This window comes from Streptomyces sp. NPDC093252, from assembly GCF_040683675.1.
In the GTDB taxonomy this organism is placed as follows: Bacteria; Actinomycetota; Actinomycetes; order Streptomycetales; family Streptomycetaceae; genus Streptomyces.
Map to the genome: position 1 here is coordinate 56505 of NZ_JBFBEM010000019.1, position 57671 is coordinate 114175.

Here is a 57671-nt window from a genome sequence, read left to right on the forward strand (position 1 = left end):
GCAGGTCGGCACCCCCGAGGAGCTGTACGAGGCCCCGGCGACGCTGTTCGTGGCGCAGTTCCTCGGCGAGTCCAATGTGTTCACCGGGCACTGCCGCACCCCGGGTGTGCTGAGCTGCCCGGACGGTGACCTGCCGGTGCCGCCCGGCGCGACGGCGGGACCCGAGGAGGTCGCCCTGGTCGTCCGCCCGGAGCGGATGCGGCTGCTGGCCCCCGGTGACCCGGTGCCGGGCGGCCATCACCATCTGGACGGCACGGTCACCGAGACCGTCTACTTCGGCGCCCATCGCCGGGTCGCCGTCGATCTGCCCGGCGGCCACCGCCTCCAGCTCCGCGAACCGGCCGGGCAGGAGCACCCCGCCGTGCCGGGGACGGCGGCGCGGGTCGTCTGGGCCGTGGAGCGGTCGGCCCTGGTGCCGGTCGCCCCCTGAACCCCCCTCGCGGTCAGTCCCTGCCCTCCTCCCGGTCAGTACCTGAACCTCCCCTCCCGGTCAGTCCCTCAACACCCCCTCCCGGTGCGTCCCTGAACACCCCTTCCCACCTCCAACCTCCAAGGAGCCCCCATGTCCACCCGCACACCCCCCAGCGTCGTCGCCCTCTCCGACGTACCCGTCACCCCGGCCGCCGAGGCCGTCACCAAGGTGCGGATCGCCCGTGCCATCACCAAGGGCCGCAACGGCTCCGATCTGATGCTCGGCGCCGCCTGGATGGACCCCGGGGAGAAGACCAACGTCTGGTCGTCCCGCGCCGCCGACGACACCGCCGACGGCGACCACTGGTACGGCCCGGTCGAGGAGACCTACTTCATCATCCGCGGGCGGCTCCGGCTGACCTGGGACGAAGGGCACTTCGACCTGGGTCCCGAGGACTGCGTCTATCTCGCGCCGGGCTGGACCTACCACCTGGAGAACACCGGCGACGAACCGGCCTTCTTCACCTACTCGATGACCCCCTCGCAGGAGTGACCGGAGCATCCGTATGAACGACCGTATCCATGTCTTCTGGGACGCCCGCGTCCTTGACCACGACACCGGCTCCGGCTTCTGGGAGGCCGCCCCCTCCGCGCTGCTCGCCGAGCCCGAACTGCATCCCGAGAGCGCGCCCCGCCTGCGCAACATGAAGGCGGTCCTGGAGCGCGGCCCGGTCGCCGACGCCCTCGTCTGGCGCCCCGGCCGCCTCGCCACCGAGGCCGAACTGACCACCGTCCACAGCCCGTCGTACGTCCGTGAGGTGCGGGAGCTGGCCGAGCGGGGCGGCACCCGGCGGCACTGGCTCACCTCGACCACCACCGTCGCGCCCGGCTCCTGGGAACCGCTGCTGGCCGCCGCAGGGACGGCACTCGCCGCGGTGGACGCCGTACTGGACGGGACGTGCCGGACGGCCTACGCGCTGGTGCGGCCCCCGGGGCATCACGCCCAGCCGGAACAGGCCGACGGCTACTGCGTGTTCGGGCACGCGGCGCTGGCCGCGCAGCGGGCCCGGGAGCGGGACGTCGAGCGGGTCGCGGTGGTGGACTGGGACGTCCACCACGGCAACGGCACCCAGGAATGCTTCTACGACCGGTCCGATGTCCTGACCGTCTCGCTGCACATGGCGCACGGGGCCTGGGGGGCCAGTCATCCGCAGACCGGTGGCCCTGAGGAGCTGGGGCGCGGGGCCGGGCTCGGGCACAACATCAATGTGGAACTGCCGGTCGGGGCCGGGGACCGGGCGTACGCCGATGCCTTCGAGCGGGTGGTGGCGCCGGTGCTGCGGGCGTTCCGGCCGGGCCTGATCGTGGCCGCCTCCGGGCAGGACGCCTCCGCCTTCGACGCCAACGGACGGCACAACGTCACCATGGCCGGCTTCCACCGCCTGGGCACACTGCTGGGGCGGCTGGCGGAGGAACTGACCGGCGGGCGACTCGTCCTCACCCAGGAGGGCGGCTACGCCCGCAGCTACGCCGCCTACTGTCTGCACGCCACCGTCGAGGGCCTGCTCGGCCGCCCGGCCGCCCTCGCCGACCCGATCGCCTACGTACCGGACGACATCCACCGGGGTGACACCGCGATCGAACGGACCCGCGCCGCCCTCGCGCCCCACTGGCCGACCGCCGCCCTCTGACACCCCCTCCCCCTCTGAGAGGTCACCATGGAACTCCCCTTCGGCCTGCCCACCTACGACGACCGGCTGCGCCGGGTGCGGGCCCGGATGGCCGCGCGGGGCCTGGACGGACTGGTCGTCAGCATGCCGGACGTCGTGCACTGGCTGACCGGTGTCAGCTCGGTCGGCTACCTCTGGCCGCAGGCCCTCGTCATCGACTCCGGCGACGGCGAACCCGAGTACATCACCCGCACCACCGAGGAGCCGGGCGTGCACGCGCTGTCCTGGCTGCGCGCGCCCCGGGTGTACGACATCGCCACCGAGGACGCGGTGGAGGTGATCGCGGACTCGATCCGGGGGCGCGGTCTTGACCGGGCCGCCGTCGGTATCGAGCTGGGCGCGTTCACCCTGCTGCCGGGCAACTGGGACCGGTTGCGGGCGCTGCTGCCCGGGGTGCGCTGGGTGGACGCCACCGATCTGGTGCCGGAGGAGCGGCTGATCAAGTCCCCGGCGGAGATCGCCTATCAGACGCAGGCCGCCGAGATGGCCGACCACGCCATGGAGCGGGTGTTCGCCGCCGTACGGCCCGGGATCTCGGAGACCGAGCTGGCCGGGGTGGCGAGTCTGGCGCTGGGCGAGGCGGGCAGCGAGTACGCGGCGATCCCGCCGATGGTGGTGTCCGGGGAGCGCAGCGCGATGGTCCACGGGATGGCGTCGCGGCGGACGCTGTCGCGCGGTGACGTGGTGTGCGTGGAGTTCGCGGGGGTGGTGCACCGGTATCACGCGGTGCTGATGCGGACGGTCGTGGTGGGCGAACCGACGCCCCGGGTGCGGGAGGTCGCCGAGTGCGTGGGCCGGGCCACCGATGCCGCCATCGCCGCCGCCGGTCCCGGCGCGCCCGCGCCCGCCCCGGACGACGCCTGCAACGCGGTGCTGGCCGAGCTGGATCTCGTACGGCGTCGCTGTCATCGCATCGGGTACAGCCTCGGGGTGGCCTATCCGCCCGGGTGGCTGGAGCCGATGACGCTGGTCGAGGGCGACCCGCACATCCTCGCGCCGGGCATGTCCTTCACCGTCGAACCCAATCTGCATCTGCCCGACGAGGGGTTCGGGATCAAGATGGGCGACACCGTGCTCTGCACCCCGGACGGGGCCCGGAGCCTGTCCCGCCTCCCCCACACCCTGCACATCGCCTGAGCCACCCCCAGAACAGGAGTTGTTCCCGTGACCGTGAGCGTCCCGTACGCCGACTCGCTCGCCGAGGCGCTGCCGCGCAGCCACTGGCTCGACAGCCCGGACGCGCCCGCGCCCCGCCCCGCCCTGACCGGTGACACGGTCTGTGATCTCGCCGTGGTCGGCGGGGGTTTCACCGGGCTGTGGACCGCGCTGCTCGCCAAGGAGCGCGACCCGTCGCGGGATGTCGTCCTGGTCGACGCCCGCACGGCGGGCTGGGCCGCGTCCGGCCGCAACGGCGGCTTCGTCTCCTCCAGCCTCACCCACGGCCTCGGCAACGGCGCCGAACGCTGGCCCGAGGAACTGGCCGAGCTGGAGCGACTGGGCCTGGAGAACCTGGACGAGATCCAGGAGACCCTGACCCGGTACGGCATCGACTGCGGCTTCCGCCGGGACGGCAAACTCTGGGCCGCGACCGCACCGCACCAGGTGGAGGAGGTCAGGGCGCTGTGCCGACTGGCCGCCGCGCACGGCCGGAAGATCGACTTCCTGAGCGGGGAGGAGATCCGCGCCGAGGTCCGCTCCCCCACCTTCCTGGCCGGCGCCCACGACCGCGAGGGCTACGCCCTCACCGACCCGGCCCGCCTGGTCTGGGGCCTGCTCGACGCCTGTGTGCGGGCGGGTGTGCGGGTGTACGAGAACACCCCGGTACGGCGGCTGCGGGAGGGCGTCGGCACCCCGGCGGTCGTCCTGGAGACCCCGTACGGCCGGATCGGCGCCCGGCACACCGCGCTGGGCACCAATGTCTTCCCGTCCCTCCTCAAGCGGCTGCGCCTGTACACCGTCCCCGTCTACGACTACGTCCTGACCACCGAGCCGCTCACCGGGGCCCAGCTCGACTCGATCGGCTGGCGCGGCCGGCAGGGCATGTCCGACCTGGGCAACCAGTTCCACTACTTCCGCCTCACCGACGACCACCGCGTCCTGTGGGGCGGCTACGACGCCATCTACCACTACGGCAGCGGACTGCGCGACGAACTCGACCAGCGCCCGGAGACCTTCGCCAAGCTCGCCGCGCACTTCTTCACCACGTTCCCGCAGCTCGAAGGCGTACGGTTCAGCCACGCCTGGGGCGGTGCCATCGACACCTGCACCCGCTTCACCGCGTTCTACGGCACCGCGCTGGCGGGCCGGGTCTCCTACGCCCTCGGCTACACCGGCCTCGGGGTCGCCGCGAGCCGGTTCGGCGCCCAGGTGATGCTGGATCTGCTGTCCGGGCGGGAGACCGAGCGGACCCGGCTGCGGATGGTGCGCACCAAGCCGCTGCCGTTCCCGCCGGAACCGGCCCGCTACGCGGGGGTGGAGCTGACCCGCCGCTCCCTGGACCGCGCCGACCGCAACGGCGGCCACCGCGATCTGTGGCTGCGCACCCTGGACCGGTTCGGGCTGGGCTTCGACTCCTGAAACCGGGCTCGACTCCGCCTCGTGAAGCCGGGCCCGCCTCCTGAACGGGCGGCGCGGGGCGCCCCTGTACGGGGGGTTTCTCTACGCGGCGCTCGGCAGCTATGTCTGCCGGGCCTGGCATCTGATGGAGCTGCACCTGGTGGCCTACCGGCCCCGCTGGACGGCGGTCGTGGCGGCGGGCATCCATCTCAACTTCTTCACCCACCACTGGCTGCCCGACGTACGCGGCCCGCTGGCGGCGCTGCTGCTGATCGCGCTCACCGGGACCACGGTCCACTACACCGTCGGCACCCGGTATCTCGAGAACCTCGCCACCTACAGCGGCGCCTGGCGCTACCCGCATCAGCTCGACGGCTGGGAGCCGGTGGCGGTCACCAAGTTCGGGGCGTGGGCGCTGCTGGTGAGTGTGACATTCGTGCTCGCGGCGGCGAGCCGGGCCGGGGGTCCGCCGCCCGCGCCCGCGCCCGCGCCGGTTCAGGTGGCGCGGGCGGTGACGAGCCCCGACTCGTAGGCGAACACGACCAGTTGGGCCCGGTCGCGGGCGCCCAGCTTGGTCATGGCGCGGCTGATGTGGGTCTTCGCGGTGAGGGGGCTGATCACCATGTGGGCGGCGATCTCCTCATTGCTCAGTCCGCGCGCGGCGAGCGCGGTGACCTCGCGTTCGCGGCGGGTGAGATGCCCGAGGCCGGGCGCGGTGGCCCGGTCGGGCGGCCGGGCGACGAACTCGCCGATGAGGGTGCGGGTGACGGACGGCGACAGCAGCGCCTCGCCCCGGGCCACCACCTCGATGGCCTGGAGCAGCTCGGCCGGTTCGGTGTCCTTGAGCAGAAACCCGCCGGCCCCGGCACGCAGCGCCTCGAAGACATAGGCGTCGTGACCGTAGTTGGTGAGGATGACGACCCGGACGGCGGCGAGGTCCGGGTCGGCGGCGATCCGCCTGGTCGCCTCGATGCCCGTCATCACCGGCATCTGCACATCGACCAGCGCGATGTCCGGCACGGTGGCCCGGATCAGCGCGAGGCCCCGCTCCCCGTCGGCGGCCTCGCCGACCACCTCGATCCCGTCCTCGGCCTCCAGCAGGGCCCGGAACCCGGCCCGCATCAGCGCCTGGTCGTCCACCAGCGCGACCCGGATCACCGGGCGCCCTCCAGATCGGCCGCCCGCCCCCGCGCCCCGCCGCCGCCCGGGTCCAGGGGCAGTTCGGCGCGGACGGAGAAGCCGCCCTCGGGGCGCGGCCCGGTCAGCAGGGTGCCGCCCAGCGCGGTGACCCGCTCGCGCATCCCGGTGAGCCCGGTGCCGGGCCGGGGCGGACGGCCGGGGTCGGCGGTGCCGTCGTCGTCGACCTGGACGGCGAGGCGGGCGGGGCCGTAGTCGAGGCGGACCCGGATCTCGGCGGGGCCCGCGTGCCGGGCGGCGTTGGTGAGGGACTCCTGCACGATGCGGTAGGCGGCACGCTCGACCGGCGGGGGCAGGGGGCGCTCGGCGCCGGTGACGGCGAGGCCGACGGTCAGTCCGGCCGCGCGCGCCCGCTCGACCAGCAGGGCGGGGCTGCCGGGGGGCTCGTCGGTGCGCAGCACCTCCAGGGTGGCGCGCAGTTCCCGCATGGCCTCGCCGCCCGCCTCCTGGATGGCGAGCAGCGCGGGCGGCACCTCCTCGCCGCGCTTGCGGGCCAGATGGACGGCCACGCCCGCCTGGAGCTTGACGATGGAGATGCTGTGGGTGAGCGAGTCGTGCAGTTCGCGGGCGATCCGCAGCCGTTCCTCCCCGGCGCGGCGCAGCGCCGCCTCCTCGCGGGTCCGCTCGGCCTCCAGCGCCCGCTGCTCGGTCTGGCGCAGATACGCCTGCCAGTTGCGGTCGGCGAGACCGGTGACGACCGCGCACAGGAACCAGCCCGCGAGCAGCGCCGCCTTCTCGGTGATCTCCCGCCCGCCGGGCCCGGTCAGCACGAACCCGGCGAGGAACACCCCGCCCGCCGCCCCCAGCGCCCGGTGCCCGACGCGCGCGGCGATGTGCACCCCCGCCAGCACCGGCAGCGCGGCCAGCGGCCCCGGCTCTGCGTGCAGGACATACCCGGTGCCCGCCGCGGTGGCCACGGCCAGCACGAGCCGGGGCGCCCGCCGGTACAGCGCCAGCACCCCGCTCGCCACGGCGATCAGCGCCCAGTCCAAGGGGGTGGTACCGGCGTCGAAGGCGGCCGTGGTCCCCACCAGGGCCCCGACGACCGCCGCCAGTGCCAGGTCGGCCGCCCGGATCCGCCGCTCCCGCCGCTCACTCATGACCGCGCCCGCTCGCTCATGACCGCACCCTAGACGCCCGCACCGCCCCCGGCGTCAGCCCTGCGGACAACTCCCGCACTACTCCCGGCGCAGTAGTCCCCGCCCCCGCCGCCCCACCGGAAGCAGCCGAAATCACCACCGCCCGTACGACGCCCAAGCCCCCTCCCCGCGGCCACAGTTACCGCCATGACCTCATCCTTTCTGCACACCGAACCCCTGCCCCCCAAGTCCGCGAGCGGGCTGGTCGCCGAGGTGTACCGGCAGCTCGGCCGGGACTTCGGCATCGACGAACCGGCCACCTTCGTGGTCCTGTCCTCCGCCCCGGCGATCCTCGCCCCGACCTGGGCGCTGATGCGTGAGTCACTGCTCGCCGGGCCCGGTGACCGGACCGGGAAGGAGCTGGTGGCGCTGGGGGTGTCCCAGGCCAACCGGTGCCCGTTCTGCGTGACCGCGCACACGGTGCTGCTGCATGCCGGGGGTGATCACGGGCTGGCCGAGCGGGTGGCGGGTGGGGGGACGCCGGAGGATCCGGGGCAGGCGCGGCTGGTGGAGTGGGGGCGGCGGTCGCGGACGCCGGGTGGCGTGCCCGAGCCGCTGCCCTTCCCGCGCGAGCAGGCGCCCGCCTATCTGGGGACGGCGCTGTCGTTCCACTTCATCAACCGGATCACCTCGGCGCTGCTGAAGGAGACGGTGCTGCCGGGCGGGGCGGAGCGGTTCCGGGCGGTGCGCCGGCTGGCGGGGCGCTCGCTGGCGCCGTCGCTGCGCCGGGAGCCGGTGCCGGGGGCGTCGCTGGCGCTGCTGGACGGGGCTCCCGCCGGGCCGCCGCCCGCCTGGGCCGACGGGGGCCCGGTCGGACCGGCGTACGCGGCGCTGCGCGAGGCGGCCCTGATGGGCGCGGGCCTGCTGGACGCCGACGACCAGCACCTCGTACGGCGGGCCCTGCGGGACTGGGACGGCGGCCACCCGTCACTGACCCGGCAGACCTTCCCGGGCCGGGCGGAGCGGCCGGGGGCACGGCTGGCGCTGCTGGCCGCGCTGGCGCCGTACCGGATCACCGCTGAGGATGTGGCGGCGTGGCGGCGGCCGGAGCACTCGGACCACTGTCTGGTGCATCTGGTGGCCTACGGGGCGTTCCTGGCGGTGGACCGGATCGAGTCGGCGTGGGGGGCGCGGGGGGTGGGGGTGGGCCACCGGGGTGGCGGGGCGGCCACCTGACCGGGCTGGCGGCGCTGAACGGGCCGACCGCTCCGGATGTGACATAACGGGGCACTCGGGGCGGTGGGTTCGGGATTGCGTCACCGGGCCGGTACACAGCGAGTTCGGGGTTTCGCCCCACAGGGAGTCGTGTGACACTGGCGTCCCGTCCGCGGTGCGGACCTCACTCCGTGCCATCCCCCCATGAGAAGTGTGCGCCGTGCGTTCTCTTCCGCTGCCGCTGGCCCTCACCGCGCGGCTCACCCCGGTCGCCGTGCTCGCCCTCGCGGGCTGGGTCATGGCCTCCGGCCCCGACACCGCCCCCGTCGCCCGGGACAAGACCCCCGAGGAGACCGGGAGCCAGTCGGCCTCCGCCCCGTCCACCACGGCGGTCCCCAAGACCTACGCCGCCGCCCCGGCGCCCTGCGAGAGCGTCGCCGACAAGACGGTGACCTCGCTGGTGCCGGGTGTGGAGGCGGCCGGCAAGGAGATCCCGTCGACGGACACCGAGGCCCGCCGCACCTGTTCCTGGAACGCGCTCAAGGGCTACGACTACCGCTGGCTGGATGTCTCCTACGAGGTGATGGAGACGGACGCCGACGCCGAGAAGTACTACAAGCAGCGCGTCGGGGAGAAGGACGGCGGGGGCGAGGTCCCCGGTCTGGGTGACGCCGCATATTCGGTCGTCAATCTCACCACCGAGGACGACCAGAAGACCCGTGAGGGCACGGTCGTGGTCCGGGCGGCCAACGCGCTGGTGATCATCACCTACAACGGCAGCGACTTCGAGTCGAAGGACGCGCCGAGCACCGACACCATCAACACCGGTGCCATCAAGGCCGCGAAGGAGGCGGTGGCCGCCCTCCAGGACGCCGGGGCGTAGGACCCGGAGGGCGGCGGCCGAGTCGTCATCCCGTGCGGCGCCGACCGCCCATCAGGGCCACGTACACCAGCAGCGAGGTGCCGAGGCCGACCGCCCAGCCGTAGTCGGCGAGCGGCTGGAGGAACGGGATCAGCCCGTCCTCGGGGAACGGCCCGGAGCTGACGCCCTCCGCGTTCACCGTGGAGTACGACCCGCCGACGGCCAGCAGCCCGCCGAGCCCGAACGCGGCCAGCGCCCGCCAGTTCCAGCCGTTGGTGTACCAGTAGCGCCCGCCCGGGGTGTACAGATCGGCGAGGTGCAGGACCGTACGGCGGATGATCCAGTAGTCGGCGATGAGGATGCCCGCGACCGTGCCCAGCAGCCCTCCGACCACACCCAGCCAGGTGAAGATGTAGAACTCCGGCGTCGAGATCAGCTTCCACGGGAAGATCAGGATGCCGACGACCCCGGTGATCAGCGCGCCGGTACGGAAGTTGATGAGCCGGGGGGCGAGATTGGCCAGGTCGTAGGCGGGTGAGACGACATTCGCGGCGATGTTCACGGACACCGTCGCCACCAGCACGGTGATCAGCGCGAAGAGCAGCCCGAAGGGGTTGTCGGCGCGGGCGGCGAGTTCCACCGGGTCCCAGATCGCGGTGCCGTACACCACCTCGGAGCCGGAGGTGACCAGCACCGCGAGGATCGCGAAGAGGGTCATGGTGGTGGGCAGGCCCAGGGACTGGCCCCAGGTCTGGGCGCGCTGGCTGGCGCCGAAGCGGGTGAAGTCGGGGATGTTCAGCGAGAGCGTCGCCCAGAAGCCGATCATGCCCATCAGGGACGGGAAGAAGACCGGCCAGAAGTCCGGGCCCCACCCGAGCTGCGACTCCTGGGACAGCAACTGGCCGAACCCGTCCGCCTTCACCGCGATCCAGATCAGCAGCACGAACGCGCCGACGATCACGAAGGGCGCGGCCCAGTTCTCGAAGTGCCGCAGGAAGTCCATGCCCCGGTAGATGATCGCGATCTGGAGCGCCCAGAACAGCAGGAAGCACAGCCACAGCGGCCAGGGGTTCCCGGCGATCTGCCCGGCGTTCTCCCAGTGGCCGCCGGTCAGCTTGGAGCCGAGGGCGAAGATGCCGCTGCCGCCGATCCAGGTCTGGATGCCGAACCAGCCGCAGGCCACCGCCGCCCGGATCATCGCCGGGACATTGGCCCCGCGCAGCCCGAACGAGGCGCGGGCCAGCACCGGGAAGGGGATGCCGTACTTGGGTCCGGCGTGCCCGGTGGCCAGCATCGGCAGCAGCACGATGATGTTGGCGAGGGCGATGGTGAACACCGCCTGCTTCCAGTCCATGCCGAGCGCGACCAGCCCGGAGGCCAGGGTCCAGCTCGGGATGCAGTGCGCCATGGAGATCCACAACGCGGCGAAGTTGTAGGTGGTCCACTTGCGTTCGGAGACCGGGACGGGTCTCAGGTCGTCGTTGGCGAAACGGCTGTCGGTGGGGAAGGCGCCGGGGACGAGTTCTATGCGGCCGGAGGCGTCGGTGGTTTGGGTGGTGGGGTGGCTGGTCCGGGTTGGGGCGGGCTGGGCGGCGGGCGACCCCGTCGGAGCTGTGTCGGTCATGGGCAGGCCAATCAGCGAGGGAGCGGATGGGAGAGGCCGTGCGGGGGTGACCCCGCCGCCCCTGTCCCGGGACGGCCGGGGGGGGGGAGGGGCGGCGGGCGGGTGGGGGGTCGGTGCCGTGTGCGGGGTGCGGGGGAGACGGGGAGAGGGGCCGGTCAGATGGCGTGGAGCGCGGGGATCACCCGGGCTCCGTACGCGTCGATGACCCTCTCCTGGGCGTCGTGCATGTCGTAGACCGCGAACTGGTCGACGCCCAGCTCCCGCAGGGCGGTGAGCTTCTCGATGTGCTTCTCGACCGGGCCGATCAGACAGAACCGGTCCACGATCTCGTCCGGCACGAACGCGGTGTCGGGGTTGTCGGCGCGCCCGTGGTGGGAGTAGTCGTAGCCCTCGCGGGCCTTGATGTAGTCGGTGAGTTCCTCCGGGACGGCGGCGGAGTGGGCCCCGTACTTGGACACCAGGTCGGCGACATGGTTGCCGACCATCCCGCCGAACCAGCGGCACTGCTCGCGGGCGTGGGCGAGTGCCTCGGGCGAGTCGTCCTCGGTGACATAGGCGGGCGCGGCGACACAGATGGTCACTTCGGACGGATCGCGTCCGGCGGCGACGGCCGCGTCCTTGACCGCCTTCACCATGTACTCGGTGAGATACAGATCGGCGAGCTGGAGAATGAACCCGTCGGCCTCCTCACCGGTCATCTTCAGCGCCTTGGGCCCGTACGCCGCCATCCAGACGGGGAGCCGGGCCCCCGGTTTGATCCACGGGAACCTCACCTTGGTCCCGCCGCCGAGATCGGCCTCGTCACCGCGCCCGAGGGCCCGGATGACCTTCATGGCGTCGCTGATCCGGGCCAGGGTGTTGGGTTTGCGTCCGGCGACCCGCATCGCGGAGTCGCCCCGGCCGATCCCGCAGACCGTGCGGTTGCCGAACATGTCGTTGAGGGTGGCGAAGGTGGAGGCGGTGACCTCCCAGGTGCGGGTGCCCGGGTTGGTGACCATCGGGCCGACCGTCAGCCGCTCGGTCCGGGCGAGGATCTGGCTGTAGATGACGAACGGCTCCTGCCACAGCACGGCCGAGTCGAAGGTCCAGCCGTGGGTGAAGCCGTTGTGCTCGGCCCGCTGCATCAGGTCGACGACGCGGGACGCGGGCGGATCGGTCTGGAGGACGAGTCCGAAGTCCATGAGCGCCTCTCCTAGCTGAGGTACTGACAGGTGGAGCGGGGGGTGTACTCCCCGTGCCCGGCACGGCCGGTGTACACCCGGTCGGTGATCACGGGCACGCCCCGCGAGAACACCGTCTCCACCCGGCCGGTGACCCGCTTGCCCTCGTACGCCGAGTAGTCGACGTTCATATGGTGGGTGTCGACGGACATCACCTGCTCGGCATGCGGGTCGTAGATGACGATGTCGGCGTCGGCGCCGGGGGCGATGGTGCCCTTCTTGGGGTAGAGGCCAAACATCCGCGCCGGGGTGGCGCAGGCGATCTCGATCCAGCGGCGGCGGCTGATGTGGCCGTCCACGACGGCCTGGTGCAGCAGGTCCATCCGGTTCTCCACGCCGGGCAGCCCGTTGGGGATCTTCGAGAAGTCGCCCCGGCCCAGGTCCTTCTGGCCGGTGAAGCAGAACGGGCAGTGGTCGGTGGAGACGACCTGGAGATCGTTGGTGCGCAGGCCCCGCCAGAGCGCCGCCTGGTGCTCCCTGGGGCGCAGCGGGGTGGAGCAGACGTACTTGGCGCCCTCGAAGTCCGGCTCGGCGAGGTTGTCGGTGGACAGGAAGAGGTACTGGGGGCAGGTCTCGCCGAAGACGTTCAGCCCCTCGTCGCGGGCGCGGGCGAGTTCGGCGACGGCCTCGGCGGCGGAGACGTGCACGACGTAGAGGGGGGCGCCGGCGACCTGGGCGAGGCGGATCGCGCGATGGGTGGCCTCCGCCTCCAGCAGCGCCTTGCGGACCTCGCCGTGGTAGCGGGGGTCGGTCTCGCCCCGGGCGAGGGCCTGTTCCACGAGAACGTCGATGGCGATGCCGTTCTCGGCGTGCATCATGATCAGTCCGCCGTTGTCGGCGGAGCGCTGCATGGCGCGCAGGATCTGGCCGTCGTCGCTGTAGAAGACGCCGGGGTAGGCCATGAACTGCTTGAAGGAGGTGACGCCCTCCTCCACGAGGTGGTCCATCTCCTTGAGCGTCTCCTCGTGCACATCGGAGACGATCATGTGGAAGCCGTAGTCGATGGCGCAGGTGCCCTCGGCCTTGGCGTGCCAGGTGTCGAGGCCGTCGCGCAGGCTCTTGCCGACGGTCTGGACGGCGAAGTCGACGATGGTGGTGGTGCCGCCCCACGCGGCGGCGCGGGTGCCGGTCTCGAAGGTGTCGGAGGCGAAGGTGCCGCCGAAGGGGAGTTCCATGTGGGTGTGGGCGTCCACGCCGCCCGGGATGACGTATTTGCCCGTGGCGTTGACCGTCCGGTCGGCTGTCCAGGACTCGGCGGTCGGTGTGCCGGTCGCCGCGAGGGCGGCGATGCGGCCGTCCTCGATGAGGATGTCTGCGTGGAGTTCGTCGGAGGCGGTGATGACCAAGCCGCCTGTGATGAGGGTGCGGTTCGTCATGGGGTGTCCTGCCGGGTTGATGCCGTCGTGAGAGGTGCGGTGGTGTGTGGCTGGTCGCGCAGTTCCCCGCGCCCCTGGTCGGCTACGGAGCCGTCAGTGGGCCGTACGTACCCGGTTCGCGGTCGCGGTAGAACTGCCAGCGGTCGCGGACCTCCCTCAGTTTGGTGAGGTCCAGGTCGCGGACGACCAGTTCCGGCTCCTTGTCGCTGGCGACCTCGCCGACGAACCGGGCCTCCGGGTCCACGAAGTAGCTGGTGCCGTAGAAGTCGTTGTCGCCCAGCTTCTCGACACCGACGCGGTTGATCGCGCCCACGAAGTACTCGTTGGCGACGGCCGCGGCCGGCTGCTCCAGTTGCCAGAGGTAGCCGGACAGGCCCCGGGAGGTGGCCGAGGGGTTGAAGACGATCTCGGCGCCCGCGAGTCCGAGGGCGCGCCAGCCCTCGGGGAAGTGGCGGTCGTAGCAGATGTAGACGCCGATCTTCCCGGCGGCGGTGTCGAAGACGGGCCAGCCGGAGTTGCCGGGGCGGAAGTAGAACTTCTCCCAGAAGCCGCGGACCTGGGGGATATGGGTCTTGCGGTACTTGCCGAGGTAGGTGCCGTCGGCGTCGATCACGGCGGCGGTGTTGTAGAGGACGCCGGGCTGCTCCTCCTCGTACATCGGCAGGACCAGGACCAGGCCGAGTTCGCGGGCCAGGGACTGGAAGCGGCGGACGATGGGGCCCTCGGGGATCTGTTCGGCGTAGGCGTAGAAGGCGGGGTCCTGGACCTGGCAGAAGTACGGTCCGTAGAACAGCTCCTGGAAGCAGAGGACGTGGGCGCCCTGGGCGGCGGCGTCGCGGGCCGCCTGTTCGTGGACCTGGATCATCGATTCCTTGTCGCCGGTCCACGCGGTCTGGAAGACGGCGGCTCGGATCACTCGGCTCATCGGGACCTCCGGTAGCTCCGGTAGCTCGGGCAGCTCGGTGTCCGGTGAGCGTAGGAAGGCCCAGGGCCGTCGTTGAGGTGCACCGTGTCACGGATGCGGGGGTGTGGCGTGTCACCGTGTCACGTCGGCGCCAGTCCATGTTTCACCGCCGTTTTCGCAGGTCGTCGCAGGTTTCAGCCCTGTTGCGCATCATGTGCGAGGAGGGCGATGTGGACCGAGGCCGCCTGCTCGAAGTCATCGAGGTCGACACCGAGCCGGGTCTGTATCTGCTCCAGCCGCCGGTAGAGCGCGGGCCGGGAGACATGGTGGAGCTGGGCGGTGCGGGACTTGTTGCGGCCGGTGGCGAGGTAGGTGCGCAGGACGGCGAGGAGGTCCTCGTCGGCCGTGCACAGCAGGCCGTCCAGTTCCCGTTCGGCGAAGGACTGGACGTACGGGTCGTCGCGCAGCAGCCGGATCAGGCCGCGCAGATGGACGTCCCGCAGCTTGACCACGTCGGGCAGGTCGAGGGCGTGCGCCGAGTCGGCGACGGCGTCGGCCACGTGCTGGGCCTCGCGCAGTCCGGCGGGGATGTCCTCCCAGGCGGTACGGGCGTCGGCGGCGGCGACCACGGTGGGGGCGCCGGAGCGCAGCCGGGCGGCGAGGTGGGCGGTGAGGGCGGGGGCGTCCTGGTCGCGGGGCAGGCTGAGCAGGACGGCGGTGGCGCCGTCGGCGAGTTCGGCGGCGATCCCGGACAGGCCGAGCAGCCGCAGCACCCGGTCGAGTTGCTCGGGGGTGCGGTCGCGGACGACGAGGGGGACGAAGGTGCGCCGGTTGACGGGGAGTCCGGCGGCGCGGGCGCGCGGCAGGAGCTGGCGGGCCGGGACGACGCCGCTGACCAGGTCGGTGAGCAGGCCGCGCGCCGACTGCTCCTCCCAACTGCACGCCTGCCCGCCGCCGAGCATCCGGTGCAGGACGAGGGCCTCGGCGGCCCGGTCGGCGAGGAGGCGGCCGGTGGCGGTGTCGCCGCGGTGGCCGCAGAGCACGATCTGGCCCCAGCGCTCGCCGCGTCCACCGAGGTCGGCGCGGATCCAGCCGGCGCCCTCGGCGCGCCCGGCCTGGCGGGCGATGCGCTCCCAGTCGCGCAGCACGTCGTCCACGGCGGGCCGTTCCCCGGCGGTGGCGAGGACCCGGTGGGCGAGGTTGGCGACGACGACCGGGCAGGCGCTGTGCCGGGCGATCTCGTCCAGGAGCCGCTGGAGGGGGGCGCCCGCGGTGATCAGGGCGGTGAGTTCGGTGCGGACGGACTCGGAGAGGCTGACGGCGGCGAACTTGCGCCGTAGCAGCCGGGACTGCACCTCCTCGGTGAGCTGGGCGAACGGGAACGGCCGGTGCAGCACCACCATGGGCAGCCCGCACCGCTCGGCGACCCGGCGCATGGCGTCCGGCGGGGCGGGGAAGGCGCGGCCGAGTCCGAGGACGACGGCCGCGGCCTCCGCGCGGTGCAGGGAGCGGACGTATTCGGCCTGCTTGTCCTCGTCCCCGGCGAGCAGCACCCCGGTGGTGAGGACCATCTCGCCGCCGGTGAGCATCACCCCGACATCGGCGGCCTCGGCGACATGCACCCACCGCACCGGCCGGTCCAGCCTGCTCGCGCCGGCCACCACCTCGGGCTCCCCGGCGAGGACCCGTTCCAGCGTGAGGATCTGCCGGACCGACAGCGCCGGTTCCAGGGTCTGCCAGGACGGGGGTGCGGGGGTGGTGGTCATGACGGTCCTCGCGGTGGTGGGCGCGTGGTGGTGGCTGCCGGGGCGGTGGCCGGGGTGGTTGCCGGGGTGGTTGGCCGGGGTGGCTGCCTACTGGATGCGGCGCAGGGCGTGTTCGAGGATCTGGGCGCCTTCCTCGGCCTCGGCGACGGTCAGGGAGAGGGGTGGGGCGATGCGCAGGGCGCTGGTGTCGTGGCCGCCGCCCTTGCCGATGAGGAGTCCGCCGTCGCGGGCGGCCTCCAGGACGGCGGAGGCGGCCTCGGGGTCGGCCCGGTCGGTGCCGGGCCGGGTGAGTTCGATGCCCAGCATCAGCCCGCGCCCGCGGACCTCCCGGACGGCGGGGATCTGGGCGGTGACGGCCCGCAGCCGCTCCATGAGGAGTCCGCCGACGCGGCGGGCGTTGCCCTGGAGGTCGTGGTCGAGGAGATAGGCGAGGTTGGCGAGTCCGGCGGCCATGGTGATCTGGGTGCCGCCGAAGGTGGAGATGCTGTTGCTGTCGATGCAGTTCATGATCTCGGCGCGGGCGATGACCCCGCCGATGGAGCTGCCGTTGCCGATGCCCTTGGCGAAGGTGACGATGTCGGGCGGGCCGCTGCGGGCGTGTGCCTGCCAGCCCCAGAAGTGCTCGCCGGTACGGCCCCAGCCGGTCTGCACCTCGTCGGCGATCCAGAGGATGCCGCGCTCGGCGAGGACCTCGCGGAAGGCGGCGTAGAGGCCGTCGGGCGGGGAGGTGAAGCCGCCGACGCCCTGGATGGGTTCGGCGATCAGGGCGGCGGGCGGGCGGGTGTGGCCGAGGAGGTCCTTGAGGTCGGCGACGCAGGCCGCGATGAACTCGCTGTCGCTGAAGGAGGCGTAGGGGCCCCGGGTGCGGACACCGCCGTGCACATACAGCGTCTGGAGCGGCGACAGGGAGGTGGGTGACCAGCTCCGGTTGCCGGTGATGCCGACGGCGCCGAAGGAGCGGCCGTGGTAGCTGTTGCGCATCGCGAGGACGGTGTTGGCGCGCCGGTAGGTGGTGGCGAGGAGCAGCGCGGTGTCGTTGGCCTCGGTGCCGGAGGTGGTGAAGAAGACCCGGGCGTCGGGGATGCCGCTGAGCTGGGCGATCCGTTCGGCGAGTGCCACCATGGGCCGGTTGAGGTAGAGCGTGGAGGAGTGCAGGATCCGCCCGGCCTGCTCGGTGATCGCCTTGGTGACCTCGGGGAGGGCGTGGGCGGTCATGGTGGTGAGGATGCCGCCGAAGAAGTCGAGGTAGCGGCGCCCCTCGGCGTCCCAGACGTGGCGGCCCTCGCCGTGGGTGATCTCCAGCGGGTCGTCGTAGTAGAGGGCGAGCCAGTCGGGGAGGACGGAGCGGTGGCGGGCGTAGAGGTCCTTGGTCACGGCTGTACCAGCCCTTCGTAGGCGTCGGGGCGGCGGTCGCGGTAGAAGGCCCACTGCTGCCGCACCTCGTCGATCAGTCCGAAGTCGAGGTCGCGCACGATCAGTTCCTCCTCGCTGTCACTCGCGGCCTCTCCCACGAACTGCCCACGCGGGTCGACGAAATAGCTGGTTCCGTAGAAGTCGTTGTCGCCGTACTCCTCCTGCCCGACCCGGTTGATGGCGGCGACGAAGTACTCATTGGCGACGGCCGCGGCGGGCTGCTCCAGTCGCCACAGGTACGCGGACAGGCCCCGGGAGGTGGCGGACGGGTTGTAGACGAGCTGGGCGCCGCCCAGCCCGAGCATCCGCCAGCCCTCCGGGAAGTGCCGGTCGTAGCAGATGTACACGCCGACCTTCCCGACGGCGGTGTCGAAGACCGGCCAGCCGAGATTGCCGGGCTTGAAGTAGTACTTCTCCCAGAAGCCCTTGACCTGCGGAATGTGATGCTTGCGGTACTTGCCGAGATAGCTGCCGTCGGCGTCGATCACGGCGGCGGTGTTGTAGTAGAACCCCGACTGCTCGACCTCGAAGACGGGGACGACGATCACCATCCCGGTCTCCCGGGCGAGCGCCTGGGTGCGGCGCACGGTGGGCCCGTCGGGCACGGGCTCGGCCCACCGGTAGTGCTCGGGTTCCTGGACCTGGCAGAAGTAGGGCGCGTTGAAGACCTCCTGGAACCCGATGACGCGGGCCCCCTGCCGGGCCGCCTCGCGGGCGTGCTCCTCGTGCTTGGCCAGCATGGACTCGGTGTCGCCGGTCCAGGTGGCCTGGACCAGAGCGGCGCGGACGACGTTCGCCATGAGCTGCTCCTTCGCCGGGGCGTCAGCCTCTACGCCCGTAGAAGCGGACGTAGGGGCACGAACGTATGCCCCCGTGGGGGCCTTGCCAAGACCATTGCGACCACGACGGGGTGTCTGCGGCGTTTCGCACTCCGGTGGGGGAAGGGGGTTCTTTTCTCGGGGGGAGGTCAGCCGGGGGCATCGGCGGGGGAAGGAGCCGGTCGCCCGGTGCCTGCCCCGCTCCGCGCGGCGGGATCACACCCCGCTACCGGCCACCCGCAGCGCGTGGACGAGATCCCAGTACCGCTCCTCGGACACGTCCCGCGCCGCCTCCAGCAGGAGCGGGACCAGGCGTTCCGGGTCGGCGCCGGTGCTGCGGACCGCCTCCTCGGGGGTGCGGACCCGGACATACGCGTCCAGCAGCACCCGTACCTCGCGCTGCCGCCCGTCGGCGACCAGTCCCACCAGCGCACGCCCTATCTCCCCGGCGGGCCGGGCGACGCCCTGGCGCAGTATCCGCTGCCCGTCCGCGCCGCGCCCGTCAGCGGCCAGCGCGTCGGCCGCCGCGACCAACTGATCGGCGGGCAGTGAGCCCGCCTCCCACAGCAGCGTCGCCCAGTCCGCCGCCATTCCGGCCCGCTCCAGTTCGGCGGCGAGCGGCGCGAACCGCTCGGCGGGCCAGTGGGCGATCTCCGCCAGCAGTGCGTGCGCCTCCCCGCTCCGCCCCTGGCGGCGCAGCCGGACGAGCCCGTGGACGGTGTCCGCGATCTCGCGCGCGGCGGCCTCGTCGAACTCCGGGGTCGTGGGCCGCGCGGCGGCCGGGCCGGCAGCGGTGGCCCCGGCGAACCGGGCCCCGCGCGGGCTGCCGGGAGCGGTCCGCGGGGCGGGCGCCCGGGGCCGGTCGGGCGGCGCGGCGGGGGGTACGGGGGCCGCCGCCGGGGCGGTGTCGGCCGTCTCGGCGTCCAGCATCCCCGCGAAGCGGGCGCTGCCCCGGGCGCGTTTCCTGGACTTGGCGGGCTTGGGAGGGTCGGCGGGGTCGAGGGGGGCGGGGGCCTCGGAGCGCTCCGCCGGTCCCGCCTCCGGCCTCTCCGTCTCCCGCCCGGCGCCGCCGCCCCCGCTGCTCCCCGGGCGCCGGTCGATGCGGGCCACTCCCCCGGCGACGGCCCCGGGCCAGCCCTCGGCGCGGGGAGTACGGGGCGGGGCGTCCGGGTCCGACGAGCCCCGGGTCCGGGGCCCGGGCACACCCGGCGCCTCCCTCGCCCCCCTCTCCCACCCCTGTCCGCTTCCCGCCCGCGCGTGTTCCCACCGGTCGATGCGGTGGCGGAGTTCGGCGCAGCGGGCGCTCGCGCGGTCGTGGTCGTCGCGGGCCCAGGCGAGGTCCAGGCGCAGGGCGTCGGACTCCTGCCGGGTGGTGGCGGCGACCAGGGCCCGGCCCAGGTGGGCGAGGCGGTCGGCGGCGTACCGCTGTTCGCGGAGCATGACGTCGAGCCGGTCGCCGAGGTCGTCCCGGGCGCCGGGCCGGGCGTCGTACGCGATGAGGGCTGCGGCGTGCAGGGCGCGGGCCCGGTCACGGTCGCGGGCGGCGGTGGCGGGGCCGTGGGCGGCGGCGAGGTCCTGGAGGAGCGCCTCGACCACGTCCCAGGGGGCCACCTCGCGCCCGTCGACGCAGGCCCGCAGGCCGTCGGGGTCGCGCTGCCAGAACACCGCGCACCAGCCGGTCCGTTGATCGAGGCGCGCCAGCAGCTCGCCCAGGTAGTTCCCGAACTCCCGCATCCGGCCCGGGAGTTGATCCACAGCCATCGCTTCACCCCTGCACTAAAGGGAGAACTTCCGCCTCAGCGAACACCAGTTGTGTTACACCGCTGCTACGGGGGCTTTTCAGACTGCGGCGCAGAATGCCGTGCGGACCGGGGCCCGGAGTGCGACTCGGACCACGGCAGGGAATGCCGCCGTCCGGTCAGGTCCGGTCCGGGGCGAACCCCGGACCGCTCCCGGGCGACTCTCAGGCCACCGCCTGCACGGGTGCCGTGCCGCACGCGCGGGCCACGTCGTCCATGGAGAGCCCGAGGGTGTCGGAGAGGGCGGCGACGGTGAAGAAGGCGGGCGTCGGCGCCCGGCCGGTCTCGATCTTGCGGAGCGTCTCCGGGGAGATCCCGGCACGGGCGGCGATCTCCGCCATGCTGCGGTCGCCGCGGGCCGTCCGCAGCAGCCGGCCGAGCCGCTCGCCGCGTTCCCGCTCTTCGGGGGTCAAAGGAGTGCGCACCATGCGAGCCAGTGTACGGGGTGCACCCCATTTTTATACCGGTATAGTAATTGGCATGGTGGAACTGAAGACAGACACATCCCTGGACGCCATGCACGCGGCCGGCCAGATCGTCGGCCGGGCACTGACCGCCGTACGCGAGGCCGCCGCCGTCGGCGTCTCCCTGCTGGAGCTGGACGAGGTGGCGCGCGGGGTGCTGCGCGAGGCGGGCGCCGGGGCGCCCTTCCTCAACTACCGCCCCCACTTCGCACCGGTCCCCTTCCCCGCGGTGATCTGCGCCTCGGTGAACGACGCGATCGTGCACGGCATCCCGACCCGCTACCGACTGCGCTCCGGCGACCTGGTCTCCATCGACTGCGGGGCGGAGCTGGACGGCTGGGTCGGTGACTCGGCGATCAGCTTCGTGGTGGGCCGGGCGCGCCCGGAGGATCTGCGGCTGGTGGAGACGGCCGAGCGGGCGCTCGCGGCCGGGATCGAGGCGGCGGTGGTCGGCAACCGCATCGGCGACATCGCCCACGCCATCGGCACGGTCTGCCGGTCGGCCGGGTACGGGATCATGGAGGGCTTCGGCGGGCACGGCATCGGCCGCCATATGCACGAGGACCCCGGGGTGCCGAACGAGGGCCGCCCGGGACGGGGCATGCGGCTGCGCCACGGGATGGCCCTGGCGATCGAGCCGATGCTGATCGCGAGCGGCCGGGACGACTACCGGGTGGACCCGGACGGCTGGACCCTCAGAACCACGGACGGCTCCCGCGCGGCCCACACGGAGCACTCCGTGGCGATCACGGACGCGGGACCACGGATCCTGACGAGCCGGGAAGGAATGACGGGGCCGACGGGGGTGACGGGGGTGACGAGGGTGAGCGAGACGCGGGGGACAACGGAGTAGACCCCACGCGAAAATGCCCGCCCCCCGAGAACATGCGAAGGTGTTGAGACAGGTACAGACAGGTACAGGCAGGCGCAGACAGGTACGCCCGGCGGACGGACCCCGCGCACACCGGACGCATGACGCATGACGCACGACAGGTCTCGCACGTCACTCCCCCACCCGGAACGGACCTCCTCCCATGACCACCGGCTACCCTCCCCCGGGCGGCCCCCCGGACGGGGACCCCTTCGGTGAATTCCTGGCCCGTTTCTTCGGGGGCCCCCGCCCCGCCCCCCGCCAGATCGACATCGGGCGCCTGCTCAGCCCACCGGCCCGGGATCTCGTCCGGGGCGCGGCCCAGTACGCGGCGGAGCACGGCAGCCGGGATCTGGACACCGAGCACCTGCTGCGCGCGGCCCTCGCGGCGGAGCCGACCCGGGGGCTGCTGACCCGCGCGGGCGCCGACCCCGACGCGATGGCCTCGCAGATCGACGAGCGGACCGGCCCGGCACAGCACCCGGAGGCCGCCGCTCCGCCGCTGACCTCGCTGTCGCTGACCCCGGCCGTGAAGCGGGCCCTGCTGGACGCGCACGATCTGGCGCGGGCCGGCGGGGCCGGGTACATCCGCCCCGAGCACGTACTGACCGCGCTCGCGGCCAACCCGGACTCGGCGGCGGGGCACATCCTGAACGCGGCCCGGTTCTCCCCGGACGGGCTGCCGCCCGAGGTGCCGGACGCGCCCGGACCGCGGACCGAAGGCGCTCCCGCGCCCGCGCCCACCGGCACCCCCACCCTCGACACCTACGGGCGGGATCTCACGGAGCTGGCGCGGGCGGGCGGGATCGATCCGGTGATCGGCCGGGACGAGGAGATCGAGCAGACCATCGAGGTGCTGTCCCGGCGCGGCAAGAACAACCCGGTGCTGATCGGGGACGCGGGCGTGGGCAAGACGGCGATCGTGGAGGGGCTGGCGCAGCGGATCGCGGAGGGGGACGTGCCCGATGTGCTCACCGGCCGCCGGGTGGTGGCGCTGGATCTGACGGGCGTGGTCGCGGGCACCCGCTACCGGGGCGACTTCGAGGAGCGTCTGACCACCATCGTCGGCGAGATCCGCGCCCACTCCGACCAACTGGTCGTCTTCATCGACGAGTTGCACACCGTGGTCGGCGCGGGATCCGGCGGCGAGGGCGGCGGCGCGATGGACGCGGGCAACATCCTCAAACCGGCGCTGGCCCGGGGCGAGCTGCACATCGTGGGCGCGACGACGCTGGAGGAGTACCGCAGGATCGAGAAGGACGCGGCGCTGGCCCGGCGCTTCCAGCCGATCCTGGTGCCCGAGCCGACCCCGGCCGACGCCTTGGAGATCCTGCGCGGCCTGCGCGACCGCTACGAGGCCCACCACCAGGTCCGTTACACCGATGAGGCGCTGGACGCGGCGGTGGAGCTGTCGGACCGCTATGTCACCGACCGCCGTCTCCCCGACAAGGCGATCGATCTGATCGACCAGGCGGGCGCCCGGGTCCGGCTGCGCTCGCGCACCAAGGGCACGGACGTCCGGGCGATGGAGCGCGAGGCGGAGCGGCTGACCCGGGAGAAGGACCAGGCGGTCACGGACGAGAAGTACGAGGACGCCACCCGGCTGCGCGACCGGATCCGCGAGCTGAGGGACCGGATCACCCGGGCCTCCGGGGAGGGCGAGGTGGACGAGGGCCGCCATCTCGAGGTCACCGGCGAGGACATCGCGGAGGTGGTGTCCCGGCTGACCGGCGTCCCGGTGGCCCGGCTCACGGAGGAGGAGAAGGACCGGCTGCTGGGCCTGGCGGAGCATCTGCACCGCCGGGTGATCGGCCAGGACGAGGCGGTGGCGGCGGTGTCGGACGCGGTGCTGCGCTCCCGCGCGGGACTGTCCAGCCCCGACCGCCCGATCGGCTCGTTCCTCTTCCTCGGCCCGACCGGCGTCGGCAAGACCGAACTGGCCCGCGCCCTCGCGGAGGCCCTCTTCGGCAGCGAGGACCGGATGGTCCGCCTGGACATGAGCGAGTACCAGGAACGGCACACGGTGTCCCGGCTGGTGGGCGCGCCGCCCGGCTATGTCGGCCACGAGGAGGCGGGCCAGTTGACCGAGACGGTCCGCCGCCACCCGTACTCGCTGCTCCTGCTGGACGAGGTGGAGAAGGCGCACCCCGATGTCTTCAACGTCCTCCTCCAGGTCCTGGACGACGGGCGGCTGACCGACTCCCAGGGCCGCACGGTCGACTTCACCAGCACGGTGATCGTGATGACCAGCAATCTGGGCTCGGAGGCGATCATCCGGGGCGGCGGCGCGGGCATCGGCTTCGGCGCGGGCGGCGCGGACGGCCCGGACGGTACCGACGCGGACGAGGAGGCCCGCCGGGAGCGGATCCTGCGCCCGCTGCGCGACCACTTCCGCCCCGAGTTCCTGAACCGGATCGACGAGATCGTGGTCTTCCGCCGTCTCACCCCCGAGCAGCTCCACCGCATCACCGATCTGCTCCTGGAGCACACCCGCCGGCTGATGCACGCCCAGGACATCGCCGTCGCCTTCACCCCCGCCTCCGTCGACTGGCTCGCCCGGCAGGGCCATCAGCCGGAGTACGGCGCCCGCCCGCTGCGCCGCACCATCCAGCGCGAGGTCGACAACCGCCTCTCCCGCCTGCTCCTCAACGGCGAGGCGCGGGCGGGGGACGAGGTGAGCGTCGATGTGCGCGACGACCGGCTGACCTTCACGACGCAACGGACCTCGGGACAGCCCGCCTAGAAGCCCCTGGGCCACCGGCTCACTTCGACGGCCGCACCACCATCGCCGACCCCCCGCCCCTGCGCACGGTCTCCGCCGCCGCGACCCATTTCCCGTCGCTCAGCCGCTGGACCGCCGTGGCCGCCCCGATCTCCGGGTTGGCGCGGAAGGAGTGGCCGATCGCCTCCAGTTCCCCGCGCAGCGGGCTGCCGAAGAGGCCGGGTTCCAGTTCGGTCTGGGCGGCGTTGCGCTGGCTGGCGCGGGGCGCGGCGATGGCATCGACCAGGGGCAGGTCCCGGTCGAGGAGCCCGGTGAGGGTCTGGAGGACGGTCGTGATGATGGTGGCGCCGCCGGGTGAGCCCAGGGCGACGACCGGCTTGCCGTGGCCGTCGAGGACGATCGTCGGGGACATCGAGGAGCGGGGGCGCTTGCCGGGGCCGGGGAGGTTGGGGTCGTGGACGGCCGGGTTGGCCGGGGCGAAGGAGAAGTCGGTCAGCTCGTTGTTGAGCAGGAAGCCGCGGTCCGGGACGGTGATCCCGCTGCCGCCGGTCTGCTCGATGGTGAGGGTGTAGGAGACGACGTTGCCCCACTTGTCGGCGGTCGTCAGATGGGTGGTGCTCTCCCCCTCGTAGGTGGTCGGCGCCGCCGTGCCGCCGGTCGCGCAGGGCGCGGGGTCGCGGGGGTCGCCGGGGGCGAGGGGGCTGGTGAGGACCGCGTCGTCCTTGATCAGGCAGGCGCGGGAGTCGGCGTACCGCTGGGAGAGGAGTTCCCGGGTGGGGACGGACTCGAAGGCCGGGTCGCCGACCCAGCGGCCCCGGTCGGCGAAGGCGATCCGGCTGGCCTCGATGAACCGGTGCAGATACGCGGTGTCGCTCGCCGCGGAGAGGTCGGTGCCCTCCAGGATGTTCAGGGCCTCGCCGACGGTCGTGCCGCCGGAGGAGGACGGTGCCATGGAGTAGACACCGAGTCCCCGGTACGTGGTCTTCGTCGGGGCCTGGGACTTCACCCGGTACGCGGTCAGGTCCCTTGCGGTGAGGTCGCCGGGACGGGCGTTCCACCCGGAGGCGGGGTCGACGGGCGGGGCGTTGACGGTGTCGACGATGTCGTCGGCGAGGTCGCCCCGGTAGAGGGTGCCGACGCCCTCGCGGGCCAGTTCGGCGTAGGTGCGGGCCAGGTCGGGGTTCTTGAAGGTGGTGCCGACGACCGGGAGTTGCCCGCCCGGCAGGAACAGTTCGGCGGTGTCGGGGAAGTAGCGGAAGCGGGCCTCGTTGCTCGCGGTCTGGGCGCGGAAGGTGGCGTCCACGGTGAAGCCGTCGCGGGCGAGGCGCTCGGCGGGGCGCAGCAGGGTGCCGAGCCGTTTGCTGCCCCACTTGTCCAGCGCGTTCTGCCAGGTGAGGGGGGTGCCGGGGGTGCCGACGGAGAGTCCGCTGCTGACCGCCTCGGCGAACGGGACCGGCTTGCCGTTCTCCAGGAAGAGGTCCGGCCCGGCGCTGAGCGGCGCGGTCTCCCGCCCGTCGAGGGTGTGCACGGTACGGGACCTGGCGTCGTAGTAGACGAAGTAGCCGCCTCCGCCGATGCCCGCGGAGTAGGGCTCGGTGACGCCGAGCGCGGCGGCGGTGGCGACGGCGGCGTCCACGGCGTTGCCGCCCTGCTTGAGGACGGCGATCCCGGCGGCGGTGGCGTCGGCGTCGACGCTGGAGACGGCACCGCCGGAGCCCACGGCGACCGGGACCTTGGGTGCGGCTGCCGCTGCCGCTGCGGGTGCGGGTGCGGAGGCGGGGGCGCGGTCCGTGCCGGGCGCCGTCGTCGCGGTGGGTGGCGCGGCGGCCCCCACCGAGACGACGGCGGCCGAGACCGCCAGGACCGACAGCTTCCGCACGACAGGGCGACGCATGCGCACCTCCAGTCAGGAACCGTCCGCGCAGCCTAGTGGACTGAGCATGCGCGCGTCAGGAGCACACTTGGGCCACCGGCGGAGATCATCCCCTCGCGCCCCGCCGCACCCGGCACCCGGCACCCCCACACCCGGCGCCGGGCGCCCGGCGCCCGAACACGAATTCGCCTCCGACCGCTAGCATGCGCGCCCATGAATGACGACGTGCGCAACATCGTCCTCGGTCTGACAGCGGTGGCGCTCGGTGCCGTGATCGGCTGGCTGGCCCGTTCCTCTCTGTGGCGCCGCAGACTCCGCCGCAAACAGGCGTTCTTCGGGCTGCCGGACAACGCCGAGTCGCTGCTGGTGGTGAACCGGGACTCGGGCGGGCCGGAGCTGACGGTGACCCGGCACGATGTGTTCGCGCTGCTGGAACTCGCCGCGCTGATCAAGGACTGCAACGCCGCCGCCCAGGTCGTCGCGCACGACGCGGCACAGCAGGGTTTCGGCGAGCGGACGGAGTTCTGCGTCGGCGGGCCCTCGTCGAATCGCCGGATGACGGCCCACCTGGCCTCGCTGCTGCCGGGGGTGCGGGTGAACGTGGATCCCGAGCCGGGGCCGGACCGGGGCGCCTTCCAGATCGGCGGTGAGCGCTACCGGCTGGAGCCGGGGCGGGCCGAGCATGTGATCCTGGCGCGGCTGACGGCCGGTCAGGGGGACGAGGTGCGGCCGGTGTTCCTGTTCTGCGGGCAGCGGGCGATCACCCATCAGGCGGCGACGCGCTATCTGGCCCGCCATCATGAGCGGCTGGCCCGCAAGCACGGCCGGCACTCGTTCGTGCTGCTGCTGAAGGTGAGCAACTCCCAGGCGTACGGGCCGGATGTGGTGGAGGTGGTCGCCGATGTGACGCGGGCGGCCCAGGCCCCGCTGCCGACGGCCGCGCTGGAGACCACGGCCGGTATCCGCGCCTCCCACCGGGCCAAGCCATGACGTCGTGAGGGGCCGTTCCGGCCGAGGGGAGCGGAACCCCCGTCGTATACCTCTGTGACGTGGGCCCGCTCGGCCTCGGCAAGCCGGTCAGCCACGCGCCGTCGTCGACACGGTCGACCCGCTCCGCACCGAGCACAACCCGACCGGCGCGCGGCTGACCTTCTCCTCGCCCGCGAACGACCCGTCCTGGGGGTCGATTCCGCTGCGCGAGCAGTGATCTCCGGCCGCTGCCGGGCGGATACGGCTCCGCGATGCTCCGCCGGACCCCCTTCTAGGGTCCGAGCGGGGACTCCCCGCCGGGCAGCAGCGCCCGCCGCAGCTCGGGCAAAGGATCGATGACCATAGGCAGCCCTACTCACTCTCCGCCGAGTCGTGGTTGCCGCAAACTATCCAGACAAGATTGCCGTTAACTCACGACACGCACTTTTCGGGCATAAGCCGTATTTAACTCGATCTCAAGGCCAGGGCTTCACGCCTCCGCGACCTCCGCGTACAACTGGGACAGCTCCGGGACCCCGCTCGCCGCCCATTCGTGCCCGGCGGTCACGACGTCGAACTCCCGGCCCGAGGCCAGCCGCACCACCGGCTGACCGCTCGGCCAGAGGTTCCAGGCCGCGCCCTCGACCGTGCGCACCAGGACCGTTCCCAGATAGAGACCGGCGTCGGTACCGAGCCAGATCAGGGTCTCCTCGTCGTCCCGCCAGCGGGGCAGCAACTGGTCGATCGCCTCCAGCGACTCCGGCGAGTCGTCCAGCTCCACCCCGGCACCGCCCGCCTGTCTGCGCAGCAGCTCGCACTCGGCGAGCAGATCGCTGAGCCCGGCGGGGTCCCGGACGCCGGCACCGCCGGAGACCACCGCCACCCGGCCGGAATCGCCCCGGCGCTTGCCGTGTCTGCCGCTGAGGAAAGGGATGTTCATACGCCCAGCGTGTCATTCGCACCCCCGTACGCACCACAGGCGCGCGGACCCGGGCGACCGGTCGATTTCCCGTCCGCCCGGGGCATGGCGCGTTGACCGGCCCCCGGACCCTGCCTACGGTCGCGATGCGCCCCGGCCACGACGGGCGACGGGCGGGACCGGACCGGCGGTCGGACACAGCACAGGGAGGGTCGGTTGTCGCAGCGGGGCCGAGGGGCGATGGGGCGGACCCCGCCGACGGTGACGGTGACGGTGACGGCGGTGCGGGTGGCGGTGGCCGTCGCCGTCGCCCTGCTGCTGACCGGCCTGCCGCTCCCCCCGGCCTCGGCCGCGCACCCTCCGGCGCTCGCTTCCACCTCCCTCGCCCCGGAAGCGCGCGGAGCGCTCCCCCTGTCCGCCCTCTTCGACAACATCGCCGTCAGCGACGACAGCCGCCCCGCCGAGGCCGACTTCGACGGGGCCGGTGCCTCGCTGTCGGCCTCGGCGCTGGCCGCCGCCGGGTGGGCCCCGGGTGCCGTGCTGACCCTGGGCGGGGCCCGGCTGACCTGGCCCGCGACCGCGCCGGGCGAGCCGGACAACGCCGGCGCCGCGGGGCAGTGGGCGGCGGTGGCCGGACGCGGGGACGCGCTGGCGTTCCTCGTCGCCGGGACCACCGGCACCGAGATCACCGGCACCGGCCTCGTCGCGTACGCCGACGGCTCGCTCGCCCCGTACGGTCTCGCCGTGCCCGACTGGCGGACCGGGCCGCTCGCTACCAAGGCCGTCGCCCTGCCGTACATCAACACCCCCGCCGGGCAGCTCGCCGAGAAGGCCCGGCTGTACGCCGTGTCGGTGCCGCTCGACCCGGACCGCGAGGTCGTCGCCGTACAACTGCCGCAGGCGCCCGGGGCGCATGTCTTCGCGGTGGCGGTGCGGGCCCCGGCGGACGGCTGGACCGGCACCTGGGCCACCGCGCCGTCCGGGCTGATCAGCGTCGGCCCCTGGACGGACCGGACGCTGCGGCTGGTCGTGCACACCTCGACCGGCGGTCCGCGCCTGCGGCTCCGCTTCGACAACGCCTTCGCGGGCACCCCGGTCCGGATCGGCGCGGCGACGGTCGCGGTGCAGGCGCAGGGCGCGGCGGCGGACGCCGTCCCCGTGCCGGTGACCTTCGGCGGCGCGCCCGGCACCACCGTCCCGGCCGGGACGCAGGTGTACGGCGACCCGCTGCCGTTCGCGGTCCCGGCCGACAGCAATCTCCTGGTCAGCTTTCATCTGCCCGGCACGGTGAGCGCCCTGCCGGTGCACCGGCTGGCGGTCCAGCGCTCGTATGTGGGCGGCGGCCCCGGCGATCTGACCGGCGACCCGGCCGGGACGGCGTTCACCGCGACGATCGGCCACTGGCCGCTGCTGACCGGGGTGGAGGTCGGCGACGGGCCCGGTTCACTGGTGCTGCTCGGCGATTCCATCACCGACGGCGACCGGTCCACCGTGGACGCCAACCGCCGCTGGCCGGACGCCCTGGCGGACCGGCTGCTCGCGCAGCACCTCGTCCCGCACTTCGGGGTGCTCAACGCGGGCATCGCGGGCAACCGGGTGACCACGGACCGCTATCCCGGCGACGGGGTGTCCACGGACGCGGCCGGGGTGAGCGCGCTGCACCGCCTCGACCGCGATGTCCTCGCCCAGCCCTCGGCGCGGACGGTGATCGTCCTCCTCGGCGTGAACGATCTGCTGGCCGGAGGGGACGCGGCCCGGGTGACGGCGGGGCTGCGGGAGATCGCCGACCGGGCGCACGCGCGGGGGCTGCGGGTGCTGGGCGCGACGATCCTGCCGTGCGGCGGGCGCAGCGGCTGCACGGCGGCCGTGGATGCCGAGCGCACGGCCGTCAACGCCTGGATCCACGAGAGCGGCGGCGGAAACGGCGGGGGCGGCGGGGTCTTCGACGGCGTGCTCGATCTGGACGCCGTGATCCGGGACCCGGCGCGGCCGGACCGAATGCTCCCGGCGTACGACAGCGGCGACCATCTGCACCCCGGGGACGCGGGGCTCGCGGCGCTGGCCGGGGCGGTGGACCTCGGGACGCTGTGAGGCCCCGGCACCGGCACGGCACCGCCCGGCCGTCCGCCCAGCCTCCGTCCGCCCGCCCGTCCGTTACGGCGTGACGTCCAGGTCGACCACGACCGGGGCGTGGTCGGAGGCGCCCTTGCCCTTGCGCTCCTCGCGGTCCACATAGGCGTCGGAGACGGCCTTGGCGAAGGGCTCGTTGCCGTAGACCAGGTCGATGCGCATCCCGCGGTTCTTTGGGAAGGCGAGCTGGCGGTAGTCCCAGTAGGTGTAGGGGTGGTCGTACTTCAGGGGGCGGGGGACGACATCGGTCAGGCCGGTGTCGCGCAGGGCGGCGAGGGCGGCGCGCTCGGCGGGGGTGACATGGGTGAGGCCCTCGAAGGCGGCGGTGTCGAAGACGTCGTCGTCGGTCGGTGCCACGTTGTAGTCGCCGAGGACGGCGAAGGGGCGGCTGCCCTCGGCGTCGGGGGCGACGGCGGCGCGCAGGGCCTCGTACCACTGGAGTTTGTAGGTGTAGTGGGGGTGGTCGACCTCGCGGCCGTTGGGGACGTAGACCGACCAGACGCGGACCGGGCCGCAGGTGGCGGAGATCGCGCGGGGTTCGTGCTTGCCCTCGTAGCCGGGGTCGCCGGGCAGGCCCTTGACGATGTCCTCGATGCCGACCCGGGAGAGGACCGCCACGCCGTTCCATCTCCCGTCGGCGTGGACCGCGGCCTCGTAGCCCAGGTCGCGCAGCGCCTCGAAGGGGAACTGGTCCTCGGCGAGCTTGGCCTCCTGGAGGCAGAGCACATCGGTGCCGCTGCTCTCCAGCCAGGCGAGCAGCCTCGGCAGTCGGGCGGTGATCGAGTTCACGTTCCAGGTCGCGATGCGCATGTCCACCAACCTACCCGGCGGGTCTGACAACGCCCTCGTGACCGGCCCCGGGCTCAGAGGTCGGCGGTGCCTCCCGGGGGCAGCCGCAGATGTTCGGCGCCGCCGCCGAGGTGGGTGAGCTGGGTGTCGTAGATCGGGCGGGCGAGGTCGGTGAGAAGGGCGTCGTGGATGTCGTAGACGCGCTGCGGGCGTACCTCGCGGACGTAGTCGATGACCTCGGAGATCTTGTTCCAGGGTGCCTGGACCGGGGCGAGCAGGGTCTCGACGGGGTGGTCGGGGACGGTGAGGGCGTCGCCGGGGTGGAAGATCCGGCCGCCGTCGACCAGGTAGCCGACGTTGGTGATGCGGGGGAGGTCGGGGTGGATGACGGCGTGCAGTTCGCCGTGCACCTGGATGTCGAAACCGGCGGCGGTGAAGGTGTCGCCGTGCCCGACGGTGTGGACCCGGCCGGGGAAGGCGGCCGAGAGCTGGCCGGCGACCGACCCCAGGGTCCACAGCGCGACCGCCGGGTCGGCCTCCAGCGCGGCCCGCAGCCGCCCCTCGTGGAAGTGGTCGGGGTGCTCGTGCGTGACGAGCAGGGCGTGCGCGCCGACGGCGGCGTCCGGTTCGCTGAACCCGCCGGGGTCGATGACCAGCGTCAGTCCGTCCTTCTCCAGCCGGACACACGCGTGCGACTTCTTGATCAGCCTCATGCCCCCATCCTGCCGCCCGGGGCGGTGCGCCGCGCGGGGTGGGGTGGGGTGGGGGCACGGGGCCGGGCCCGGGGTGCCTACTCGGCCGGGGTGGTCTCCTCGCGGACCACCTGCTGGGCCACCTTGAAGGCGCTGTTGGCGGCGGGGACCCCGCAGTAGACGGCGGCCTGGAGGAGCACTTCCCTGATCTCGGCGGGGGTCAGCCCGTTGCGCAGGGCGGCCCGGACATGGAAGGCGAGTTCGTCGAGATGCCCCCCGGCGACCAGCGCGGTGAGGGTGATGCAGCTCCGGGTGCGGCGGTCCAGGCCCGGCCGGTCCCAGACCTCGCCCCAGGCGTACCGGGTGACGAACTCCTGGAAGTCGCCGGAGAACTCGTCGGCCTCGGACAGCGCCCGGTCCACATGCGCGTCGCCGAGCACCTCGCGGCGGACCTTGATCCCGGCGTCGTAGGGGTCCGGGCGGCCGGACGACGGCTGGGCGGGGAGGACGGCGGGGGCGATCTCGGCGACCGGGCTGACCGGTACCGGCGCGACCGGGGCGGGCTTGGTGGGGACGGCCGGGAGCGCGGTCTGCCCGGTGTCATGGGGGTGCTGCCAGGCGGTGGAGAAGTGCCGGACGAGCAGATCGGTCACCGCGGCGGGCTGTTCGACGGGGACGAGGTGGGAGGCCCCGGGGACGACGGCGAGGCGGGCGTCCGGGATCCCGGCGACCAGCGTGCGGGCCTCGGCCGGGCCGGTCACCTGGTCGTCGGAGCCGACCAGCACCAGCGTCGGCACCCCGACCCGGCCCAGTTCGGCACGGACGTCGAAGGTGGCGAGCGCCTCGCAGGCGGCGATGTAGCAGCCGGGGTCGGTGGTGCGCACCATCTGGACGGCCCAGTCGGTGATCGCGGGCTGTGCGGCGGCGAACCCGCCGGTGAACCAGCGGTCGGGCGCGGTACGCGCGATCGGGTCGAGTCCGTTCGTGCGTACGATCACGCCGCGCTGACGGAACTCGTCCGCCGTACCGAATCTCGGGGAGGCGGCGATCAGCGCGAGGGACGCCAGCCGCTCGGGGTGGCGCAGCGCCAGCTCCACACCGACCGCGCCCCCGAGGGCGCACCCGGCGTACCCGAAGCGCTGGACGCCGAGCGAGTCGAGGGTGGCCAGCAGCCGGGCCGTCAGCTCGCCGACGGAACCGGCGGGGTAGGCGGGGGCGCCGCCGTGTCCGGGCAGGTCGAACCGGAAGACCCGCCACTGCTCGGCCAGTTCCGGTACCTGGCGGTCGAACATGTGCCACGTGGTCCCCAGGGAGGGACCAAGAATCAGGACCGGGGCGTCCTCCGGTCCGTCACAGCGGTATTGCAGGGTGTTCGGTGGTGTCTCGCTCACCCGTCCGAGCCTCTCATCTGTTACGAGATGTCACTTCGCCGGGGTGAATCTAGCGGGCTTCGTCCCGCCGCCGCCAAGTCGTGGGGTGGAGGCTCCGCGAAGATCTCCGGCGGGGGTGGCCGGCCGGGGGCTCCGACAGCTCCGGGGGGTTCGGGGGCTCCGGGGGTGTCCGGGCTGGGGCTCCGGTGGTGTCCGGGTTGTGCGTCCGGTCACAGTGCGCTCGACTTCTGCAATTTACTAGGACGTCCTACTATCTCAGTGTCGGCATCCCGATCCCGCCGGCCGGCCGGCCCGTCGTCCGAGAAGGACCCCCAGATGAGCGACCTGCACCGTCCCGCGCACCCCGTCCGCCTGGTCACCGCGTCCGCGCTGTTCGACGGCCATGACGCCGCCATCAACATCATGCGGAGGATCTTCCAGTCCCAGGGCGCCGAGGTGGTCCATCTCGGCCACAACCGCTCGGTGCGGGAGGTCGTCGACACGGCGATCGAGGAGGACGCGCACGGCGTGGCGGTCTCCTCCTACCAGGGCGGGCATGTCGAGTACTTCGAGTACCTGGTGGCGTCGCTGCGCGAGCGGGGGGCGGAGCACATCCGGGTGGTGGGCGGGGGCGGCGGGGTGATCGTGCCCGAGGAGATCGCCCGGCTGCGCGCGAGCGGGGTGACCATCTTCTCCCCGGAGGACGGCCAGCGCATGGGGCTGGCCGGGATGATCAACTCGGTGGTGCGGGACTGCGACTTCGACCTCTGGGACGTCCGCCCGGCCGAGGCCGCCGCCGTGCTCGCCGGTGACCGGTCGGCGACGGCCCGCGCCCTCACCGGGGCGGAACTCGGCAGACTGCCCGCCGCCCTGCTGGCGGAGGTGCGGGCCGCGGCGGCGGCCCGGGTGGTGCCGGTGCTCGGCATCACCGGGACCGGCGGTTCCGGCAAGTCGTCGCTGACCGACGAGTTGGTGCGCCGGTTCCGGCTGGACCAGCAGGACAAGCTGCGGATCGCGGTGATCGCCGTCGACCCGACCCGGCGCCGCGGCGGCGGTGCCCTGCTCGGCGACCGGATCCGGATGAACTCCCTGGACGGCAACCGGATCTTCTTCCGCAGCCTGGCCACCCGGGGCAGCCGCGAGGTGCCCGAGCATCTCTCCGATGTCATCGACGTGGTGAAGGCCGCCGGGTTCGACCTGGTGATCGTCGAGACACCGGGCATCGGCCAGGGGGACGCGGCGATCGTGCCGTTCGTCGACACCTCGCTGTATGTGATGACCCCCGAGTTCGGCGCCGCCTCGCAGTTGGAGAAGATCGACATGCTCGACTTCGCCGATGTCGTCGCGGTCAACAAGTTCGAGCGGCGCGGCGCCGAGGACGCCCTGCGCGATGTGAGCCGGCAACTCGTGCGCAACCGGGAGGCATTCGACCGGCGGCCCGAGGACATGCCGGTGTACGGCACCTCCGCCGCGACCTTCAACGACGACGGCGTTACCGCGCTCTACCAGCACCTCAGGACGGTCCTGGCCGGGGCCGGGCTGACGCTGTCCGAGGGCACCCTGGCCCCGGTCGGGGTGCGGCACTCCTCCGGGATCCGGCAGGTGGTGCCGACCGGGCGGGCGCGCTATCTCGCGGAGATCACCGAGACGGTCCGCGCCCACCACGCCGATACGGAGCTGCTCGCCGAGGCGGCCCGGCGGGTCCAGCGGCTCGGCCTCGTCCGGGGGGAGCTGACCGCGTCCGGCGGGGACGCCGGTGCCGTGGAAGCGCTGCTCGACTCGGCCGCAGCGCAACTGCCGCGCGAGGTCGCCGAGCAGATCGAGAACTGGCCGGCGGTGGTGGCGTCCTACTCGGGCGACGAGCGGACCGTCCGGGTCCGGGACCGGGAGATCCGCACCCGGCTGACCCGGGAGTCACTGTCCGGCAGCAGCATCCCCCGCGTCGCCCTGCCCCGCTTCACCGACCACGGGGAACTGGTCCGGTTCTGGCGCCGGGAGAACCTGCCGGGCCACTTCCCGTTCACCGCCGGGGTGTTCCCCTTCAAGCGCGATGGCGAGGACCCGGCGCGGATGTTCGCGGGCGAGGGCGATCCGCACCGCACCAACCAGCGTTTCAAGCTGCTCTCCGAGGGCCAGCCCGCCACCCGGCTGTCCACCGCCTTCGACTCGGTCACCCTCTACGGCCGGGACCCCGACGAACGCCCCGACATCTACGGCAAGGTCGGCACCTCGGGCGTCTCCGTCGCCCACCTGGACGACATGAAGGCCCTCTACGACGGCTTCGACCTGACCGCGCCGACCACCTCGGTCTCCATGACGATCAACGGCCCCGCGCCCACCGTGCTGGCGTTCTTCCTCAACACCGCCATCGACCAGCGGACCGAGCGGTTCCGCGCCGAGGAGGGCCGCGACCCGTCCGCCGAGGAGGCCGCCGGTCTGCGCGCGAAGGCGCTGGCGAGCGTCCGGGGCACCGTGCAGGCCGACATCCTCAAGGAGGACCAGGGCCAGAACACCTGTCTCTTCTCCACGGAATTCTCGCTGCGCATGATGGCCGACATCCAGGAATGGTTCATCGCGCACCAGGTCCGCAATTTCTACTCGGTGTCCATCTCCGGATACCACATCGCCGAAGCGGGCGCGAATCCCATCAGCCAGCTCGCCTTCACCCTGGCCAATGGCTTCACCTATGTCGAGGCATATCTCGCCCGGGGCATGCAGGTGGACGACTTCGCGCCCAGTCTGTCGTTCTTCTTCTCCAACGGAATGGACCCCGAGTACTCCGTCCTCGGCCGGGTCGCCCGCCGGATCTGGTCGGTGGCGATGAAGGAGAAGTACGGCGCGGGCGAGCGGTCCCAGAAGCTCAAGTACCACGTGCAGACCTCGGGCCGGTCCCTGCACGCCCAGGAGATGGACTTCAACGACATCCGCACCACCCTCCAGGCCCTCACCGCGATCTACGACAACTGCAACAGCCTGCACACCAACGCCTATGACGAGGCCGTCACCACCCCCACCGAGGATTCCGTCCGCCGCGCCCTCGCCATTCAACTGATCATCAACCGGGAATGGGGGCTGGCGATGAACGAGAACCCCCTCCAGGGCTCGTTCATCATCGATGAACTCACCGATCTGGTCGAGGAAGCGGTGCTCGTGGAATTCGAGCGGATCAGTGAGCGCGGCGGCGTTCTCGGGGCCATGGAGACCGGCTACCAGCGCGGCCGGATCCAGGACGAGTCGATGCTCTACGAACAGCGCAAGCACGACGGCACCCTGCCCCTCATCGGCGTCAACACCTTCCGCGCCCCCCACGCGGACACCGGTGCGAGCGGCACTGTCGAACTGGCGCGGGCCACCGAGGAGGAGAAGCGGTCCCAACTGGACGGCGTACGGGCCTTCCAGGACCGTCACCGGGACGAGAGCCGGTCGGCGCTGGCCGCCCTCAGGGAGGCGGCGGTGAGCGGCGGCAATGTCTTCGCCGTGCTCATGGACGCCGCCCGGGTCTGCACCCTCCAGCAGATCACCGACGCGTTCTTCGAGGTGGGCGGCCAGTACCGGCGCAACGTCTGACACCGGTACCTGCCCGAGGTGGGGGGAACACCGGGACCCCGGCCCTCGCCGTCCGGCCGCTCCAGGGCTCCAGGGCTCCGGGGCTCCGGGGCTCCGGGGCTCCGGGGTCAGCCGGTGGTCTCGCGGACCGCCTCGCGGATCAGGTCCGCGACCTTCTTCGGGTGCGCGAGCATCACCAGATGGGACGAGTCGACCTCGACCGTGGTCATCGCGGCGCGCTCGTAGCCGTAGCGGACCACCTCGGGGTTGATGGTGTGGTCCGCGCTGGAGACCAGGCCCCAGGAGGGCTTGGACTTCCAGGCGGCGACCGGGGCCGCCTCGGCGAAGGCCGCACCGGCCAGGGGCCGCTGGGAGACGGCGAGCACCTTCGCCAGATCCGGATCCACATCGGCGGCGAAGATCGCGGGGAACCGGTCGGGGTCGACGGTGACATCCGTGCCCGGCTCGTCCGACCCCTCGACCGGGAAGGGCGTGTAGACCAGGGCCGACGCCAGGTCGGAGTCCGGGAAGCGGCCCTGGAGCTCGCCGAGGCTCTCGCCCTCCTCCAGGGCGTAACCGGCCAGGTAGACCAGTCCGGTCACATTCTCCTCGGCGCCCGCGACGGTGATGACCGCGCCGCCGTAGGAGTGCCCGGCCAGGACGACCGGGCCCGGGATCGCCCGGATCACCGAGGCGAGGTAGGCGGCATCGCCGGTCAGGCTGCGGTTGGGCACCGCCGGGACGAGCACCTTCAGGCCGTCGGCCAGCAGTTCGGGGACGACCCGGGCGAAACTGGACGCGTCGGCGAAGGCACCGTGCACCAGGACGACGGTGGGCGTGGAGTCGGTCATGAGGGTTTCCGTTCTGTGTAGGGCTGGGTTGTAGGGCTGCTCTGTGGGGCTGCTCTGTGGGGCTGGGCTGTGGGGCTGGGTTGTACGAGGGGGGCGGCCGGGGCGGGGGAGGACAGTCGTCGCGTGCCGGTCACCGGGTCATGCGGCCGGGTGCAGGGCCTTCCGCAGCACGCCCACGGCCTGGTCGATCGCCGCCTGCGCGGCATGCGTCTCCCGCAGCGCGTTCAGCATCACGAAGTCATGGATGATCCCCTGGTAGCGCACCGCCGTCACCGCCACCCCCGCCGCCCGCAGCCTGTTCGCGTACGCCTCGCCCTCGTCCCGCAGGACATCCGCCTCACCCGTGATCACCAGAGCCGACGGCAGCCCCGCCAACTGCTCCAGCGACGCCCGCAACGGCGACGCCGTGACCTCCGCACGCTGCTTCTCATCGGTCGTGTACTGGTCCCAGAACCACCGCATACCGTCCCGCCGCAGGAAGAACCCCTCCGCGAACTGCCGGTAGGACGGCGTGTCGAACGCCGCGTCCGTCACCGGATAGAACAGCACCTGCTGCACCAGATCCAGACCGCCCCGCTCCTTGGCCATCAACGTCAGCGCGGCACTCATGTTCCCGCCCACCGAGTCCCCGGCGACAGCGATCCGCCCCGCGTCCAGCCCCCTGGCGGCACCCTCCGCGACCACCCACCGGGCCACCGTCCAGTTCTGCTCGATGGCCACCGGGTAGCGGGCCTCGGGCGCACGGTCGTACTCCGGGAAGACGACCGCCGCACCCGCCCCCACGGCCAGCTCACGCACCAGCCGGTCATGGGTGTGCGCATTGCCGAACACCCACCCCGCGCCATGGATGTAGACGATCACCGGCAGCACCCCCGAAACACCCCTCGGCCGCACGATCCGCACCGGAACACTCCCCGTGGGCCCGCCCTCCACCGTGACCCACTCCTCATCCACCTCGGGCTTCGCGATCTCACCCGACTGGACCTCGTCGACCGCCCTGCGGCCGTCCGCCGGGGCGAGGTCGAAGAGGTAGGGCGGGGCGGCGGTGGCCTCGGCGAACGCCTTCGCGGCGGGTTCGAGCACCGGCTGGACGGGGGTGAGGGCGTCGGACATAGGGGTCTCCTGGGGCTGTGCGAGACATACCGGCCGTTCCGGCGCGGCTGCGGCCCACCGTAGAAGCGGGGCGCGCCACCCGGTTGCCCGCGCACGCACACCGGGCATCCCCCCAGCGCACACCCCGGCGCACATCCCGGCGCACATCCCGGCGCCCGCCTAGGCACGCATCCCGGCACACGTACCGGCACCGGCGGCCACGCAGGGTGAGGGGCCTTCGGCGTGAGGCCGTCCGTCACCCGGCTGTCCTGCCGCGTATCGCCCCTCGACCCCCGCCGTAAGATAATGGGACACATGCCCCAGTACGCGACAAAGAAGCCGCATGAACCCTCCACCCTGACGGTCAGGGGACGGGACGTGCGGCTGCGCACGATCGGGTTCCTGGTGCTCGCGGCACTGGCGATCTGGTTCATCGCGGCGAACACGAACTCGGTCACGATCCGGCTCTGGATCCCCACCGTCACGCTCCCGCTGTGGAGCGTCCTCACGGTCACCCTCGTCGTGGGCATCGCCCTCGGGCTGCTCCTCGCCCATCGCCGCGCCCGGCGATGAACGCCGCGTAGCCGATCCGGGGGCAGCCATGGACGACCGGCGGACAGGCGTACCGGGCAGGTCCCCCGAGCGGCCCGAGAGGTCCGGGGGCCGTTCTCTGGAGGGCGGGTCGCGGCAGGCTCCGGGCACCGGTCTGGCCGTACGGCTGTCGCGGCTGCTGCCCGCCTTCCTGATCCTGTTCGGGATCGGGTTCCAGTCCCTCACGCCCCCGTCCCTGAGCGGGACCCCGTTCTTCGTGTCCGCCCCGCTGATGGCGGCGCCGCTGTTCTCGCTGTGGACGACGGTGGCGTACGGCGTCATCGCGATCTGCTGCGCCGTGCTGCTGGACATGGTCGCGGGTGCGGTCGTGGCCTCGGCGGGCGTCCAGGAGCTGGCGACCGAGCTGGCCACCATCGTGTTCGTCACGGCGATCGCCGCGCTGCTCAACACCGTGGTGCGCCGGGGCCGCGAGCAGCTCGCCTCCGCGCGCAGCCTCGCCGAGACCGCCCAGCGGGCCGTCCTGCCCACCCCCGCCGAACGGATCGACGGGCTGACGCTGGGCACCCGCTACGAGGCCGCCGAGCAGGAGGCGCTGATCGGCGGCGACCTCTACGGCGCCCGCTCCACCCCGTACGGGGTACGGCTGCTGATGGGCGATGTGCGGGGCAAGGGGCTGGGCGCGATCGAGACCGTCACCGTGCTGCTCGGCGCGTTCTGGGAGGCCGCCCACACCGAGCGGGCGCTCGCCGGGGTGGCGAACCGGCTGGAGCGCGCGCTCGCCCGCGAGGGCGGACTCGGCAGCGGCACGGACGACACCGAGCACGCGGAGAACTTCGCCACCTGCGTCCTCGTGGAGATCCCGCCCGGTCTGCGGGTGCTGCGGATCGTCAACTGCGGACACCCGGTCCCGCTGCTGCTGTCCGGTGACGGCTCCGTGGACCCGCTCACCCCCCGCGCCTACTCGCTGCCGCTCGGCCTCGCCGAACTCGCGCCCGGACCGCGCCGCCCCGACGAGTGGGAGTTCCCGCCGGAGGCGACCCTGCTGCTCTACACCGACGGGCTCTCCGAGGCCCGCGACCTCACCGGCGCCTTCTACGACCCCGCCGCCCGGCTGAAGGGCCGTACCTTCCTCTCCCCGCTGCGGCTGCTCGACGCGCTGGTCAGCGATGTACGGACGTTCTCGGGCGGTCCGGCCACCGACGACATGGCGCTGATGGCCGCGCAGCGCCCGGCGTGACGGAACAACGGAACGGGGGGGGTTCAGGACTCCAGGGCGGTGGGGCCGTCGCCGACGGCCTCGGCGTTGCGGCGGGTCTTGGCCCAGCCGGTCCGGCCGGTCAGCAGCCGGGCGAAGCCGCGCACCGACACCACGAAGAGGTGGTACGCGTACAGCCACAGCGCCAGTCCCCACAGCACCCCGGTCAGCTTGGAGCGGTCGGGGGCGAAGGCGCTCCGGTAGGCGGGGCCCCAGAGGAGGAACGGGACGATCGACACCGCCGCCAGGCCCAGCACCAGCGGCCACACCGCCAGCAGCAGTTGCGCCGCCCCGCCGCCGAGCAGGGCCAGCACCACCAGGGCGATCGTCAGCAGCAGGATCGCCAGATGGGCGAGCGGCTGGACGAAGGTGTAAAGCGACTCCAGGACCCCGCGCGCGGTGTAGTGGCGCGAGCCGATGATCCGGCCCGAGTAGCGGACGCAGCTCATGTTGCCCTGCGCCCAGCGGGTGCGCTGGGTGAGGAAGCGGCGGGTGTGCGGCAGCGCCTCCTGGGTCACCCAGGCGTCGGGGACATGGGTGACCCGGTAGCCCGCGAGCCGCATCTGGACGCCGAGTTCGTAGTCCTCCAGCAGGGCGTCGCGCTGCCAGGGGCGGCGTTCGGCCGCCGCGATCCGGTCCAGCGCGGCCAGCCGGGTGAACTGCCCGTTCCCGCCGAGCCCGACCGATCCGGTACGGCGGCGCAGCAACTGCATCCCGGTGTTCGACACCGCGAACTCGGCGTCCTGCATCCGCACCAGCAGCCGCGCGTACGCGTTCGCCACCCGCCCCCGGCCGGGCAGCGGCCGTTCGTCGCGCACATTGCGCATCCGTACGCCGATCTGCACGCCGCCGGTGTCCGGGTCGCCGAACCCGTCCGGGCCGCTGACCCGGGCGAGCGCGTCCGCCCCGACCTGGCCGTCGGCGTCGACCACACAGACCACCACCCGGTCGCGGTCCACACCGGGCAGCGGCGCCAGATGCTCGTTGAGCGCCTGATAGGCGGCGTTGAGCGCGGCGCCCTTGCCGATCCGGGCGTCCGGCCGCCGCCGGGCGACCAGATGGACGAGGGGGTCGGAGACGGCGAGACCGGCCACGATGGGCCCGGTGCGGTCGTCGCTGGCGTCGTCGACGACCCAGACGTGCGCGTCCGGGAAGTCGGCCCGCAGCCGGTTCACGGTGATCGCGATCACCGCCTCCTCGTCCCGGCAGGGCACGAAGAAGTGCCAGTCGTACGCGGCCGGGTCCCCGGCCTCGGTCGGGCGGCGCCGGGCGTAGGCGTGGCGGGCGCCCGCCCAGTAGAGCAGGAAGCAGGCCAGGAGGAGGAAGGGCAGGACGGAGACGAGGAGGGTGACGATCACGCGGCGGCCTCCAGTCCGCCCCGGGGCGCGGGCGCGGCGCCGCGCTGCACGGTGTCGCGCTGCACGGTGTCGCGCTGCACGGTGTCGGCGATCAGGTCCGCGATCAGGTCGGCGATCCGGCGGGACGCGGTGCCGTCGCCGTACGGGCTGGGCAGCGCGGAGAGCCGACGCAGGCCCTCGGCGCCCTCGGCGAGCCGGCGGCGGGCGGCGGCGCCGATCGCCGGGCCGGGGGCGACCAGGTCGGCGAAGTCGGTGAGGCACTCGGGGCGCTCGGTGGAGTTGCGGACGACGACCAGCGGGCGGCCCAGCACGGTCGTCTCCTCCTGGATGCCGCCGGAGTCCGAGACGATCAGCGCGGCCTGCCGGGCGAGGGCGAGGAACTCGCCGTATCCGGTCGGCGGGAGCACGGTCAGGGCGGCCAGCAGCGGGGACAGCCCGGCCGCCTCGATCCGGGCCCGGGTGCGCGGATGCAGCGGCAGCACCACCGGGAGCCGGGCCGCCAGCGCGTTCAGCTCCCCCAGGACCGTGGCCAGGACGGCGGCGTCGTCGGTGTTCTCCGGGCGGTGCACGGTCGCCAGCACATAGCCGTCGGTGAGCAGACCGTGGCCGGTCAGCAGCCGGGCGCGCTCTCCGGGCGGCGGCAGATGGGCGTGGACCGCCTCGACCACGGTGTTGCCGGTGACGGTGATCCGGTCGGCGGGGATGCCCTCGGCGAGCAGCAGCGCGCGGTTCTCGGGGGTGGCCGCGCACAGCACGTCGGAGAGCCGGTCCACCAGGACCCGGTTGTGCTCCTCGGGCATGGCCCGGTCGTGGCTGCGCAGCCCCGCCTCCACATGGACGAGGGGGAGCGCGCGGGCGTTGGCGGCGAGCGCGCCGGACAGGGCGGCGTTGGTGTCGCCCTGGACGACCACGGCCCGGGGTGCCTCGGCGGCGAACCGTTCGTCCAGGCCGCGCAGCGCCGCCGCGATCTGCCGGGCGCGGGGGCGGCCTCCGACGCCGGTCAGATACTCCGGCTCGGGCAGGCCCAGCTCGGCCAGGAAGCCGCCGGAGAGTTCCTCGTCGTAGTGCTGGCCGGTATGCAGGATCCGGGCGGCGGGGCCGAGGATCCGGCACAGCTCGGCGAGTTTGACCAGCTCGGGCCGGGTACCGAGAACGAGGGCGACGCTGTGGGCGGGGAGGGTGTTCATCGGGAACCCGGGTGAGTGCTCATGGGGCACCAGGGTGAGCGGCGACGGTTGCGGAAACCGGGGGTTTCGGTTGCCGGACGGTTGCTCCGCGCCGGAACCGGACGAAAGGTGCCGTTCGGACGTGTCCGTTGGGCCCGGGGGGAGGGGGTTGTTGGGCCCGGGTGGGGTGGGACCTTGGTCCACTCAGCCCACCTGACGCGATACGCCTCCGGCGCTCCCGGCTCCGGCGCCTCCGCTTTCTCCGCCTCGCCCGCTTCCTCCGGCTTCCCTGCCTGCTCCGGCTTCCCTGGCTCCCCCGGTTCCTCCGGTTCCTCCGGTTCCTCCGGCAACCCTGGCTCCCTCGCCTCCTCCGCCTCCTCCGGCCTCCCCCGGCTCCGTCGCCTCCTCCGCCTCCCCTCCGGCGGCCTACCCGGCTCCCTCGCCTCCTCCGGCCTCCCCGGCTCCTCCGCCTCCTGCGCCTTCCCGGCCGCCTCCGCCTCCTCCGGCTCGCCCGCCTCTCCCGCTTCCTCCGGCGTCCCCGCCTCCCCCGTCTACCCCGGCTTCCCCACCTCCCCCAGCTCGCCCGCCGCGCCCGCCTTCCCGCTTCCTCCGGCGTCACCGCTTCCTCCGGCGTCCCCGGCTCCTCCGGCTCCCCCGGCGCCCCCGTCCCCCCGGCCTCCCCCGTCGTCGTCCGGGTCGGTGAACCGGTATCCCACGCCCCGTACCGCCTCCACCGGGTCGCCGCCCGTGCCGCCCGAGGCGCGGCGGAGCTTGCGGCGGAGCCGGAGGACCGCGAACTTCACCCGGTCCCGGCCCACCGCCGACCGGTCGTCCCACACCTGGTCCAGCAGCCGTTCCGTGGTGACCACCTGCCCCCGGTGCCGCACCAGCAGCCGCAGCAGCCCGAACTCCAGATCGCTGAGCCGGGCCTCACCCCCGTACCAGACCACCACCCGGCGCTCCGGTACCAGGCGCAGATTGCGGGAGGCGCGCTCGCCCTCCCAGCGGCGTCCGGCGCGCCGCAGCAGCGCCTCGACCCGGGCGAGGAGTTCCTCGTCGTCGTAGGGCTTGCGGACATGGTCGTCGGCGCCGGAGCGCAGCGCGCGGACCGGGTCGGCCGCGTCGGTGCCCGCGGACAGCACCAGAACCGGCAGATCGCTCATGTCGCGGGTGCGGGCCAGGACCTGCCAGCCGTCCAGTTCGGGCAGCCGGGTCTCCAGCACCATCAGCTCCGGGCGCTCCTCGAACAGCGCCCGCAGCGCCTCCCGGCCGTCCGCGGCGGCCACCACCTCGTGCCCGTCCCGCGCGAGCAGCCGCCGCAGCGCCAGCGCGGACGCCGCGTCGTCCTCGACGATCAGGATCCGGGCCATGGCGTCGAGTGAACCAGGAATCCCGGCCCGCCGCACCGCACCCCTCCTCCCCGCGCCTTACTCCTCGGTGCCCAGGCCGGTGAGGGCGCCGACCGGGTCGAGGTCGGGGGTGCCCCGGGGCCACCAGTCGTCGGCGCCGGGCTCCGACTCGTCCGACTCATAGGCGTACCAGAGGCCGTCCCGGCCCAGGCGGAGCTGGACCCGGCCGTGCGGGTGGGTGAGGCGGTTGCGCCAGGGGCGGAACGCGGGCAGGTCGGCGGCGCGCAGCAGCGGGCGGGCCCGGTCGAAGCGTCCGGCGGGCGGATCCCAGGGTTCTTCGAGGACGGCCAGCCCCTCGAACCCGCCCTGCCGCCAGGCCGCGACCGCGCGGGCCAGCTCGGCGGAGGTGCGCCCGGTGGCGGCGGCGAGGGACGCGTACAGCGCGCGCGTACCGGCCGTGAGACCGGAGCCGGGGCGGGCCGCCGCGAGCCGGACCGCGTCCTGCCACAGGGTCAGCCCGGCGACCGGGTCGCGGCCGGTCGCCAGCAGGGCGTGCGCGCGGGCCGCCGCGTCGGTGGCCAACTGGTCCAGCGCGAACGGGTCGGGGCCGCCCGGGGACGCCGGATAGGCGGGCGGCTGCTCGGGGTGCGGCGGCACCGGCAGCGGCGGCGGCAGCGGGGGGAGGCGGCGCGGGGCGAGGGCGGCGGTGGCGCGGACGCCCGACAGCGCGGCCGGTGCGCGCTCCTGGGCGGCGCGGGCCGCGCGGGCGGCGCTGCGCCGGGACAGCGCGTCCAGCAGCTCCCGCTCGCCCCGGCCGCGCAGCAGGAGCAGGACGAAGGGGTCGGCGTCGAGCAGCCTGGCCGTCTGGTAGCAGAGGGCCGCCGCGTGTTTGCAGGGGTGGGCGCGGTCGGGGCAACTGCACTGGGGGTCCAGGTCGCCGGGGCCGGGCAGCAGCCGCACCTCGCCCTCGGCCAGGGCGTGCGGCATCTCCTTGTCGAGCAGCGCGGCGATATGGCCGGGCCGCTCCGCCGCCGCGTCGAGGAACCGCTCCCAGTCGTCGTCCCCCAGGGTGAGCAGCCGCACCTGCACCCGGTAGGGCCGGGCGCGGCTGCCCTGCACATACGCCAGCACCAGCCCCGGGGTGACGGTGATGGCGTCGACATGCCCCTGCTCGGCGTACCCCCGCCCGCGCGCCAGCCGCTTGGCGTCGAGGGCGCCCTCCTCCAGCGCCGCGATCCAGGCACCGCCCCACCAGGTCCCGGCGAACCCGTCACCCGCGCCCGGCGCGAGGGCGGGGAACGTCCGCCGGTGATCGCCGTCCCGGCGGGGGGAGGCCATGGAGGGGGGTGGGGTGGGGTTCGGGGCGGGATTGCGGGTGGGGTTCGGAGTGCTGGCGGTGGGGTGCGGGGTGTCGGCGGTGGGGTGCGGGGTGGGATTCCGGGTCGGGTGCGGGGTGTCGGCGGTGGCGCGGGGTGGGGATGCCTGCGCGGGGCGGCGCTCGGGCGGCTCGGGGGCGGGCGGCTGCCCGAGCGCGGCGAGCAGCCGGGAGACGGCGGGGTGGGGCGAGGGGACGGGGGTGTCGGCGCCGGGGTGAGCGGCCGTGCCGGTGTCGGAGGCGGGGCCGGGCTGACGGGTCGTGCCGGGGGCGGGGCGGGTCTCCTCGCGCGGGCGGCGGTGCTGCTCGGCGGGGGCGGGACCCTCGCCGGGGCGGCTCCGCTCCTCGGTGGACCCGGCATCCGCGCCGGGGCGGCTCCGGTCCCGGGCGGGCCCGGCATCCGTACCGGCGCGGCTCCGCTCCTCGGCGAGGGCCGACCGCAGGGCCGCGCGGGCGGCGTCGCCGGGTCGCCCGGCGGGGAGCGGGGCGGGCGCCCCGGCCGGAGGGGCTTCCCGGAGCGGGGCGGGCACCCGGGCCGGAGCAGCCTCCCGGAACGCGGCGGGGGCCCCGGCCGGGGCCTCCTCCCCCGCCGCCGCTCCGTCGCCCCCGGCGTCCCGGGCCCGCCGGGCGGACACCGCGTCCCGCAGCGCGGCCCGCGCCGCGTCACCGGGGCGGGGGCCGGCCGTCGGCCGCCGGGGCGTCCGCACCACCGGCACCGGACCCGAACCGGGGCCCTCGTCGTCCTCTCCCCCGGCCCCGCTGCCCCGCTCCCGCGCCCGCGCCGCCCGCAGCGCGCGCCGGGCGGCCTCGGCGGCACCGACTCCGGAGGGGGCATCACCACAGGCGCCCGCGCCGGTCCCCGAGCCCGGGATACGGGCCTCCTCCATACGGGCCCCCTCCATGCGGGGCTCCTCGCGCCCCCGGTCTTCGTACTCCCGGTCTTCGCGCCCCCGGTCCTCCCCTCCCGTCCCGTTCATGACTCCCTCCGCAGGGACACCAGGTCGGACAGCTCGCGGTCGGTCAGTTCGGTGAGGGCCGCCTCGCCCGTGCCGAGGACGGCGTCGGCCAGGGCGCGTTTCGCGGCGAGCATCTCCGCGATGCGGTCCTCGACCGTGCCCTCCGTGATGAGGCGGTGGACCTGGACGGGCTGGGTCTGGCCGATGCGGTAGGCGCGGTCGGTGGCCTGCTCCTCGACGGCCGGGTTCCACCAGCGGTCGAAGTGGACGACATGGCCCGCGCGGGTGAGGTTCAGTCCCGTACCGGCCGCCTTGAGGGAAAGCACCAGGACCGGCGTCGCCCCGTCCTGGAAGCGGTCCACCATGCGTTCGCGCTCCGGTACCGGTGTGCCGCCGTGGAGGAGGTCCACGGGGATCGCGCGGGCGGCGAGATGGCCGGTGATCAGCCGGGCCATGCCCACGTACTGGGTGAAGACCAGGGCCGAGCCGTCCTCGGAGAGCACCGTGTCCAGGAGTTCGTCCAGCAGGGCGAGTTTGCCGGAGCGGGCGGCCAGCCGGTCCGTCCCGGCGCCGCCCGGGTGGTCCTCCTTGAGGTAGAGCGCGGGGTGGTCGCAGATCTGCTTGAGCGCGCCGAGCAGCTTCAGCACCAGACCGCGTCGGGCGATGCCGTCCGCCGTCTCGATGGCGAGCAGCGACTCCCGGACCACCGCCTCGTAGAGCGCGGCCTGTTCGCGGGTGAGCGGGACGGGGTGGTCGGTCTCGGTCTTCGGGGGGAGTTCGGGGACGATGCCCGGGTCGGACTTCTTGCGGCGCAGCAGGAAGGGGCGGACCAGCCTGGCGAGCCGCTCCGCGGCCTCGGCGTCCTCGCCGTTCTCGACCGCGCGGGCGTGCCGGGCGCGGAAGGACTTGAGGGGGCCGAGGAGCCCGGGGGTGGTCCAGTCGAGCAGGGCCCACAGCTCGGAGAGGTTGTTCTCGACGGGGGTGCCGGTGAGGGCGACGCGGGCCGGGGTCGGGATCGTGCGCAGGGCCTTGGCGGTGGCCGAGTAGGGGTTCTTGACGTGCTGGGCCTCGTCGGCGACGACCAGGCCCCAGCGGTGGGCCGCGAGGGTGGTGGCGGCCGAGCGCATGGTGCCGTAGGTGGTGAGGACGAAACCGCCGGTCAGGTCGGCGAGGGTGCGTTCGGTGCCGTGGTGGCGGCGGACCGGGACGCCGGGGGCGAAGCGGGTGATCTCGCGCTGCCAGTTGCCGAGCAGGGAGGCGGGGCAGATCACGAGGGTGGGTTCGGGGCGGGCGCGGCGCAGATGGAGGGCGATGACCGTGACGGTCTTGCCGAGGCCCATGTCGTCGGCGAGGCAGCCGCCGAGGCCGAGGGAGGTCATCAGGTCGAGCCAGGCCAGCCCGCGCAGTTGGTAGTCCCGCAGGGTGGCGGCGAGGCCGGGGGGCGGGGGTGCCGGGTGGACGCCGGTGGTGAGGCGGTCGCGCAGGGCGGCCAGCGCGCCGACCGGTACGGCCTCGACCGTCTCGCCGTCGATCTCGGCGCTGCCGCTGAGGGCGGCGGCCAAGGCGTCGACCGGGTCGAGCAGACCGAGGTCGCGCTTGCGGGCCTTGCGGACCAGGGCCGGGTCGACCAGCACCCAGCGGTCGCGCAGCCGGACGACCGGGCGGTGGGCCTCCGCCAGCGCGTCCATCTCGGCGTCGCTCAGCGGGTCGCCGCCGAGGGCGAGCTGCCAGCGGAACTGGAGCAGGTCCTCGCTCTCGAAGAAGCCCGTGCCGTCGGTCGCGGAGCCCGGGGCGGGGCGGACGACGGCCGAGGCGGTGAGGTCCTGGGCGAGGTCCCGGGGCCAGTGGACGGCGACTCCGGCCGCCGCCAGTCGGGTCGCGGCGATGCCGAGCAGATCGCCCAGCTCCTCCTCGGAGAGGGCGAGGACATCGGGGGCGTCCCGCTCGGCGAGCCGCTCCAGCGGGGGCCAGACGCGCGCGGCGCGGCGGACCGCGAGCGCCGCGTCGACCCGGGAGCGGGGGCCGAAGGCCGTGTCGGCGTCCCCCGCCCACAGCGCGGTGGCGTCGGCGACGAGGGTGGGGTCGGCGAGGCTGTGCACCTGGACGACGGCCGCACCGGCGCCCCGCGCGCGGGCGCCGCCCGCGTGGCCGCCGTCGCCGCTGTCGAAGAGGTCGTGGGCGGACAGGTCGAGCCGCAGCGAGATCCGTACTCCGGCGTCCATCCCGGCGGCGACCTCGGCGGCCCAGTCCCGGGCGCCGGGCAGGCGCTGCGGGCGGGCGTCGGCGAAGGGCCTCCCGGCCGCGTGGGGCGCGGCGGGGGTGCGGGGCAGGGTGTCGGCGACCGCGTCCAGGAAGGACCGCAGCAGGGCCTCCGGCTCGGGCAGCCGCAGCGGGCCGGGGCCGGGCAGCGGCACGGCGTGGCCCTCGGGGGGCAGGGCGGCGGCGAGGGCGCGCAGATGGGCGATGTCGGCGGGGTCGAGGGGGCCCGCCCGCCAGGCGTCGAATCCGGCGCCGGTCAGCCCCGGCAGCAGACGGCCCCGCGCGGCCAGCCGCAGCGCGTGCAGCGCCGCCGCGCCCCAGCAGGCGGTGGCGGGGTGGGCGGCCGGGTCGTGCCGGGCCCGGACCAGCAGGGGCAGGGCGGCGGCGAGCGGGAGCGTGACGGCCGGGGCCTGCCGGCGGCGTACGGAGGTGCCGTGGGGGCGGACGACCGTCAGGTCCACGCTCTCGCCCGGGGCCGGGGCGGGCGGCGGGGGGCCGCCCTCGGGGTCCCAGAACGCCATCCGGCCGTCCCGGGGCAGGGGTGCGGGCAGGAAGACGGCGGCCAGCCGCAGCGGCACCCCGTCCGTCCCCGTGCTCGCCGTGCCGCCCGCCGCCGTGACCGTGGCCGTGGTCGCCATACGTCTGGTCACCTCCCGCCCGTGTGTCGTTCCAGGTGTCTTCGACTCTACGGGCGGCCTCTGACAATCGGCCCCGGCGACGACCGGGCGCCCCGGGTCACGGGGTCGTGCGGGACACCAGATAGACGAACGGGTTGTTGGGGTCCGCGAGGCTCACCATCACGTCCTGGCTGGGGTGCGGGTCCTTCTGGTCGTGGACCAGGCCGTACCAGGGGCCGGGTGTGTCGAAGTTCCAGCCGCTGACCTGCTGGTCGCGTTCGCTGATGGTGATGCGGTTGCGTTCCAGTGCGACCCGGGTGGTGCCCATCCCGCGCAGGAACTCGTCGAGGTTGGCGTTGGGGGTCTGGAACTGGACGTAGAGGCGGCTGGTGCGCCAGTTGTTGGTCTCGTAGTAGGCGACCTTGCCCGCCGGGCGCGGTATGGGGACCTGGTAGAGGCGGAGCTGCACCTTGGACGGCCAGGCGAAGGTCAGCCCGGTCGCCGCGTACTTCTCCTCCTTCTTCTTGCCGCTGTCGCGGCTCTGGTTGGCGGAGATCACCAGATAGCCGGCCGGGATGCCGATGAGCAGCACGATGGTCATCAGGGTCAGCGCGCGGCGGCGGATCCGGCGGCCGGGGCTCTCGGGCGGGCCCGGCGGTTCGCTCGGGGACATCGCCTCCCGCGGCAGGGACATGGTCACATCGGCTCCCGCGGGGTCGAGGTCGAGGTCGAGGGGGAAGCGGAAGGGGGGGTCGAGGGGGACGTGGCGGTGCGCAGGGCCTCGGCGTAGCGCTCGTAGCGTTCGTAGCGCTCCACCCGGCGGCGCTTGGCGCGCCGGAAGCGGCGGGCGACCAGCCGCGCCAGGTCCGCCGCGCCGACCATCCCGGCCTCGGGGCCCAACTGGGCCCGGACTATCCGGGCCTCGGGGCGGTAGCCGCGGCCGGTGAGATGGCGCTTGAAGGCGTCCCGCGCGGGCGCGATCAGCAGTTCGTCGGCCGCCGAGACCCCGCCGCCGATCACGAAGCACGACGGGTCGAGGGCGGCGGCGAGATTGGCGATGCCGACGCCGAGCCACTGGCCGATGTCCTGGAGCAGCTCGATGCACATGGCGTCGCCCTCGCGGGCCAGCTCGGTGATCATCGGGCCGGTGATGTCGGAGATCTGCCCCTTGACGTGCTCGATGATCCCGTACGCCACCGGCGAGTCCGCGGCGGCCAGCTCGCGGGCCTCTCTGACCAGGGCGTTCCCTGAGCTGTACTGCTCCCAGCAGCCGCGGTTGCCGCAGGGGCAGCGGTGCCCTCCGGGGACGACCTGCATATGCCCGAACTCGCCCGCGACCCCGTACTTGCCGCGCTTGACCTGGCCGTCCTCCAGGATCGCGCCGCCGATGCCGGTGCCGAGGGTGATCATGACGAGGTGGTCCTCGCCGCGTCCGGCGCCGAAGCGCCACTCGGCCCAGGCGGCGGTGTTGGCGTCGTTGTCGACCAGGACGGGGACGGAGAGGCGGCCGGCGAGGCGGTCCCGGAGGGGTTCGTTGCGCCAGGAGAGGTGCGGGGCGAAGAGCACGCGGTTGCGGTCGGCGTCGACCCAGCCGGCGGCGCCGATGCCGACGGCGTGCACGTCGTGGCGGTCGGAGAGGTCCAGGACCAGTTCGACGATGGTGTCCTCGACGACTCTGGGGCTCTTGGACTTGTCCGGGGTCTCCGCGCGGAGCTTCTCCAGGATCTGGCCGTCGGCGTCGACCACCCCGGCCATGACCTTGGTGCCGCCGATGTCGATGCCGACGGTGGGGACGCGGGGGGCGGTGAGGTGCGAGCGGCGCTCCCGGGTGCCGACCGTGCGGAGCGCCGGCGCGCGCCGGGAGCCGATGGGGGCGCCTCCGGCCCGGGTGGCGTTGGCCAGGGCCTTCGGGAAGGCGAGGTCGCGGTAGGTGCTCATCGGGGCCGATTCTGCCCCACGAGGGGGTTTGGCTGCGAACGGGGCGGGATCTGGGGGTGCGGGGTGTTGGGGGTGAGCGCGCGGTTCCTCGCGCCCCTTGGGGGGTGGGTGAGGGGGGTGGGGTGGGGTGTGCGGCGGCGTTGTGGCTGGTCGCGCAGTTCCCCGCGCCCCTGGGGGGTGGGTGGGGTGCGGTGGTGGGGAGGGTGCGGGTGCTTCGTGGCTTGTCGCGCAGTTCCCCGCGCCCCTGGGAGGGGGTGGGTGGGGGCCGTGGTGGGGAGGGTGCGGGTGCGTTGTGGTTTGTCGCGCAGTTCCCCGCGCCCCTGGGAGGGAGTGGGGTGCGGTGGTGGGGAGAGTGCGGCGGCGTCGTGGCTTGTCGCGCAGTTCCCCGCGCCCCTGAAGGGGGCGGCCCGATGGGGGGTCAGGGGCGGTGGAGTTCGTGGCGTAGGGCTTCCAGGTCTGTGCCTCCTGCCATTTGGGTGGTCAGGGTGGTGAGGGTGATGGTGTGGCGGGGGTGGGTGCCTGCGGGGGTGCCTCGGCGGAGGAGGACGAAGTGGTCGCCGACCAGGTGGGCGTGGTGGGGGTTGTGGGTGATCAGGACGACGCCCAGGCCCTGGTCCCGGGCCGCGGTGACGTACTTGAGGACGACGCCGGACTGTTTCACGCCGAGCGCGGCCGTCGGTTCGTCCAGGACGAGGACCTTCGCGCCGAAGTGGACCGCGCGGGCGATGGCCACGCACTGGCGCTGGCCGCCGGAGAGGGTGCCGATGGGGCGGTCGACGTCGGGCAGGTCGATGCCCATGCGGAGCAGGGCCTCGCGGGTGGTGGCGCGCATCCGGGCGGCGTCCAGGCGGCGGAAGGGGCCACGGCCGCGATGCTGCTCGGAGCCCAGGAAGAAGTTGCGCCAGACCGGCATGAGGGAGACCACGGCCAGGTCCTGGTGGACGGTGGCGATGCCGTGGTCCAGGGCCTGGCGGGGGGAGGTCAGGCGGACGGGGGTGCCGTCCAGGTGGTAGGTGCCCTCGTCGTGGGGGTGGAGGCCCGCGATGATCTTGATGAGGGTGGATTTGCCGGCCCCGTTGTCGCCCAGGACGCAGGTGATCTCGCCCGCGCGGACGGTGAGGGAGACGCCCTCCAGGGCGCGGGCGGCGCCGTAGCGCTTGCCGATGCCGGTGAGTTCGATCAGGGGCGCGGTCATGCGGCGGCCTCCGCGCGCTTGCGGACCCAGGCGTTCAGCAGGGTCGCGAGGAGCAGCATCGCGCCGAGGAAGAACTTGAACCAGTCGGGGTTCCACTCGGCGAAGACGATCCCCTTGCTGGTCATGCCGAAGATCAGCGCGCCGATCGCGGAGCCGACCGCGCTGCCGTAGCCGCCGGTGATCAGACAGCCGCCGATGACGGCCGCGATGATGTAGATCAGCTCGTTGCCGACGCCCTCGCCGGACTGGACGACGTCGTACGAGAACAGCAGGTGCTGGCCGGAGATCCAGGCGCCGAGGGCGACGCCCATGTAGAGGCCGATCTTGGTGGCGGTGACCGGGACGCCCACCGCGCGGGCGGCGTCCTTGTTGCCGCCGACCGCGAAGATCCAGTTCCCGGCGCGGGTGCGCAGCAGGATCCAGGAGGCGAGGGCGACCAGGGCGAACCACCACAGGATGGTGACCTTGAAGTCGACGCCGCCGAGGGTGAGGGTCGAGGCGAACAGGTCATGGGCGGTGGGGAAGCCCTCCATGTCGGCGATGGACTGGGTGGAGACCGTGCCGCTGATCAGTTTGGTGAAGCCCAGGTTCATCCCGGTCAGCATCAGGAAGGTGCCCAGGGTGATGATGAAGCTGGGCAGGCCGGTGCGGGTCAGCATGATGCCGTTGAAGGCGCCGATGGCCAGGGTGACCAGCAGGGACACGGCGACGCCCACCCAGACGTTCGCGGTGAGCTGGTAGCTGACCATCGAGGAGACGAGGGCGGACGAGGTCACCATCACCCCGGCCGAGAGGTCGAACTCGCCGCCGATCATCAGCAGCGCGACGGGCACCGCCATGATGCCGATGGTGGACGCGGCGTACAGGACCGTGCTGAGGCTCGCGGGGCGCAGGAAGCTGTCGGCGGCGAAGGCGAAGAAGACGAAGACGGCGGCGGCACCGACCACCGAGCCCAGTTCGGGGCGGGCGAGCAGACGGCGGAGGGGGGAGGTGCGCAGGAGTCTTCCGGTGGGGGCGGTGTCGGGGGCGGTGCTCATCGGGTCCCCCGCCGGGTGTACTCCGCCAGCTCGGCCGCCTGGTCCCGGGTGATGATCTGCGGGCCGGTCAGCACCGGCTTGCCGCCGCCGAGGACATCGGCGTTGTAGCGGTACAGCCACAGCAGGTCGACCGCCTCGTAGCCCTGGAGGTAGGGCTGCTGGTCGACGGCGAAGCCCAGGGTGCCGTCCGCCAGTCCGGCGACGACCTTGGCGTTGAGGTCGAAGGTGTCGATCTCGGCGTCGCTGCCCGCGGCCCGCTTGGCCTTGACGGCGGTGTCGGCGAAGGGGGCGCCGAGGGTGACCACGGCGTCGATGTCCGGGTCGGCCTGGAGCTTGGCCTCCAGGGAGGACTGGACGTCCGGCATGTTGGTGCCGGTGACGTACAGGTTCTGCACCCGGCCGTCGAAGGTCTCGGCGAGGCCGGCGCAGCGCTGCTCGTGGCCGACGTTGCCCTGTTCGTGCAGGACGCAGACGGCGTTGGTGCGGTCGCGCCGGTTCAGTTCCTCGCCGACGGCCTGTCCGGCGACGGTCTCGTCCTGGCCGATGTGGGTGAGGGCGCCGAACGCCCTGGACTCGGCCGACCCCGAGTTGACGGTGACCACCGGGATCCCGGCGGCCACCGCCCGCGCGACGGCCGCCTTCATGGCGTCCGGCTTGGCCAGGGTGACGATCAGTCCGTCGACCTTCTTGTCCACGGCGGCGTCCACGAGCTGCGCCTGCTGCTGGGCCTCGTCGTCGTGCGAGTAGAGGAAGTTGATGTTGTCCTTGGCGGTGGCCTCCTCGGCGCCGCTCTGGACGATGTCCCAGAAGGTGTCGCCGTCGCCCGAGTGGGTGACCATCGCGAAGGTCCAGCGCGGGGTGGTCACGGCCGACTTCCCCCGTTCGGCCGCGGCCTTGCGGGCGTCCTCGGCGCGCTTGCCGCCGGTGCTGCTGCATCCCGCGAGGGACACGCAGAGCGTTCCCGCCAGCGCGATGCCTACCCAGGTCCGAAACCGTGCCACGAGGCCGAGCCCCTTCTTGCCGTGTCTGTGCTGTGTCTGTGCCGTGTCCGCGTCGCGCGCCCGCCGCGTCCGGCGAGCGGACGGAGACCGGGGTCCCACCGGACCCGAACGCCCGATTATCGAACACAGGGATCGTGCCCCCGGCGACCGGGGAGCGCGACTCGGTCACATTGACCGGACAACAGCACAAACAGCGGAGCGGCTCAGGGCCGGACGAGGAGCTGGAACTCGAAGGAGTAGCGGGCCGGACGGTAGGTGTGGCTGCCGTACTCGACCGCGCGGCCGGTGTCGTCGAAGGTGGTGCGCTGCATGGTGAGCAGCGGGGCGCCCACCGGTTCGCCCAGGCGGTCGGCCTCGTCGGCGGTGGCGGCGCGGGCGCCGATGGACTGGCGGGCGCTGTGCAGGGTGATCCCGGCGGCCCGCATCAGCCGGTACAGGCCGGTCGCCTCCAACTGGGCGGTGTCCAGCTCCAGCAGACCGGGCGGCAGGAAGTTGCAGAGGTACGCCATCGGCTCGCCGTGCGCGAGGCGCAGCCGCTCGACGCGGTGCACGTCGCTGTCCTCGGGGACACCGAGGGCGGCGGCGATCTCGGCGGAGGCCGGGACGACGGTGTTGACCAGCACCTTGGTGGCGGGGCGCTGGCCCGCCGCCTCCAGGTCGTCGTAGAGGCTGCTCAGCTCCAGGGGGCGTTTGACCTGGCTGTGCACCACCTGGGTGCCGACGCCCCGGCGGCGGACCAGCAGCCCCTTGTCGACCAGGGACTGGATGGCCTGGCGGACCGTGGGCCGGGACAGACCGAGCCGGCCGGCCAGCTCGATCTCATTGCCCAGCAGGCTGCCCGGGGTGAGCGTGCCCTGCTCGATGGCGGCCTCCAACTGCTGGGAGAGCTGGAAGTACAACGGCACCGGGGAACTGCGGTCGACGCTCAGGTCGAGGCGCCCGGTCGGGTCCACATCTGGTTTCGGCACGGGGCGAGCGTAGCCCCGTGACGGGTTGACGGGAAGTTGTGTAGTTCGATTGTCCGGACATACGGATTGACAGCGGGGCCGGGTGGCCTCACCTTGATTCCATGCGCATCGGGGTCATCGGTACGGGCCGCATCGGAACGATCCATGCGAACACGCTCAGCCGCCACCGGGAGGTCGGCTCACTGATCCTCACGGACGCGGACCCGGCCCGCGCGCAGGAGCTGGCGCACCGGCTCGGGGAGACGGCCGCGCCGGGCGTGGACGAGATCTTCCGCTGGGGCGTGGACGCGGTGGTGATCACCACGGCGACCTCCGCGCACGCGGAACTGATCGGCCGGGCGGCGCGCTCCGGGCTGCCGGTGTTCTGCGAGAAGCCGATCGCGCTGGACGTGCCGGGCACGCTGGCCGCGATCACCGAGGTGGAGACCGCCGGGACGGTCCTCCAGATGGGGTTCCAGCGCCGCTTCGACCCCGGCTACGCGGGCGCCAGGGAGGCGGTACGGTCCGGGCGGCTCGGCCGGCTGCACACCGTACGGGCGCTGACCTCGGACCCGGTGCCGCCGCCGGTGGAGCATCTCGCGGCCTCGGGCGGGCTGTACCGGGACACGCTGATCCACGACTTCGACGCGCTGCGGTGGGTGACGGGCCGGGAGGTGGTGGACGTGTACGCGGCCGGGTCGGACCACGCGGGCTCGCCCTTCCGCGAGCTGGGCGACCTGGACACCGCGGCGGTGGTGCTGACCCTGGAGGACGGCGTCCTCGCCACGGCCACCGCGACCCGGCTGAACGGCGCCGGGTACGACGTCCGGATGGAGCTGGCCGGGGAGCGCGACCAGATCACCGTCGGCCTGGACGACCGGACCCCGATCGCCTCCACCGAGCCGACCGGTCCCCCGCCCGCCAGCAAGCCGTGGACCGGTTTCCTGGAACGCTTCGGACCGGCCTACGAGGCCGAACTCGCCGCGTTCGTGGAGGTGGTGCGCGGGGAGCGGGCCAACCCGTGCGACGGGCGGGAGGCGATGCAGGCGCTGCGGATCGCCGAGGCGTGCGACCGGTCCCGGCGGGAGCACCGCCCGGTGCGGATCGGCGAGATCCTGGGCGGCCACGAGCCCGTCTGACCGCCCGTCACTCCTCCAGGAGTCCGGCGTCGTGGGCGAGCAGGGCGATCTGGACGCGGTTGTTGAGGCCGAGCTTGGCGAGGACCCGGGAGACATGGGTCTTGACGGTGGCGACGCTCATGTACAGCTCCCCCGCGATCTCCGCGTTGGACAGCCCCCGGCCGACGGCGACGGCGACCTCGCGCTCCCGGTCGTTGAGGGCGGCGATCCTGCCCCGCGCGCGGGTGCGGCGGTCGTCACCGCCCGGGGTGCCCGCCGCGCGTTCCATCAACTGCCGGGTGACGGCCGGGGAGAGGACGGGATCACCGGCGGCGACCCGGCGGACCGCGTCCAGGATCTCGGCGGGCGGGGTGTCCTTGAGCACGAATCCGGCGGCCCCGGCGCGCAGCGCCCGCAGCACCTGCTCGTCGGCGTGGAAGGTGGTGAGAACCACGACCTGGGGGGCGTCCCGGCGACCGCGCAGTTGGGCGGTGGCGGTGAGCCCGTCCACGGCCGGCATCCGGATGTCCATCAGCACGACGTCCGGCCGCACCCGCTCCACCAGCGCGTCGACCTCCGCCCCGTCGGCCGCCTCACCCACGATCTCGATGTCCTCGGCCCCGCCCAGCATGAGGGCCAGCCCCGCCCGGACGAGGGGGTCGTCGTCCACGAGGACCAGTCGGATGGCAGTCATGCCCCCTACGTAATCACCCCTCACCCCCCGCCCCCACCCCCTCGCCGCGTCCCGCCGCCGGGGGCCAGGGGAGCCAGGCGCGGATCTCGAAGCCCGCGTCGGGGGTCGGGCCGTGGGTGAGGTGGCCGCCGGCCAGGGTGGCGCGTTCGGTGAGGCCGATCAGGCCCTGGCCGGAACCGGGGACCGGGGGGACCTCACCGTCGGGGGCGGGGTTGCGGACCCGGACGTCGAGGCCCTCGCCGGGGGTGCCGCCGACGGTCACCGCGACCTCCGCGCCGGGGGCGTGCTTGCGGGCGTTGGTCAGGCCCTCCTGGACAATGCGGTAGGCGGTGCGGCCGACGGACGCGGGGACCGTGCCGGGGTCGGTGACCCGCTGGTCGAGCCGGACCTTCGCACCGGCCGCGCGGGACTCGGCGACCAGGGCGTCCAGGGCGCCCAGCGTCGGCTGGGGGCGGCCGGACTCGTCGGCGTCCGCGGCGCGCAGGACGCCGATGATCTCCCGGAGGTCCTGGAGCGCCTCGTGGGCGCTCTCGCGAATGACCCCGGCCGCGCGGGCGATCTCCGGGCGGGGCGCGTCGGGGCGGAACTCCAGGGCG

At 73.6% G+C, this 57671-nt stretch carries 46 protein-coding genes and 2 pseudogenes (2 of these 48 cut by a window edge); 17 read left to right on the forward strand and 31 right to left on the reverse strand.

Translation table 11 applies throughout. The features are described 5' to 3' along the window. The 6 genes and pseudogenes from AB0O01_RS32405 to AB0O01_RS32430 all read left to right on the forward strand — a co-directional run. Window positions 1-430, forward strand: partial view of an ABC transporter ATP-binding protein gene (locus AB0O01_RS32405; RefSeq protein WP_365319047.1) — the final stretch only. The gene continues 707 nt to the left of window position 1, outside the view; only the last 430 of its 1137 coding nucleotides appear in the window; the start codon falls outside the window, past its left edge; its stop codon occupies window positions 428-430. Window positions 431-562: 132 nt separating this feature from the next. Beyond that, window positions 563-964 (forward strand): cupin domain-containing protein, encoded by a 402-nt coding sequence (locus AB0O01_RS32410; protein WP_365319049.1) that lies wholly within the window; start codon window positions 563-565, stop codon window positions 962-964. 13 nt (window positions 965-977) lie between these two features. Next, window positions 978-2102: a class II histone deacetylase gene (locus AB0O01_RS32415; RefSeq protein ID WP_365319051.1), complete on the forward strand. Its 1125-nt coding sequence runs from the start codon at window positions 978-980 to the stop codon at window positions 2100-2102. 27 nt (window positions 2103-2129) lie between these two features. Beyond that, window positions 2130-3278, forward strand: coding sequence for a Xaa-Pro peptidase family protein (locus tag AB0O01_RS32420; RefSeq protein WP_365319052.1), 1149 nt, complete (start codon window positions 2130-2132; stop codon window positions 3276-3278). A gap of 27 nt (window positions 3279-3305) precedes the next feature. Next, window positions 3306-4718, forward strand: coding sequence for an FAD-dependent oxidoreductase (locus tag AB0O01_RS32425; RefSeq protein ID WP_365319053.1), 1413 nt, complete (start codon window positions 3306-3308; stop codon window positions 4716-4718). A gap of 55 nt (window positions 4719-4773) precedes the next feature. After that, window positions 4774-5229: pseudogene (locus AB0O01_RS32430) on the forward strand (DUF817 family protein); the annotation flags it as partial. On the opposite strand, the gene AB0O01_RS32435 reads toward AB0O01_RS32430, so the two are convergent. Together AB0O01_RS32435 and AB0O01_RS32440 are read right to left on the reverse strand one after the other, a co-directional pair. Next, complete coding sequence (locus tag AB0O01_RS32435; protein WP_365319055.1) at window positions 5193-5855, reverse strand: response regulator transcription factor; 663 nt, start codon at window positions 5853-5855, stop codon at window positions 5193-5195. The pseudogene AB0O01_RS32430 and the gene AB0O01_RS32435 overlap by 37 nt on opposite strands. Then, window positions 5852-6994, reverse strand: coding sequence for a sensor histidine kinase (locus tag AB0O01_RS32440; protein WP_365319057.1), 1143 nt, complete (start codon window positions 6992-6994; stop codon window positions 5852-5854). Before AB0O01_RS32440 ends, AB0O01_RS32435 begins: the two co-directional genes overlap by 4 nt. A gap of 186 nt (window positions 6995-7180) precedes the next feature. Here AB0O01_RS32440 and AB0O01_RS32445 point away from each other — a divergent pair, with 186 nt between their 5' ends. Together AB0O01_RS32445 and AB0O01_RS32450 are read left to right on the forward strand one after the other, a co-directional pair. After that, complete coding sequence (locus AB0O01_RS32445; protein WP_365319059.1) at window positions 7181-8209, forward strand: carboxymuconolactone decarboxylase family protein; 1029 nt, start codon at window positions 7181-7183, stop codon at window positions 8207-8209. A 199-nt stretch (window positions 8210-8408) separates the two neighbouring features. Beyond that, window positions 8409-9071, forward strand: a complete 663-nt coding sequence (locus AB0O01_RS32450; protein ID WP_365319060.1) for a hypothetical protein — start codon at window positions 8409-8411, stop codon at window positions 9069-9071. 25 nt (window positions 9072-9096) lie between these two features. Here AB0O01_RS32450 and AB0O01_RS32455 read toward each other — a convergent pair whose 3' ends face one another. From AB0O01_RS32455 to AB0O01_RS32495, 9 genes are all read right to left on the reverse strand, one after another. Then, window positions 9097-10674, reverse strand: a complete 1578-nt coding sequence (locus tag AB0O01_RS32455; RefSeq protein ID WP_365319062.1) for an NCS1 family nucleobase:cation symporter-1 — start codon at window positions 10672-10674, stop codon at window positions 9097-9099. A gap of 155 nt (window positions 10675-10829) precedes the next feature. After that, the gene (locus AB0O01_RS32460) at window positions 10830-11855 is read right to left on the reverse strand and encodes a TIGR03842 family LLM class F420-dependent oxidoreductase (RefSeq protein WP_365319064.1); all 1026 of its coding nucleotides are present in this window, start codon (window positions 11853-11855) and stop codon (window positions 10830-10832) included. Between the two features lie 11 nt (window positions 11856-11866). Continuing rightward, window positions 11867-13270: a dihydropyrimidinase gene (hydA, locus tag AB0O01_RS32465; protein WP_365319065.1), complete on the reverse strand. Its 1404-nt coding sequence runs from the start codon at window positions 13268-13270 to the stop codon at window positions 11867-11869. 82 nt (window positions 13271-13352) lie between these two features. After that, window positions 13353-14195, reverse strand: coding sequence for a nitrilase-related carbon-nitrogen hydrolase (locus tag AB0O01_RS32470; RefSeq protein ID WP_365319067.1), 843 nt, complete (start codon window positions 14193-14195; stop codon window positions 13353-13355). Between the two features lie 173 nt (window positions 14196-14368). Beyond that, the gene (locus tag AB0O01_RS32475; protein ID WP_365319069.1) at window positions 14369-15940 is read right to left on the reverse strand and encodes a PucR family transcriptional regulator ligand-binding domain-containing protein; all 1572 of its coding nucleotides are present in this window, start codon (window positions 15938-15940) and stop codon (window positions 14369-14371) included. Between the two features lie 87 nt (window positions 15941-16027). Next, window positions 16028-17314, reverse strand: a complete 1287-nt coding sequence (locus tag AB0O01_RS32480; protein ID WP_365319071.1) for an aspartate aminotransferase family protein — start codon at window positions 17312-17314, stop codon at window positions 16028-16030. Further along, a complete protein-coding gene (locus AB0O01_RS32485) occupies window positions 17311-18153 on the reverse strand; it encodes a nitrilase-related carbon-nitrogen hydrolase (RefSeq protein WP_365319072.1) in 843 nt (280 codons plus the stop codon). The genes AB0O01_RS32480 and AB0O01_RS32485 overlap by 4 nt, the downstream gene beginning before the upstream one ends. A 234-nt stretch (window positions 18154-18387) precedes the next feature. Then, window positions 18388-19932, reverse strand: a complete 1545-nt coding sequence (locus AB0O01_RS32490) for a hypothetical protein (RefSeq protein ID WP_365319074.1) — start codon at window positions 19930-19932, stop codon at window positions 18388-18390. 202 nt (window positions 19933-20134) lie between these two features. After that, window positions 20135-20398 (reverse strand): helix-turn-helix transcriptional regulator, encoded by a 264-nt coding sequence (locus AB0O01_RS32495; RefSeq protein WP_365319076.1) that lies wholly within the window; start codon window positions 20396-20398, stop codon window positions 20135-20137. 52 nt (window positions 20399-20450) lie between these two features. Between AB0O01_RS32495 and map the strand changes: the two genes are divergently transcribed. Then, window positions 20451-21287 carry a type I methionyl aminopeptidase gene (gene map, locus AB0O01_RS32500; RefSeq protein ID WP_365319077.1) on the forward strand — a complete coding sequence of 279 codons (837 nt, stop codon included), beginning with the start codon at window positions 20451-20453 and terminating at the stop codon, window positions 21285-21287. Window positions 21288-21468: 181 nt separating this feature from the next. Next, window positions 21469-24048: an ATP-dependent Clp protease ATP-binding subunit gene (locus tag AB0O01_RS32505; RefSeq protein WP_365319079.1), complete on the forward strand. Its 2580-nt coding sequence runs from the start codon at window positions 21469-21471 to the stop codon at window positions 24046-24048. A 19-nt stretch (window positions 24049-24067) separates the two neighbouring features. Here AB0O01_RS32505 and ggt read toward each other — a convergent pair whose 3' ends face one another. Further along, the gene (gene ggt, locus AB0O01_RS32510; protein WP_365319081.1) at window positions 24068-25921 is read right to left on the reverse strand and encodes a gamma-glutamyltransferase; all 1854 of its coding nucleotides are present in this window, start codon (window positions 25919-25921) and stop codon (window positions 24068-24070) included. A 192-nt stretch (window positions 25922-26113) separates the two neighbouring features. Between ggt and AB0O01_RS32515 the strand changes: the two genes are divergently transcribed. Both AB0O01_RS32515 and AB0O01_RS32520 read left to right on the forward strand, forming a co-directional pair. Next, entirely contained in the window at window positions 26114-26890 is a 777-nt protein-coding gene (locus tag AB0O01_RS32515) for a hypothetical protein (RefSeq protein WP_365319083.1), read from the forward strand. A 17-nt stretch (window positions 26891-26907) separates the two neighbouring features. Beyond that, window positions 26908-27107 (forward strand): annotated as a pseudogene (locus tag AB0O01_RS32520) (acyl esterase); the annotation flags it as partial. 252 nt (window positions 27108-27359) lie between these two features. Here the strand turns inward: AB0O01_RS32520 and AB0O01_RS32525 are convergent. Beyond that, entirely contained in the window at window positions 27360-27809 is a 450-nt protein-coding gene (locus AB0O01_RS32525; protein ID WP_365319085.1) for a DUF6278 family protein, read from the reverse strand. Window positions 27810-28028: 219 nt separating this feature from the next. Between AB0O01_RS32525 and AB0O01_RS32530 the strand changes: the two genes are divergently transcribed. After that, on the forward strand, window positions 28029-29879 hold the full coding sequence (locus AB0O01_RS32530) for an SGNH/GDSL hydrolase family protein (protein WP_365319086.1): 1851 nt from the start codon (window positions 28029-28031) through the stop codon (window positions 29877-29879). A gap of 63 nt (window positions 29880-29942) precedes the next feature. Here the strand turns inward: AB0O01_RS32530 and AB0O01_RS32535 are convergent, their stop codons facing one another. From AB0O01_RS32535 to pcaC, 3 genes are all read right to left on the reverse strand, one after another. Next, window positions 29943-30728 carry an exodeoxyribonuclease III gene (locus AB0O01_RS32535; protein WP_365319088.1) on the reverse strand — a complete coding sequence of 262 codons (786 nt, stop codon included), beginning with the start codon at window positions 30726-30728 and terminating at the stop codon, window positions 29943-29945. Between the two features lie 53 nt (window positions 30729-30781). Further along, a complete protein-coding gene (locus AB0O01_RS32540; protein WP_365319090.1) occupies window positions 30782-31420 on the reverse strand; it encodes an MBL fold metallo-hydrolase in 639 nt (212 codons plus the stop codon). Between the two features lie 77 nt (window positions 31421-31497). Then, window positions 31498-32790, reverse strand: coding sequence for a 4-carboxymuconolactone decarboxylase (gene pcaC / locus AB0O01_RS32545; RefSeq protein WP_365319093.1), 1293 nt, complete (start codon window positions 32788-32790; stop codon window positions 31498-31500). 315 nt (window positions 32791-33105) lie between these two features. Here pcaC and icmF point away from each other — a divergent pair, with 315 nt between their 5' ends. After that, window positions 33106-36336 carry a fused isobutyryl-CoA mutase/GTPase IcmF gene (gene icmF / locus AB0O01_RS32550; RefSeq protein ID WP_365319095.1) on the forward strand — a complete coding sequence of 1077 codons (3231 nt, stop codon included), beginning with the start codon at window positions 33106-33108 and terminating at the stop codon, window positions 36334-36336. Between the two features lie 107 nt (window positions 36337-36443). Here the strand turns inward: icmF and AB0O01_RS32555 are convergent, their stop codons facing one another. Together AB0O01_RS32555 and AB0O01_RS32560 are read right to left on the reverse strand one after the other, a co-directional pair. Continuing rightward, window positions 36444-37166 (reverse strand): alpha/beta hydrolase family protein, encoded by a 723-nt coding sequence (locus tag AB0O01_RS32555; protein ID WP_365319097.1) that lies wholly within the window; start codon window positions 37164-37166, stop codon window positions 36444-36446. Window positions 37167-37304: 138 nt separating this feature from the next. Continuing rightward, window positions 37305-38279, reverse strand: coding sequence for an alpha/beta hydrolase (locus AB0O01_RS32560; RefSeq protein WP_365319098.1), 975 nt, complete (start codon window positions 38277-38279; stop codon window positions 37305-37307). Window positions 38280-38573: 294 nt separating this feature from the next. Here AB0O01_RS32560 and AB0O01_RS32565 point away from each other — a divergent pair, with 294 nt between their 5' ends. Further along, on the forward strand, window positions 38574-38831 hold the full coding sequence (locus tag AB0O01_RS32565; RefSeq protein ID WP_365319100.1) for a LapA family protein: 258 nt from the start codon (window positions 38574-38576) through the stop codon (window positions 38829-38831). 28 nt (window positions 38832-38859) lie between these two features. After that, window positions 38860-40047 (forward strand): PP2C family protein-serine/threonine phosphatase, encoded by a 1188-nt coding sequence (locus AB0O01_RS32570; RefSeq protein WP_365319102.1) that lies wholly within the window; start codon window positions 38860-38862, stop codon window positions 40045-40047. Between the two features lie 23 nt (window positions 40048-40070). Here AB0O01_RS32570 and AB0O01_RS32575 read toward each other — a convergent pair whose 3' ends face one another. The 11 genes from AB0O01_RS32575 to AB0O01_RS32625 all read right to left on the reverse strand — a co-directional run bounded on the left by AB0O01_RS32575 (window position 40071) and on the right by AB0O01_RS32625 (window position 55269). Further along, window positions 40071-41423, reverse strand: coding sequence for a glycosyltransferase family 2 protein (locus AB0O01_RS32575; RefSeq protein WP_365319104.1), 1353 nt, complete (start codon window positions 41421-41423; stop codon window positions 40071-40073). Next, window positions 41420-42610, reverse strand: coding sequence for a UDP-N-acetylglucosamine 2-epimerase (non-hydrolyzing) (gene wecB, locus AB0O01_RS32580; RefSeq protein WP_365319106.1), 1191 nt, complete (start codon window positions 42608-42610; stop codon window positions 41420-41422). The genes AB0O01_RS32575 and wecB overlap by 4 nt, the downstream gene beginning before the upstream one ends. Window positions 42611-43140: 530 nt before the next feature. Beyond that, window positions 43141-43959, reverse strand: a complete 819-nt coding sequence (locus tag AB0O01_RS32585; RefSeq protein ID WP_365319108.1) for a response regulator transcription factor — start codon at window positions 43957-43959, stop codon at window positions 43141-43143. 57 nt (window positions 43960-44016) lie between these two features. Further along, on the reverse strand, window positions 44017-46215 hold the full coding sequence (locus AB0O01_RS32590; RefSeq protein WP_365319110.1) for an SWIM zinc finger family protein: 2199 nt from the start codon (window positions 46213-46215) through the stop codon (window positions 44017-44019). Window positions 46216-46286: 71 nt separating this feature from the next. Continuing rightward, entirely contained in the window at window positions 46287-49166 is a 2880-nt protein-coding gene (locus AB0O01_RS32595) for a DEAD/DEAH box helicase (protein ID WP_365319112.1), read from the reverse strand. Between the two features lie 97 nt (window positions 49167-49263). After that, window positions 49264-49845, reverse strand: coding sequence for a sugar kinase (locus tag AB0O01_RS32600; RefSeq protein WP_365319114.1), 582 nt, complete (start codon window positions 49843-49845; stop codon window positions 49264-49266). After that, complete coding sequence (locus AB0O01_RS32605) at window positions 49842-51083, reverse strand: ROK family glucokinase (protein ID WP_365319116.1); 1242 nt, start codon at window positions 51081-51083, stop codon at window positions 49842-49844. Before AB0O01_RS32605 ends, AB0O01_RS32600 begins: the two co-directional genes overlap by 4 nt. 418 nt (window positions 51084-51501) lie before the next feature. Then, complete coding sequence (locus AB0O01_RS32610) at window positions 51502-52278, reverse strand: ATP-binding cassette domain-containing protein (RefSeq protein WP_365319117.1); 777 nt, start codon at window positions 52276-52278, stop codon at window positions 51502-51504. Then, the gene (locus AB0O01_RS32615) at window positions 52275-53315 is read right to left on the reverse strand and encodes an ABC transporter permease (RefSeq protein ID WP_365319119.1); all 1041 of its coding nucleotides are present in this window, start codon (window positions 53313-53315) and stop codon (window positions 52275-52277) included. The genes AB0O01_RS32610 and AB0O01_RS32615 overlap by 4 nt, the downstream gene beginning before the upstream one ends. Then, window positions 53312-54316, reverse strand: a complete 1005-nt coding sequence (locus tag AB0O01_RS32620; protein ID WP_365319121.1) for a sugar ABC transporter substrate-binding protein — start codon at window positions 54314-54316, stop codon at window positions 53312-53314. The genes AB0O01_RS32615 and AB0O01_RS32620 overlap by 4 nt, the downstream gene beginning before the upstream one ends. 203 nt (window positions 54317-54519) lie before the next feature. Further along, entirely contained in the window at window positions 54520-55269 is a 750-nt protein-coding gene (locus AB0O01_RS32625; RefSeq protein ID WP_365319202.1) for a GntR family transcriptional regulator, read from the reverse strand. A gap of 116 nt (window positions 55270-55385) precedes the next feature. Here AB0O01_RS32625 and AB0O01_RS32630 point away from each other — a divergent pair, with 116 nt between their 5' ends. Beyond that, window positions 55386-56402, forward strand: coding sequence for a Gfo/Idh/MocA family oxidoreductase (locus tag AB0O01_RS32630; protein ID WP_365319123.1), 1017 nt, complete (start codon window positions 55386-55388; stop codon window positions 56400-56402). Window positions 56403-56409: 7 nt separating this feature from the next. Here AB0O01_RS32630 and AB0O01_RS32635 read toward each other — a convergent pair whose 3' ends face one another. Beyond that, window positions 56410-57075, reverse strand: a complete 666-nt coding sequence (locus AB0O01_RS32635) for a response regulator transcription factor (RefSeq protein WP_365319124.1) — start codon at window positions 57073-57075, stop codon at window positions 56410-56412. 13 nt (window positions 57076-57088) lie between these two features. Continuing rightward, window positions 57089-57671, reverse strand: the 3' end of a protein-coding gene (locus AB0O01_RS32640; RefSeq protein WP_365319125.1) for a histidine kinase. The gene runs 728 nt beyond the window's last position; 583 of the gene's 1311 nt are visible here — the last part of the coding sequence; its start codon lies beyond the right edge, outside the window; it ends in the stop codon at window positions 57089-57091.

Bases quoted from the DNA above. Each gene is read 5' to 3' on its own strand.
- AB0O01_RS32410 (WP_365319049.1), top strand. From the start codon at position 563: ATGTCCACCCGCACACCCCCCAGCGTCGTCGCCCTCTCCGACGTACCC.
- AB0O01_RS32415 (WP_365319051.1), top strand. From the start codon at position 978: ATGAACGACCGTATCCATGTCTTCTGGGACGCCCGCGTCCTTGACCAC.
- AB0O01_RS32420 (WP_365319052.1), top strand. From the start codon at position 2,130: ATGGAACTCCCCTTCGGCCTGCCCACCTACGACGACCGGCTGCGCCGG.
- AB0O01_RS32440 (WP_365319057.1), bottom strand. From the start codon at position 6,994: ATGAGTGAGCGGCGGGAGCGGCGGATCCGGGCGGCCGACCTGGCACTG.
- AB0O01_RS32445 (WP_365319059.1), top strand. From the start codon at position 7,181: ATGACCTCATCCTTTCTGCACACCGAACCCCTGCCCCCCAAGTCCGCG.
- AB0O01_RS32455 (WP_365319062.1), bottom strand. From the start codon at position 10,674: ATGACCGACACAGCTCCGACGGGGTCGCCCGCCGCCCAGCCCGCCCCA.
- AB0O01_RS32460 (WP_365319064.1), bottom strand. From the start codon at position 11,855: ATGGACTTCGGACTCGTCCTCCAGACCGATCCGCCCGCGTCCCGCGTC.
- hydA (WP_365319065.1), bottom strand. From the start codon at position 13,270: ATGACGAACCGCACCCTCATCACAGGCGGCTTGGTCATCACCGCCTCC.
- AB0O01_RS32470 (WP_365319067.1), bottom strand. From the start codon at position 14,195: ATGAGCCGAGTGATCCGAGCCGCCGTCTTCCAGACCGCGTGGACCGGC.
- AB0O01_RS32475 (WP_365319069.1), bottom strand. From the start codon at position 15,940: ATGACCACCACCCCCGCACCCCCGTCCTGGCAGACCCTGGAACCGGCG.
- AB0O01_RS32485 (WP_365319072.1), bottom strand. From the start codon at position 18,153: ATGGCGAACGTCGTCCGCGCCGCTCTGGTCCAGGCCACCTGGACCGGC.
- AB0O01_RS32490 (WP_365319074.1), bottom strand. From the start codon at position 19,932: ATGGCTGTGGATCAACTCCCGGGCCGGATGCGGGAGTTCGGGAACTAC.
- AB0O01_RS32495 (WP_365319076.1), bottom strand. From the start codon at position 20,398: ATGGTGCGCACTCCTTTGACCCCCGAAGAGCGGGAACGCGGCGAGCGG.
- map (WP_365319077.1), top strand. From the start codon at position 20,451: ATGGTGGAACTGAAGACAGACACATCCCTGGACGCCATGCACGCGGCC.
- AB0O01_RS32505 (WP_365319079.1), top strand. From the start codon at position 21,469: ATGACCACCGGCTACCCTCCCCCGGGCGGCCCCCCGGACGGGGACCCC.
- ggt (WP_365319081.1), bottom strand. From the start codon at position 25,921: ATGCGTCGCCCTGTCGTGCGGAAGCTGTCGGTCCTGGCGGTCTCGGCC.
- AB0O01_RS32515 (WP_365319083.1), top strand. From the start codon at position 26,114: ATGAATGACGACGTGCGCAACATCGTCCTCGGTCTGACAGCGGTGGCG.
- AB0O01_RS32525 (WP_365319085.1), bottom strand. From the start codon at position 27,809: ATGAACATCCCTTTCCTCAGCGGCAGACACGGCAAGCGCCGGGGCGAT.
- AB0O01_RS32530 (WP_365319086.1), top strand. From the start codon at position 28,029: ATGGGGCGGACCCCGCCGACGGTGACGGTGACGGTGACGGCGGTGCGG.
- AB0O01_RS32535 (WP_365319088.1), bottom strand. From the start codon at position 30,728: ATGCGCATCGCGACCTGGAACGTGAACTCGATCACCGCCCGACTGCCG.
- AB0O01_RS32540 (WP_365319090.1), bottom strand. From the start codon at position 31,420: ATGAGGCTGATCAAGAAGTCGCACGCGTGTGTCCGGCTGGAGAAGGAC.
- icmF (WP_365319095.1), top strand. From the start codon at position 33,106: ATGAGCGACCTGCACCGTCCCGCGCACCCCGTCCGCCTGGTCACCGCG.
- AB0O01_RS32555 (WP_365319097.1), bottom strand. From the start codon at position 37,166: ATGACCGACTCCACGCCCACCGTCGTCCTGGTGCACGGTGCCTTCGCC.
- AB0O01_RS32560 (WP_365319098.1), bottom strand. From the start codon at position 38,279: ATGTCCGACGCCCTCACCCCCGTCCAGCCGGTGCTCGAACCCGCCGCG.
- AB0O01_RS32565 (WP_365319100.1), top strand. From the start codon at position 38,574: ATGCCCCAGTACGCGACAAAGAAGCCGCATGAACCCTCCACCCTGACG.
- AB0O01_RS32570 (WP_365319102.1), top strand. From the start codon at position 38,860: ATGGACGACCGGCGGACAGGCGTACCGGGCAGGTCCCCCGAGCGGCCC.
- wecB (WP_365319106.1), bottom strand. From the start codon at position 42,610: ATGAACACCCTCCCCGCCCACAGCGTCGCCCTCGTTCTCGGTACCCGG.
- AB0O01_RS32585 (WP_365319108.1), bottom strand. From the start codon at position 43,959: ATGGCCCGGATCCTGATCGTCGAGGACGACGCGGCGTCCGCGCTGGCG.
- AB0O01_RS32590 (WP_365319110.1), bottom strand. From the start codon at position 46,215: ATGGAGGGGGCCCGTATGGAGGAGGCCCGTATCCCGGGCTCGGGGACC.
- AB0O01_RS32595 (WP_365319112.1), bottom strand. From the start codon at position 49,166: ATGGCGACCACGGCCACGGTCACGGCGGCGGGCGGCACGGCGAGCACG.
- AB0O01_RS32605 (WP_365319116.1), bottom strand. From the start codon at position 51,083: ATGAGCACCTACCGCGACCTCGCCTTCCCGAAGGCCCTGGCCAACGCC.
- AB0O01_RS32610 (WP_365319117.1), bottom strand. From the start codon at position 52,278: ATGACCGCGCCCCTGATCGAACTCACCGGCATCGGCAAGCGCTACGGC.
- AB0O01_RS32615 (WP_365319119.1), bottom strand. From the start codon at position 53,315: ATGAGCACCGCCCCCGACACCGCCCCCACCGGAAGACTCCTGCGCACC.
- AB0O01_RS32630 (WP_365319123.1), top strand. From the start codon at position 55,386: ATGCGCATCGGGGTCATCGGTACGGGCCGCATCGGAACGATCCATGCG.
- AB0O01_RS32635 (WP_365319124.1), bottom strand. From the start codon at position 57,075: ATGACTGCCATCCGACTGGTCCTCGTGGACGACGACCCCCTCGTCCGG.